Origin of the sequence: Halorussus marinus, assembly GCF_004521895.1 — an archaeon.
Taxonomy (GTDB): Archaea; Halobacteriota; Halobacteria; order Halobacteriales; family Haladaptataceae; genus Halorussus; species Halorussus marinus.
This window is the reverse complement of the sequence record NZ_SBIR01000002.1, coordinates 273,620-327,457: the sequence shown is the minus strand read 5'-3', so window position 1 is coordinate 327,457 and position 53,838 is coordinate 273,620. Positions and strand designations below refer to the sequence as shown.

At 67.9% G+C, this 53,838-nt stretch carries 58 protein-coding genes and 1 tRNA gene (1 of these 59 running past the window's edge); 20 read left to right on the top strand and 39 right to left on the bottom strand.

Annotated elements, in window-relative coordinates:
• Window positions 1–1,344, top strand: partial view of an APC family permease gene (locus EPL04_RS03960; protein ID WP_134669621.1) — the 3' portion only. The gene continues 111 nt to the left of window position 1, outside the view; 1,344 of the gene's 1,455 nt are visible here — the last part of the coding sequence; the start codon falls outside the window, past its left edge; its stop codon occupies window positions 1,342–1,344.
• Window positions 1,345–1,346: 2 nt separating this feature from the next.
• On the top strand, window positions 1,347–2,000 hold the full coding sequence (locus EPL04_RS03955) for a potassium channel family protein (RefSeq protein ID WP_134669619.1): 654 nt from the start codon (window positions 1,347–1,349) through the stop codon (window positions 1,998–2,000).
• A gap of 29 nt (window positions 2,001–2,029) precedes the next feature.
• Here EPL04_RS03955 and EPL04_RS03950 read toward each other — a convergent pair whose 3' ends face one another.
• Window positions 2,030–2,275: a DUF7533 family protein gene (locus EPL04_RS03950; protein ID WP_134669617.1), complete on the bottom strand. Its 246-nt coding sequence runs from the start codon at window positions 2,273–2,275 to the stop codon at window positions 2,030–2,032.
• 161 nt (window positions 2,276–2,436) lie between these two features.
• Here EPL04_RS03950 and EPL04_RS03945 point away from each other — a divergent pair, with 161 nt between their 5' ends.
• Window positions 2,437–3,039 carry a riboflavin synthase gene (locus EPL04_RS03945; RefSeq protein WP_134669615.1) on the top strand — a complete coding sequence of 201 codons (603 nt, stop codon included), beginning with the start codon at window positions 2,437–2,439 and terminating at the stop codon, window positions 3,037–3,039.
• 7 nt (window positions 3,040–3,046) lie between these two features.
• On the opposite strand, the gene EPL04_RS03940 is transcribed toward EPL04_RS03945, so the two are convergent.
• Complete coding sequence (locus tag EPL04_RS03940; RefSeq protein WP_134669613.1) at window positions 3,047–4,066, bottom strand: PrsW family intramembrane metalloprotease; 1,020 nt, start codon at window positions 4,064–4,066, stop codon at window positions 3,047–3,049.
• A gap of 163 nt (window positions 4,067–4,229) precedes the next feature.
• Between EPL04_RS03940 and EPL04_RS18610 the strand changes: the two genes are divergently transcribed.
• From EPL04_RS18610 to EPL04_RS18605, 3 genes are all read left to right on the top strand, one after another.
• Window positions 4,230–4,379: a hypothetical protein gene (locus EPL04_RS18610; RefSeq protein ID WP_167599404.1), complete on the top strand. Its 150-nt coding sequence runs from the start codon at window positions 4,230–4,232 to the stop codon at window positions 4,377–4,379.
• Window positions 4,380–4,491: 112 nt separating this feature from the next.
• Window positions 4,492–5,901 (top strand): DUF402 domain-containing protein, encoded by a 1,410-nt coding sequence (locus EPL04_RS03935; protein ID WP_134669611.1) that lies wholly within the window; start codon window positions 4,492–4,494, stop codon window positions 5,899–5,901.
• A gap of 173 nt (window positions 5,902–6,074) precedes the next feature.
• Window positions 6,075–6,251 carry a hypothetical protein gene (locus tag EPL04_RS18605; RefSeq protein WP_167599403.1) on the top strand — a complete coding sequence of 59 codons (177 nt, stop codon included), beginning with the start codon at window positions 6,075–6,077 and terminating at the stop codon, window positions 6,249–6,251.
• A 95-nt stretch (window positions 6,252–6,346) separates the two neighbouring features.
• On the opposite strand, the gene EPL04_RS03930 is transcribed toward EPL04_RS18605, so the two are convergent.
• Window positions 6,347–6,709: a NifU family protein gene (locus EPL04_RS03930; RefSeq protein WP_134669609.1), complete on the bottom strand. Its 363-nt coding sequence runs from the start codon at window positions 6,707–6,709 to the stop codon at window positions 6,347–6,349.
• A gap of 106 nt (window positions 6,710–6,815) precedes the next feature.
• Between EPL04_RS03930 and EPL04_RS03925 the strand changes: the two genes are divergently transcribed.
• The gene (locus EPL04_RS03925) at window positions 6,816–7,556 is read left to right on the top strand and encodes a class I SAM-dependent methyltransferase (RefSeq protein WP_134669607.1); all 741 of its coding nucleotides are present in this window, start codon (window positions 6,816–6,818) and stop codon (window positions 7,554–7,556) included.
• Between the two features lie 21 nt (window positions 7,557–7,577).
• Here the strand turns inward: EPL04_RS03925 and hisE are convergent, their stop codons facing one another.
• From hisE to EPL04_RS03905, 4 genes are all read right to left on the bottom strand, one after another.
• Window positions 7,578–7,883 carry a phosphoribosyl-ATP diphosphatase gene (hisE, locus tag EPL04_RS03920; protein WP_134669605.1) on the bottom strand — a complete coding sequence of 102 codons (306 nt, stop codon included), beginning with the start codon at window positions 7,881–7,883 and terminating at the stop codon, window positions 7,578–7,580.
• Entirely contained in the window at window positions 7,880–8,332 is a 453-nt protein-coding gene (locus tag EPL04_RS03915) for a bifunctional nuclease family protein (protein ID WP_134669603.1), read from the bottom strand. Before EPL04_RS03915 ends, hisE begins: the two co-directional genes overlap by 4 nt.
• Window positions 8,333–8,368: 36 nt before the next feature.
• Window positions 8,369–8,983, bottom strand: coding sequence for a pyridoxal 5'-phosphate synthase glutaminase subunit PdxT (gene pdxT, locus EPL04_RS03910; RefSeq protein ID WP_134669601.1), 615 nt, complete (start codon window positions 8,981–8,983; stop codon window positions 8,369–8,371).
• A 69-nt stretch (window positions 8,984–9,052) separates the two neighbouring features.
• Complete coding sequence (locus EPL04_RS03905; RefSeq protein WP_134669599.1) at window positions 9,053–9,217, bottom strand: preprotein translocase subunit Sec61beta; 165 nt, start codon at window positions 9,215–9,217, stop codon at window positions 9,053–9,055.
• A 110-nt stretch (window positions 9,218–9,327) separates the two neighbouring features.
• Between EPL04_RS03905 and EPL04_RS03900 the strand changes: the two genes are divergently transcribed.
• On the top strand, window positions 9,328–9,594 hold the full coding sequence (locus EPL04_RS03900; RefSeq protein ID WP_134669597.1) for a thioredoxin family protein: 267 nt from the start codon (window positions 9,328–9,330) through the stop codon (window positions 9,592–9,594).
• Window positions 9,595–9,660: 66 nt separating this feature from the next.
• Here the strand turns inward: EPL04_RS03900 and EPL04_RS03895 are convergent, their stop codons facing one another.
• Window positions 9,661–10,680, bottom strand: coding sequence for an AIR synthase family protein (locus EPL04_RS03895; RefSeq protein ID WP_134669595.1), 1,020 nt, complete (start codon window positions 10,678–10,680; stop codon window positions 9,661–9,663).
• 112 nt (window positions 10,681–10,792) lie between these two features.
• Here EPL04_RS03895 and EPL04_RS03890 point away from each other — a divergent pair, with 112 nt between their 5' ends.
• The 3 genes from EPL04_RS03890 to nucS all read left to right on the top strand — a co-directional run bounded on the left by EPL04_RS03890 (window position 10,793) and on the right by nucS (window position 12,615).
• Window positions 10,793–11,167 (top strand): winged helix-turn-helix transcriptional regulator, encoded by a 375-nt coding sequence (locus EPL04_RS03890; RefSeq protein WP_134669593.1) that lies wholly within the window; start codon window positions 10,793–10,795, stop codon window positions 11,165–11,167.
• A gap of 89 nt (window positions 11,168–11,256) precedes the next feature.
• The gene (locus EPL04_RS03885) at window positions 11,257–11,781 is read left to right on the top strand and encodes a DUF6735 family protein (RefSeq protein WP_134669591.1); all 525 of its coding nucleotides are present in this window, start codon (window positions 11,257–11,259) and stop codon (window positions 11,779–11,781) included.
• 75 nt (window positions 11,782–11,856) lie between these two features.
• Window positions 11,857–12,615: an endonuclease NucS gene (nucS, locus tag EPL04_RS03880; RefSeq protein WP_134669589.1), complete on the top strand. Its 759-nt coding sequence runs from the start codon at window positions 11,857–11,859 to the stop codon at window positions 12,613–12,615.
• Window positions 12,616–12,629: 14 nt separating this feature from the next.
• Here nucS and mutS read toward each other — a convergent pair whose 3' ends face one another.
• A complete protein-coding gene (gene mutS / locus EPL04_RS03875) occupies window positions 12,630–15,221 on the bottom strand; it encodes a DNA mismatch repair protein MutS (RefSeq protein ID WP_134669587.1) in 2,592 nt (863 codons plus the stop codon).
• A gap of 145 nt (window positions 15,222–15,366) precedes the next feature.
• On the opposite strand from mutS, the gene EPL04_RS03870 reads away from it, so the two are divergent.
• Window positions 15,367–15,720, top strand: coding sequence for a thioredoxin family protein (locus EPL04_RS03870; protein ID WP_245154519.1), 354 nt, complete (start codon window positions 15,367–15,369; stop codon window positions 15,718–15,720).
• 15 nt (window positions 15,721–15,735) lie between these two features.
• Here the strand turns inward: EPL04_RS03870 and EPL04_RS03865 are convergent, their stop codons facing one another.
• The 5 genes from EPL04_RS03865 to EPL04_RS03845 form a co-directional block, all read right to left on the bottom strand.
• Window positions 15,736–16,752 (bottom strand): AbrB/MazE/SpoVT family DNA-binding domain-containing protein, encoded by a 1,017-nt coding sequence (locus EPL04_RS03865; protein ID WP_134669584.1) that lies wholly within the window; start codon window positions 16,750–16,752, stop codon window positions 15,736–15,738.
• A gap of 5 nt (window positions 16,753–16,757) precedes the next feature.
• Window positions 16,758–17,669, bottom strand: a complete 912-nt coding sequence (gene pstB / locus EPL04_RS03860) for a phosphate ABC transporter ATP-binding protein PstB (protein WP_134669582.1) — start codon at window positions 17,667–17,669, stop codon at window positions 16,758–16,760.
• Window positions 17,666–19,291 (bottom strand): phosphate ABC transporter permease PstA, encoded by a 1,626-nt coding sequence (gene pstA, locus EPL04_RS03855; protein ID WP_134669580.1) that lies wholly within the window; start codon window positions 19,289–19,291, stop codon window positions 17,666–17,668. The genes pstB and pstA overlap by 4 nt, the downstream gene beginning before the upstream one ends.
• Window positions 19,291–20,424 carry a phosphate ABC transporter permease subunit PstC gene (gene pstC, locus EPL04_RS03850; RefSeq protein ID WP_134669578.1) on the bottom strand — a complete coding sequence of 378 codons (1,134 nt, stop codon included), beginning with the start codon at window positions 20,422–20,424 and terminating at the stop codon, window positions 19,291–19,293. The genes pstA and pstC overlap by 1 nt, the downstream gene beginning before the upstream one ends.
• A 68-nt stretch (window positions 20,425–20,492) precedes the next feature.
• Window positions 20,493–21,686, bottom strand: coding sequence for a PstS family phosphate ABC transporter substrate-binding protein (locus EPL04_RS03845; protein WP_134669576.1), 1,194 nt, complete (start codon window positions 21,684–21,686; stop codon window positions 20,493–20,495).
• Window positions 21,687–21,874: 188 nt separating this feature from the next.
• Here EPL04_RS03845 and EPL04_RS03840 point away from each other — a divergent pair, with 188 nt between their 5' ends.
• Window positions 21,875–22,879 (top strand): halo transducer protein, encoded by a 1,005-nt coding sequence (locus EPL04_RS03840; protein ID WP_134669574.1) that lies wholly within the window; start codon window positions 21,875–21,877, stop codon window positions 22,877–22,879.
• 53 nt (window positions 22,880–22,932) lie between these two features.
• Here EPL04_RS03840 and EPL04_RS03835 read toward each other — a convergent pair whose 3' ends face one another.
• The 3 genes from EPL04_RS03835 to EPL04_RS03825 form a co-directional block, all read right to left on the bottom strand.
• The gene (locus tag EPL04_RS03835; protein ID WP_134669572.1) at window positions 22,933–23,520 is read right to left on the bottom strand and encodes a DUF6663 family protein; all 588 of its coding nucleotides are present in this window, start codon (window positions 23,518–23,520) and stop codon (window positions 22,933–22,935) included.
• Between the two features lie 72 nt (window positions 23,521–23,592).
• Window positions 23,593–23,931, bottom strand: coding sequence for a CHY zinc finger protein (locus tag EPL04_RS03830; RefSeq protein WP_134669570.1), 339 nt, complete (start codon window positions 23,929–23,931; stop codon window positions 23,593–23,595).
• A 55-nt stretch (window positions 23,932–23,986) separates the two neighbouring features.
• Entirely contained in the window at window positions 23,987–24,925 is a 939-nt protein-coding gene (locus EPL04_RS03825; RefSeq protein ID WP_134669568.1) for an aminopeptidase, read from the bottom strand.
• A 120-nt stretch (window positions 24,926–25,045) separates the two neighbouring features.
• On the opposite strand from EPL04_RS03825, the gene EPL04_RS03820 reads away from it, so the two are divergent.
• Together EPL04_RS03820 and EPL04_RS03815 are read left to right on the top strand one after the other, a co-directional pair.
• On the top strand, window positions 25,046–26,059 hold the full coding sequence (locus tag EPL04_RS03820) for a type II glyceraldehyde-3-phosphate dehydrogenase (protein WP_134669566.1): 1,014 nt from the start codon (window positions 25,046–25,048) through the stop codon (window positions 26,057–26,059).
• 61 nt (window positions 26,060–26,120) lie between these two features.
• On the top strand, window positions 26,121–26,513 hold the full coding sequence (locus EPL04_RS03815) for an Hsp20/alpha crystallin family protein (RefSeq protein ID WP_134669564.1): 393 nt from the start codon (window positions 26,121–26,123) through the stop codon (window positions 26,511–26,513).
• A gap of 12 nt (window positions 26,514–26,525) precedes the next feature.
• Here the strand turns inward: EPL04_RS03815 and EPL04_RS03810 are convergent, their stop codons facing one another.
• Window positions 26,526–26,822: a DUF6432 family protein gene (locus EPL04_RS03810; RefSeq protein ID WP_134669563.1), complete on the bottom strand. Its 297-nt coding sequence runs from the start codon at window positions 26,820–26,822 to the stop codon at window positions 26,526–26,528.
• Between the two features lie 86 nt (window positions 26,823–26,908).
• On the opposite strand from EPL04_RS03810, the gene EPL04_RS03805 reads away from it, so the two are divergent.
• Window positions 26,909–27,439, top strand: coding sequence for an RNA-binding protein (locus EPL04_RS03805; protein WP_134669561.1), 531 nt, complete (start codon window positions 26,909–26,911; stop codon window positions 27,437–27,439).
• A 25-nt stretch (window positions 27,440–27,464) separates the two neighbouring features.
• On the opposite strand, the gene EPL04_RS03800 is transcribed toward EPL04_RS03805, so the two are convergent.
• Window positions 27,465–28,178 carry a DUF1028 domain-containing protein gene (locus EPL04_RS03800; RefSeq protein WP_134669559.1) on the bottom strand — a complete coding sequence of 238 codons (714 nt, stop codon included), beginning with the start codon at window positions 28,176–28,178 and terminating at the stop codon, window positions 27,465–27,467.
• 147 nt (window positions 28,179–28,325) lie between these two features.
• Between EPL04_RS03800 and EPL04_RS03795 the strand changes: the two genes are divergently transcribed.
• Window positions 28,326–28,685, top strand: coding sequence for a cell division protein SepF (locus EPL04_RS03795; protein ID WP_134669557.1), 360 nt, complete (start codon window positions 28,326–28,328; stop codon window positions 28,683–28,685).
• Between the two features lie 78 nt (window positions 28,686–28,763).
• On the opposite strand, the gene EPL04_RS03790 is transcribed toward EPL04_RS03795, so the two are convergent.
• The 10 genes from EPL04_RS03790 to EPL04_RS03745 all read right to left on the bottom strand — a co-directional run bounded on the left by EPL04_RS03790 (window position 28,764) and on the right by EPL04_RS03745 (window position 38,490).
• The gene (locus EPL04_RS03790; RefSeq protein WP_134669555.1) at window positions 28,764–29,156 is read right to left on the bottom strand and encodes a DUF5611 family protein; all 393 of its coding nucleotides are present in this window, start codon (window positions 29,154–29,156) and stop codon (window positions 28,764–28,766) included.
• Window positions 29,157–29,224: 68 nt separating this feature from the next.
• Window positions 29,225–30,076: a DUF7093 family protein gene (locus EPL04_RS03785; protein ID WP_134669553.1), complete on the bottom strand. Its 852-nt coding sequence runs from the start codon at window positions 30,074–30,076 to the stop codon at window positions 29,225–29,227.
• A gap of 200 nt (window positions 30,077–30,276) precedes the next feature.
• Complete coding sequence (locus tag EPL04_RS03780) at window positions 30,277–31,833, bottom strand: globin-coupled sensor protein (RefSeq protein WP_134669551.1); 1,557 nt, start codon at window positions 31,831–31,833, stop codon at window positions 30,277–30,279.
• A 177-nt stretch (window positions 31,834–32,010) separates the two neighbouring features.
• Window positions 32,011–32,082 (bottom strand) — tRNA-Ala (locus EPL04_RS03775).
• 40 nt (window positions 32,083–32,122) lie between these two features.
• A complete protein-coding gene (locus EPL04_RS03770; RefSeq protein ID WP_134669549.1) occupies window positions 32,123–32,740 on the bottom strand; it encodes a rhomboid family intramembrane serine protease in 618 nt (205 codons plus the stop codon).
• A gap of 222 nt (window positions 32,741–32,962) precedes the next feature.
• Window positions 32,963–33,271: a 30S ribosomal protein S10 gene (gene rpsJ, locus EPL04_RS03765; RefSeq protein ID WP_115864703.1), complete on the bottom strand. Its 309-nt coding sequence runs from the start codon at window positions 33,269–33,271 to the stop codon at window positions 32,963–32,965.
• A gap of 3 nt (window positions 33,272–33,274) precedes the next feature.
• Window positions 33,275–34,537, bottom strand: a complete 1,263-nt coding sequence (gene tuf, locus EPL04_RS03760; protein ID WP_134669546.1) for a translation elongation factor EF-1 subunit alpha — start codon at window positions 34,535–34,537, stop codon at window positions 33,275–33,277.
• A 180-nt stretch (window positions 34,538–34,717) separates the two neighbouring features.
• Window positions 34,718–35,659: a homoserine dehydrogenase gene (locus EPL04_RS03755; protein WP_134669544.1), complete on the bottom strand. Its 942-nt coding sequence runs from the start codon at window positions 35,657–35,659 to the stop codon at window positions 34,718–34,720.
• The gene (locus EPL04_RS03750; protein ID WP_134669542.1) at window positions 35,656–36,198 is read right to left on the bottom strand and encodes an amino acid-binding protein; all 543 of its coding nucleotides are present in this window, start codon (window positions 36,196–36,198) and stop codon (window positions 35,656–35,658) included. The genes EPL04_RS03755 and EPL04_RS03750 overlap by 4 nt, the downstream gene beginning before the upstream one ends.
• 105 nt (window positions 36,199–36,303) lie before the next feature.
• Window positions 36,304–38,490 (bottom strand): elongation factor EF-2, encoded by a 2,187-nt coding sequence (locus tag EPL04_RS03745; RefSeq protein WP_134669540.1) that lies wholly within the window; start codon window positions 38,488–38,490, stop codon window positions 36,304–36,306.
• 132 nt (window positions 38,491–38,622) lie between these two features.
• On the opposite strand from EPL04_RS03745, the gene EPL04_RS03740 reads away from it, so the two are divergent.
• Window positions 38,623–39,375, top strand: coding sequence for a DUF5781 family protein (locus EPL04_RS03740; RefSeq protein ID WP_134669538.1), 753 nt, complete (start codon window positions 38,623–38,625; stop codon window positions 39,373–39,375).
• A 155-nt stretch (window positions 39,376–39,530) separates the two neighbouring features.
• On the opposite strand, the gene EPL04_RS03735 is transcribed toward EPL04_RS03740, so the two are convergent.
• Together EPL04_RS03735 and EPL04_RS03730 are read right to left on the bottom strand one after the other, a co-directional pair.
• Window positions 39,531–40,232, bottom strand: a complete 702-nt coding sequence (locus EPL04_RS03735; RefSeq protein WP_134669536.1) for a hypothetical protein — start codon at window positions 40,230–40,232, stop codon at window positions 39,531–39,533.
• A gap of 86 nt (window positions 40,233–40,318) precedes the next feature.
• The gene (locus tag EPL04_RS03730) at window positions 40,319–41,677 is read right to left on the bottom strand and encodes a PQQ-dependent sugar dehydrogenase (RefSeq protein WP_134669534.1); all 1,359 of its coding nucleotides are present in this window, start codon (window positions 41,675–41,677) and stop codon (window positions 40,319–40,321) included.
• A 173-nt stretch (window positions 41,678–41,850) separates the two neighbouring features.
• Here EPL04_RS03730 and EPL04_RS03725 point away from each other — a divergent pair, with 173 nt between their 5' ends.
• Window positions 41,851–42,177, top strand: coding sequence for a cupin domain-containing protein (locus EPL04_RS03725; RefSeq protein ID WP_134669532.1), 327 nt, complete (start codon window positions 41,851–41,853; stop codon window positions 42,175–42,177).
• Between the two features lie 75 nt (window positions 42,178–42,252).
• On the opposite strand, the gene EPL04_RS03720 is transcribed toward EPL04_RS03725, so the two are convergent.
• Together EPL04_RS03720 and EPL04_RS03715 are read right to left on the bottom strand one after the other, a co-directional pair.
• A complete protein-coding gene (locus EPL04_RS03720; protein ID WP_134669530.1) occupies window positions 42,253–42,867 on the bottom strand; it encodes a 30S ribosomal protein S7 in 615 nt (204 codons plus the stop codon).
• A gap of 2 nt (window positions 42,868–42,869) precedes the next feature.
• The gene (locus EPL04_RS03715; RefSeq protein WP_134669528.1) at window positions 42,870–43,298 is read right to left on the bottom strand and encodes a 30S ribosomal protein S12; all 429 of its coding nucleotides are present in this window, start codon (window positions 43,296–43,298) and stop codon (window positions 42,870–42,872) included.
• A 279-nt stretch (window positions 43,299–43,577) separates the two neighbouring features.
• On the opposite strand from EPL04_RS03715, the gene EPL04_RS03710 reads away from it, so the two are divergent.
• Window positions 43,578–45,533 (top strand): methyl-accepting chemotaxis protein, encoded by a 1,956-nt coding sequence (locus EPL04_RS03710; protein ID WP_134669526.1) that lies wholly within the window; start codon window positions 43,578–43,580, stop codon window positions 45,531–45,533.
• A 120-nt stretch (window positions 45,534–45,653) separates the two neighbouring features.
• On the opposite strand, the gene EPL04_RS03705 is transcribed toward EPL04_RS03710, so the two are convergent.
• Genes EPL04_RS03705 through EPL04_RS03680 form a run of 6 tightly spaced genes read right to left on the bottom strand, consistent with a single transcriptional unit; the run spans window position 45,654 to window position 53,827 of the window.
• Window positions 45,654–46,082 (bottom strand): NusA-like transcription termination signal-binding factor, encoded by a 429-nt coding sequence (locus EPL04_RS03705; protein WP_134669524.1) that lies wholly within the window; start codon window positions 46,080–46,082, stop codon window positions 45,654–45,656.
• A gap of 1 nt (window position 46,083) precedes the next feature.
• Window positions 46,084–47,274 carry a DNA-directed RNA polymerase subunit A'' gene (rpoA2, locus tag EPL04_RS03700; RefSeq protein ID WP_134669522.1) on the bottom strand — a complete coding sequence of 397 codons (1,191 nt, stop codon included), beginning with the start codon at window positions 47,272–47,274 and terminating at the stop codon, window positions 46,084–46,086.
• A gap of 13 nt (window positions 47,275–47,287) precedes the next feature.
• Window positions 47,288–50,203 (bottom strand): DNA-directed RNA polymerase subunit A', encoded by a 2,916-nt coding sequence (locus EPL04_RS03695; RefSeq protein ID WP_134669520.1) that lies wholly within the window; start codon window positions 50,201–50,203, stop codon window positions 47,288–47,290.
• 3 nt (window positions 50,204–50,206) lie between these two features.
• Window positions 50,207–52,033: a DNA-directed RNA polymerase subunit B gene (rpoB, locus tag EPL04_RS03690; RefSeq protein ID WP_134669518.1), complete on the bottom strand. Its 1,827-nt coding sequence runs from the start codon at window positions 52,031–52,033 to the stop codon at window positions 50,207–50,209.
• A 1-nt stretch (window position 52,034) separates the two neighbouring features.
• Complete coding sequence (locus EPL04_RS03685) at window positions 52,035–53,600, bottom strand: DNA-directed RNA polymerase subunit B'' (protein ID WP_134669516.1); 1,566 nt, start codon at window positions 53,598–53,600, stop codon at window positions 52,035–52,037.
• A complete protein-coding gene (locus EPL04_RS03680; protein ID WP_134669514.1) occupies window positions 53,600–53,827 on the bottom strand; it encodes a DNA-directed RNA polymerase subunit H in 228 nt (75 codons plus the stop codon). Before EPL04_RS03680 ends, EPL04_RS03685 begins: the two co-directional genes overlap by 1 nt.
• Window positions 53,828–53,838 lie beyond the last annotated feature (11 nt).

Sequence of the window (53,838 nt, the reverse complement as noted above, 5' to 3'; positions counted from 1 at the left end):
GCCGCCGAGATAGCCGGACCGGCGGCGCTGCTCGTGTTCGTGCTCAACGGGGTCGTGACCGCGTTCACCGGACTCTCGTACGCGGAGCTCGCGTCGGCGATCCCGAAAAGCGGCGGCGGGTACGCGTTCGTCCGCGAGATCTTCGACGACCTCCCCTCGTTTCTGATGGGGTGGATGCTCTGGTTCGCCTACATGATCGCCGGCGCGCTGTACGCGCTTGGATTCGCGCCGAATTTCCTCGAACTGCTCCACGTCTACGAGCTCGTGCCCCCGCCAGAACAGATCGGGTCGATCGCAGTTCCCGTCGTCGACGCCGGCGTTTCGGCGGGCTTCGGTCTCGCGTTCGGGGCGGTCCTGTTACTCGTGGCGCTGAACGCCGCGTCGACCGCCGCCAGCGGCAGTGTCGAGACCATCTTCACCGCCACGAAGGTCAGCATCCTCGTCGTCTTCGTGGCCTTCGGTGCGACCTCGCCGATGTTCTCGGGCGCGGAGTTCCAGCCGCTTTTCTCCGCCGGGTCGGGACCGAGCGCCGTCCTGCCCGCGATGGGGCTCACGTTCATCGCCTTCGAGGGGTACGACCTCATCACGACGGTGACCGAGGAGGTCGAGAACCCCCGCCAGAACATCCCGAAGGCCATCTTCGCCAGCTTGGCCGTGACGATCCTCGTCTACGTGACGGTGGTCACGGTCGCCATCGGGACGCTGGGCGCTCAGGGGCTCGCCGAAGCCGGCGAGGCCGGCATCGCCGAGGCCGCCACGGAGTTCATGCCGACCGGTCTGCCGATCATCCAGAACGGCGGTGCACTGATCGTCTTCGGCGCGGTCTTCTCGACGCTGACCGCGCTGAACGCCGTGGTGATCGCCTCCTCGCGGGTGGCGTTCTCGATGGGTCGGGAGGGACAGCTCCTCCCGAGGTTCGGCCAGCTCCACCACCGCTACGGGACGCCCTTCGTGGCGATTCTCGCGAGCGGGGTCGTGATGCTCGGATCGGTGGTTCTGCCGACTCAGAGCGCGGGAAACATGTCGAGCCTCTTTTTCCTGCTCTCGTTTATCGTCGTCAACGGCGCCGTGATCAAACTCCGCCGAGAACGACCGTCCATGAACCGCCCCTACGAGGTTCCGTACTACCCGATCCCGCCACTCATGGGCATCGGACTCAATCTGCTGTTGACCGTCGTGCTCGTGGTGTTCCTCGTGCGGACGGACCCGATGGCGCTCGTCCTCAGCGTCGGGTGGATGCTGCTCGGCGGCGTCGCGTACGTGGCGCTCGACCGGGTTCGTGCGATGCAGGGCGCCGATACCGAACCGACTTCGACCACGATGACCTCCCAAGAACGTGATTGATAATGACAGGAAATCTCGACGTCATCATCGCGGGCGGCGGACGCGTTGGCTTCCAGACAGCGGCCCTTCTGGCTAACCGCGGCGACAACGTGACGATAATCGAACGCGACGGAGACACCGTCGAGGACCTCGCGGATGCGTGGGTCGCGACGGTCATCGCGGGTGACGCGACCGATCCCACTATCCTCGAACAGGCAGACGTCGCGGGCGCCGACGTCGTCGCCGGACTCACCGGCCTGACCGGGCTCAACCTCGCGGTCTGTATGGCGGCGACGGAGATGAACCCGGACGTCCGAACCGTCGCGCGGGTCGAACGTGAGGCGGGCGACGCCTACACGCGGTTCGTCGACGCCGTGGTCTTTCCCGAACGGGCCGGCGCGAAAGTGGCCGCCGACGAGATCACCGGGAGCGACATTCGGACGCTCGTCGACGTGACCGCGTCGCTCGACATCATGCAGATTCGCGTCGAGGAAGACGCCCCGGCCGCCCGAAAGGACCTCAGCGAAGTTCGGTTCCCGGCCGGGACGCTGGTCATCTCCGACGAGGACGGCGAGCGAGTCGCTCGCTCGGACACGACGCTCACGCCGGGCAAGAGCTACGTCGTCGCGGTCGAACCCGAGGTCGTCGACGAGGTGTTGAACCTCATGCGGGGGTAGGTTTCGGAGCGCTTCGCACCGACAGGGGGTCACTCCTCGTCGTCGGGCGTCTTCGCGACCTTTCCGAGCGTCTTCTGAGCGACCGACCCCGGCACGTCGCCGGGGGTCGTCAGATACTCCTCCAGCGCGACCATCAGGGCCGCGACGCCGACGAACGCCGCGCCGACGGCCGTCTGGCCCGCCAACAGCTTCTCGACGCCGAGCAGCCCCACCGGGAGGGCCAACACGAGCGTCCCCGCGAGCTGTATCGTGGCGATGATACCCGGTTTGCTCATCACCACCTCCTTGCTCGCGGGCCGATAAAAACCCGCGGCTCGCGGGCGCCCCTGGCGGGACGTCGGCCGCCAGCGCCACCCTCGGCTTCGCGCCTGCGACCGGGCCGTCACGCCGCCGGACTCCGGAACCCTTTTCATCCGCTCGCCGCCACGAATCTGGTATGTTTACCGGAATCGTTGAGGAGTCGGGCGAGGTGCGTGAGGTCACCGTGACAGAGGAGGGCCGTCGGCTCCGGATCGCGGGCGAGACGGTCGCGGCCGACCTACAGCGAGGGCAAAGCGTGAGCGTCAGCGGGGTCTGTCTCACCGTCGAGGACCACGACCCCGGGTGGTTCGAGGTGTTTCTGGCGAGCGAGACGGTCGAGAAGACGTATCTGGGCGCGGTCGAGGCCGGCGACCCGGTGAACCTCGAACGCGCGATGCCCGCCGACGGGCGGTTCGACGGCCACGTCGTACAGGGACACGTCGACGGGACCGTGACCGTCGGGGCGGTCAGACAGGTCGGCGAAGACTGGGAGTACGAGTTCGACCTCCCCGCCGATCTGGGCAAGTACGTCGTCGACAAGGGGTCGGTCGCGGTCGACGGGATCAGCCTCACGGTGGCCGACCGCGACGAGGAGTCGTTCTCGGTCGCGATCATCCCCGAGACCCGCGCGGTGACGAACCTCTCGGAGAAAGAGCCGGGCGACCCGGTCCACCTCGAAGTCGACGTGATCGCGAAGTACGCCGAGCGACTCCTCGCGGACTCGGGGCTCGGCGACTGATCGGGCCTCACTCCGACTCGCGCTCGACCGACTCGGCGTCGGCGTCCTCGAAGCTGACCCGCCGGCCCATGTCCGTCTGCTTGTACGCGCTCCGGTAGCGCGCGATCTTCCGGTAAAGGAGGTAGCCGAACACGCCGTCGTAGACCGCGATGAACCCGAGAAACGCGAGCCCGGTCGAGATTTCGAGGCCCGCGAGATCGACGATCGCGGGGAGGTAGGTCACCGCGGTGTTGTACGTCGCGTGGATGAACGTCGCGATGAGCAGCCCCTTCACCACGATGGGGCCGGCGTTCTCGCGGTTGAACTTCGCCAGCCCGAGGTAGTAGCCCGCGAACGCCGAGTAGATGACGTGGCCCGGCCCGGCTAGCAGTCGGCTCGCGGCGGTCTGGGTCGCGCCCGCGATGGCCTGCGAGCCGATGGTCGAGGTCTGTCCGATGCCCTGTGTGATGTAGATGGCGTTCTCGATGGTCGCGAAGCCCAGCCCCGCCATCGCGCCGTACACAGCACCGTCGATGACCGCGTCGAAGCGGTCGTCCCGGAACGCGTAGAGCCGGATCGCGAGCCACTTCACCGTCTCCTCGACCGGCCCGACGACGAGGTAGAAAAAAAGCGCCATCCCGACGACCGGCACGACCGTCACGACGCTCGCGATGGTGTTGACGATGGCCGCGAACCCCGCGAACAGCACGCCGAGCAGGAACGTCCCGACTAGCAGCGCGAGCGGTTCGGATGTCGTCACGTCCGCGTACCAGATGTAGGCCGCCAGCGCGAACGCCGGCACCACCGACAGCAAGACCAGCGTCCCGATGATCGGGTCCCTGACCGCCGCGAGCCCGGTCAGGTAGAACTGGACCCCGAGGATCACGAGCGCGACGACGACGAGACCGACCCGCGTCGACGCGTGGAGCCCCCGGTAGACGCCCGTCGAGAGCCAGTCGAGTCGACTGCGATTCTCCCACGTAGCGACGTCGTAGAGGTCCGCGGAGTCGGTCGCGCCCTCTTCTACCGGATCGCGTTCTGAGCCCATTGGGCGGTGTTTCGTAACCCAACAGTAATTATCTGGCCCCCGCGGACGCCTAGTATTCCTTGATCGTGACTATATACCATATATTATGGTAGGGCGAGCCTTATCACTCGGGACCGGCCATCGATCGGTAACGATGTCGTACCGAAGTCACAGTCGAGGTATCATGTACACGGCCCCGCCGGGCGAGGAGACGAACGACCGAGAGACCGCGACCGACGAGCCAGAGACCCCCGACGAACCGACCCCCGAAATCGACCACGAGGCGACCGCCACCGAGGCGAACTGGACCGGGAACGTCGCCGCCGACGACTGACGGGGTCGGACCGACTCGCCGCCGACGCGACTCTTTGTACGCCCGCGACCGCCAGCGTGACCTCCCTCGCCGAATCGTCAGACCGATAGTGGCCCCGCCCGAGCGTTCGGCCATGAGCAGGGTCCGCATTCGGGGCATCTACGCCACCGCGCTCACCGAGCGCCTCCGGGACGGGTTCGACGTGGTCCAGGCGTCACCGCCGATCCGCGACCGATTCGACGCCGCGTTCCCGGCCGAGCCGGCCGACGCCGACGTGGAGACGACCGACGACCGCCAAGGTGTCGGCGTCGTCGGCGACCCGGAGACGGTCGCGGCGATCGCCGACTCGATCTCGGACGGCCGCGACGCCTTTCGGTGGGACGACCCCGCCCCGCGGGGCGCGGTGTTCGACGGCGAGGTGACCGACGCGCTCGGCGGCGGCGCGGTCGTCGACCTCGGGGAGCGGGAGGGCTATCTCCCGTACGGCAACGTCGACCGGCGGGTCGACGAGGGCGACCGGGTGCGCGTGCAGGTCCACGAGCCCGTTCCGCCGTGGGCCGACCACCGACCGGGGCTCGGGACGACGATCCGGACTTTCGGTGGCGTCGCTTCGCTCTCGCGGGACGTCGACAGCGTGGTCGCGGCCGGCGACGAGGCGACCCGGACCGAACTCGCCCGGACCACCGAGATGCTCCCGACCGACCCGCCCGACGAGTGGGGCGTCCGGTGGGAGCACGCCGCGGCCGACGCCGACCTCGACGCGATGGACGCGGCGCTCGCGGCGGCGCTCGAACGCGCCGAGGCGCTCGACGACGCGCTCGCGGGGGCGTCCGACCCCGAGTCGGGCGCCGTGGGCAGGCTCGGGGCGCCCGCGGCGACCGAGTGGACGTGGTTCGGCCGCGAGTCGCGGTTCGACCTCGACGCCGACCGGCGGGCGGTCGCGACCACCATGCCCGGCCACCACCGCGTCAAGGCCGCCCGGGAGTCGGCCAGCGCGGCGGTCGACTTCGTCGAGGACATCGGCGGCGTGGGCGGGGAGTTCCCGACCGGCGCGACCCTCCGGCAGTTCGGGCCGGCCGAGGGCGATCGGGTGAAGATCCGCCACGGCAAGCCCGACGGCCGGTGCTTCTCGCTCGGGACCGGCGAGGTCACCGACTGCACCCCCGACGAGGGGAAGGTGACGGTCCGCCGGGAGCTGTCTGGCGCCAGCGGGGTCTACGACGCGCTCGGCACGCCCCGCGACCCCGGCGACGTGGCGATCACGAAGTTCCGCGAGGGTCGGTGGTGGTACCCGACCGCCTACCGGAGCGCGGACGGCGACTCGAAGGGCACCTACGTCAACGTCTGTACGCCCGTCGAGCTGTTCCCCGGGGCCGCCCGGTACGTCGACCTCCACGTCGACGTGGTGCGCCAGCCCGACGGCGAGGTCCGGCGGGTCGACGACGACGAACTCGACGACGCGGTCGCCGACGGCGACGTCTCCGAGGCGCTCGCGGGGAAGGCCCGGAGCGTGGCCGCGAGCGTCGAGTCGGCGCTGAAATAGCGAACGGCGTCTTCCGATCGTGCTCGGTTGGGTCCCCTAGCTCCCCAACGTGACCGAACCACCCCGAGCGAGCGGATCACGCGACGACCGGAGCGACGTGCCGGTTCGAACTGGCCGGTCGCTGGACGACGCCGACCGAAGCCTGTAAACGCCGATCGCGTCTCTCGACGGTAATGAAAGACGACAGACTGAAAGACGTTCTGCTGATGACGATCGCCATCCAGCTCTCGGTTATCGGCACGGCGCCTGCGGACGATTCGCTGGTGCCGCTGTTCTTCGTCGGCGTGTTGCTCACGCTCGTCGTGGTCCTCAGAGAGTCGGCTCGCCGCGCCGGAGAGTACTTCTCCTGATACGCGAGCCACTCGGATTCGACAGAGCCACCACGAGAGCAGAGCCGGGTGCAGTGTTTTCGATCGAGGTTCCCGAACGAGCCCAACCGCTCGTCTCAGATGAAGTCGCTACTCGGCGAGCCCTCGCCCCGACCGCCGCGCCCGCCCTCGTTGCGGTCGATCCCCATCACGCTCTCGGGCTGGTCGATGTCCCAGTCGCCGGTGCCGTCGTCGGCGACCCGGACGGTCACGTCCTCGACCTCCTCGAAGTCGGCCGCGAGATCGAGTTTGATGTTCTGGGCGGTCCGCGGGCTGATCGCACACCCCGAGCACGCGCCGCCGAGTTCGACGACGACCTCGCCCGACTCGGGATCGGCCTTCTGGACCGCGCTCTCGCCCCCGTGCATGCTGATGATGGGCATCTGGCCGGTGAGCCACCGCTCGACTCGGGTCTGCAGCGAGTCGTCGTCTTCGGTCATGGCTACTCGTAGGGGTCGCAGGGATGGTAGGGTTTTGGGTTCGTCACTCGGCCGGCGTCAAAACTGGTATCACTCGGGGCGTCGTGCTCGACACGAGTGAGATCGCGTGACGGACGAACGAGACGCCGCGGCGGAGTCGAGCGACCACGGGCCGTTTCACACCGAGCGCGCCGTCGACCTCTACGCCGATCGGATGGCCGACGCGGCGCTGTTTTCCCAGGAGCGGACGGCGGTCGAGCGGTACTTCACCGAGCCGGGCGGGTCGGTGCTCGACGTCGGGTGTGGCGCCGGCCGAGTCGCCTCGCTTCTCGCCGATCGGGGATTCGACGCGACCGGCGTCGACGTCAGCAGGCCGCTGGTGGCCGACGCGAGCGACCGCCGGCCGGACCTCGACTTCCAGCTCGCGGACGTCCGGACCCTTCCCTTCGAGTCGGCGACGTTCGACTACGCCGTGTTCTCGTTCTACGGACTCGACTACGTCCTCCCTCGGGCCGAGCGCCTCGCGGCGCTTCGCGAGCTCTACCGGGTCCTGAATCCCGCCGGCGTGCTGGTGTTTTCCTCGCACAACAGCTGGCATCCGTTCGTCCCGCTCTCCGGGCGCGATCTGTTGCAGGCGCTGAAAGACGTGTGGGACCTCTATCTCCGTCCGAAGAACCGCGACCGGCTTCTCTCGCGGTACAAGGTCGAGAGCGTCCCGCTCGGCGAGGTCGAGATCTACCTGTCGAACCCGATCCACCAGTGGCTCCAGCTCCGCAAGTGCGGGTTCACGCCGCTCGACGTGGTGGGCCGTCACGACGACGTGCGGCGGTTCTTCGAGCGAGACCCCCACTACGTCGCGAAGAAGTAGCCGGCCGACTGAGCGGCCGTCTCATCGCCGCTCGCGCAGTTCCGCCCGCAGGTCGGCGACGTCCATGTCCTTCATCGACAGCAACACCAGCAGGTGGTAGACGATGTCGGCGCTCTCGTGGGCGATCTCCTCGCGGTCGTCGTCTTTCGCGGCCAGCAGGAGCTCGCTCGACTCCTCGCCGAGCTTCTCCAGCACCGCGTTCTCGCCTTTCTCGTGGCGGAACAGCGAGGCCGTGTAGGAGTCCTCCGGGAGCGTCTCCTTGCGGTCTTCGATGACCGCGAACAGTTCGTCTATGATCTCGCCGGTGGTGTCGGCGTCCCGGCTCACAGCCCCACCTCCGAGACCTCGTGGAGTTCGCGAAGTTCGTCGAACTCCTCGGGGTCGCGCCGGCCCGACTCGAACACCTCGGGGGCGACCTCGACGGGGGCGTTGGTGCGGGCCGCCAGCGCGAGCGAGTCGCTCGGCCGGGCGTCGATGACCGTCTCGCCCCGCGGGGTGTCGACGTGGAGGTCCGCGATGTAGGTGCCCTCCTCCAGCGACGTGACCGCGATGCGGGTGACCCGCCCGCCGAGTTCCTCGACCACGTCGAGCAACAGGTCGTGGGTCAGCGGACGGCCGATGTCCTCGGCCTCCATCCCGCGGGCGATGCTGACGGCCTCGTCGAAGCCGATGAAGATGGGGAGCACGTCGTCCTCGCCGTCGGGGGCGAGCACGACGACCGGAACCGGGCCGTCGCCGGTCATGGCGACCCGGACCGCGTCGATGTCGGCGTCCATGTGTCCGCCGACGGGGGCCAGCAAGAAAAGTCTGCCCTACTCGCCGGCGGGCGCCGACGCTCGGTCGGTCTCCTCGAAGAACGCCAGCCCGTGGAGCCGCGAATCGGGGGTGAGTTCGGGGTGGAAGGAGGTGGCGACCACCGGGCCGTCCCGGACCGCGACCGGGTGGCCGTCCCACTCGGCCAGCACCTCGGCACCTTCGCCGACCTCGCCGATGCGGGGCGCGCGGATGAACACCGCCGGGAAGGGGTCGTCGAGCCCCTTCACGTCGAGGGGCGCCTCGAAGCTGTCTTTCTGGCGGCCGAACGCGTTGCGCTCGACGGTCACGTCCGCGATCCCGAGGTTGTCGACCCGGTCGTCGCCCGCGTCGGTCGCGGCCACGATGAGCCCCGCGCAGGTCGCCAGCACGGGCTTGCCCGCCTCGGCGTGGTCGACGATCTCGGTCGCGATCCCCTCCGAGTGCAACAGTCGGGAGATGGCGGTCGATTCGCCGCCGGGGAGCAACAGTAGATCGCAGTCTGGCACCGTTCCGGCGGTCCTGATCTCGGTCACCGCTACCTCGCGGCCGTGGGCCCGGCCCGCCCGGCCGATCGCGTCTGCGTGTTCGGTCACGTCGCCCTGCACGGCGATGACGCCGGCGTGGAGAGTCATAGCGGGAGCTACGAAGTCGGGAAGCAAAAAGCGTCCGTCTCGGATCGACCTCCGAGCGGCGTCGGCGCCTTACAGGCCCATGACGTTGATGACCTTGATGAAGACGCCGAAGAGGACGCCGAACGCGACGATGGTCTTGGGGTCGATGCGGATGGCGTTTCGGTCCTCGGCGTCGAAGTACCGGACGAGTCCCGCGCTCGACATCAGCCCGCCCGAGTTCTGGCCACTGCTCATGTGCGGTCGTCCGGCCGCCGGTCGCGTAAACCTTTCGTTGCGCTTCCGGCAAGTCGGGGGTGGTGGGAAACCCTTATGCGCGCGGCGCAGGTAGGTCGGGTCGACTACAGATGACTGTCACCCTGAAGGACTTTTACGCGGACTGGTGTGGCCCGTGCAAGACCCAAGACCCGATCCTCGAAGAGATGGAGGCCGACTGGGGCGACGTCGAGTTCGAGAAGATCGACGTCGACGAACACCAGGACGTCGCCAACGAGTATCAGGTTCGGTCGATCCCGACCATCGTGGTCGAAAACGACGACGGGGTCGTCGAGCGGTTCGTCGGCGTCACCCAGCGCGACGAACTCGAAGAGGCGCTTCAGGAAGCCGGCGCCTGATCGGGCCGATCCGGTTTCCGACTCGGTTTTCCGGACGCGAGTGCTCGGTAGCGCCGCCTCTCGGGCTCACTCCAGTCCGACCGTCTCGGCGTACTCCTCGAACACCGCCCACGAGGGGTCCGACTCCGGGGGTTCGACGCGCTCGCCGTCGACGTACGCGCCCTCGCCGTCGCGCACCGCCCCGATCTCGGCGGTCGGGATCCCCTCGTCGTCGAGCGCCGCCAGCACCGCGTCGACGCCCGACGGGTCGACCGATACCACCAGCGTGCCCTCGCTGGTCGCGGCCCACGGGTCGATCTCGAAGAACTCGCAGGCGGCCTCGACCCCGGGGAGCGACGGGACCGCCGACGACTCGACGTCGAGTCGGACCCCGCCCGCTCGGGCCACCTCGACCAGCGCGCCTCGGAGGCCGCCCTCGGTGGCGTCGTGCATCGCGGTGACCGGCCCGGCCGCCGCGGCGGTCAGCGCGTCCCGCACCGGGCTCATGTCGTAGAAGCGCTCTTTGGCGTCCGCGATCGTCGACGCCGGGAGGTCGACGGCGTCCTCGAACAGCGTCACCAGAAAGCCCGCGACCTCGACGCCCGGGCCCTTGGTGACCAGCAGGCGGTCGCCCGGGGTCGCGCCGTCGGGGCGCACGAGGTCGTCGTGGTCGCCGACCGCGAGCGCGGTCGCGCCCCCGACCCACGGGTACTGACACCCGCCGTAGCGGGCGGTGTGGCCCGTCACGATGCTGACGCCCAGTTCGGTGGCCTCGCGGTCGAACGTCTCCCACACCGTCTCGAACTCCGCGTCGGTCATCTCGGGCGGCAGGGTGAACGTGACCGCCAGATGCGAGGGCGCGATTCCCGACACCGCCGCGTCCGAGAGCGCGACGTGGACCGCGAACCACGCCGCCTTCTCGAAGCCGAGCGCGGGGGTCAGCGAGAGCGGATCGCTGGCCACCACGACCGCCCGCCCGCCGACGTCGAGCACGCCGAAGTCGACGCCGTGTCGCGGCCCGAGGCGCACGTCCGGCCGGTCGGCTCCGAGCCGCGGGTAGATCTGTTCGTCGAAGAACGCTCGGTCGACCTTGCCGAGGTCGGTCATTACCGATCGTTGGGGGCTCGCGACCAAATCCGTGGCGGTTCCCCGACCAGTTACTATCGGTAACTAGATTGAACGAGGTAAGTATTTGTGGCGCGATCGCGTTGGCCCCGCCATGAGCGACGCCGACCAACCGCTCTCGGTGTGGTGTGCGGGGGAGGATTGGTGTGCGGTCACCGCGACAGCGACCATCCTCGGCAAGAAGTGGCACCCCGTGGTGATCCACCGCCTGCTCGACGGCGGCCCGATGGGGTTCAACGAACTCAAAGACGACGTCGACGGCGTCTCCAGCAAGGTGCTCTCGGACAGCCTCGACGACCTCGAATCGAAGGGGCTGGTCGACCGGGAGATCGTGAGCGAAAAGCCCGTCCGGGTGTCGTACTCGCTGACCGACCGCGGGGAGTCGCTTCGGCCGGTCATCTCCGCGATGGCCGAGTGGGGCGCCGAGCACCTCGCGGCCGCAGAGACCAAAGACGGCGCCGTCTCGTAGATCGGCGCCCGGACCGCGGCGCCGCGCTCGCCGACGCCGCGCGCCCGGTCCGTACCCTTTTGTCCGAAGCCGCGGCCACCTCCCCTCGAATGGGACACCGCGCGCTCCTCGCGTACCGCCGCGACGACGACTCGGCCGGCGATCCGACCTACGACCTCCACCGCTCGCAGTGGGGCGGCGCCGACTTCGCGCTCGCCCGCCACGTCTCGGCCGAGACGCCGTTCGCCGCCGACACCGCGTTCGCGGTCGACCCCAACCCGATTGGGACCGGCCTCGGGTTCGAGACGGTCGTCGCCGACCGCCTCGATTTCCTCGGCTACGAGGCGTTCTACCGCGTCGACGCCGGCTTCGAGGTCGCGCCGTTCCACGTCCTCTGGTTCGGCCTCGAATCCGACGCCGACGGCGTCGAGCGAAGCGAGACGGTCGGCCACGGCGCGCTGGTCGCGGCCCGGCCGCCCCACGACGACTTCCTGCCGGGCTGGTTCCGGGGGACGAAGGCCGCGGTCGGGGACGCCTTCGACTGCGGCGCCGTCGCGCGCGAGGACGCGCTCGCGTACCTCTCGGCCCGGGTCCGCTCGCGGGCCGGCGACCGGGAGGTGATCCTGCCCGAGTGAGCCCGCGCCCGAGACCGCCGTCGCTTCGCCGGCGGACGCGGGGCGCTTTAGTGGCTCGGTCGCCTATCCGGGAGCGTGACTCTCGCAGACGGCGACGCCCCGGACGCAGACCCCGCCGACGCCGACGCGCTCGTCCGCCCCGACCCCGAGACCGCCCGCCGGCGGATCGCGGCCGGGATCGACGACGGCGCGATGATCACCGTCTTCGGCCGGTGTACGGTCGACTACGAGGGCCGGGCCGCGAGTAGCCTCGGCCCCGGCGACCGGCTGGTGGTGCTCAAGCCGGACGGCACCGCGCTGGTCCACACCGACGAAGGCCAGAAGCCGATCAACTGGCAGCCGCCGGGATGTACCCACGAAGCCGCCGTCGCGGACGGCGACCTCCGGATCGCGAGCCGCCGGTCGTCGCCCGACGAGGAACTGGTCGTCGCGTTCGAGTCGGTCGAGCAGGTCGCGACCTTCGACGTCGCCGACCCCGCCGACCGGTCGCTCACCGGGACCGAGGAGGACCTCCGCCAGCGGATCCTCGACGACCCGAAGCTGGTCGAGGACGGGTTCACGCCGCTGGCCACCGAGCGCGAGACCCCCGCCGGGGCGGTCGACATCTACGGCGAGGACCGGGCCGGCGCGACCGTCGTGGTCGAACTCAAGCGCAAGCGGGTCGGCCCGGACGCCGCGGGCCAGCTCTCGCGGTACGTCGAGGCGCTGGGTCGCGAACTCCACGCCGACGCCGAGGTCCGCGGCATCCTCGTCGCGCCCTCGGTGACCGACCGGGCGCGCGGCCTGCTGGCCGAGGAGGGACTGGAGTTCGTCTCGCTCGGCCCGCCCGAGTGACCCTGCCGGCCGGGTCACTCGACCTCGTCTTTGAGTTCGGCGAGCGCGTTCATCGCCTCCAGCGGCGTCATCGTCGCCACGTCGAGCTCCCGGAGGCGGGCCGCGAGCGCGTCCTTCGGGCCGTCGGCGACGACCTCGGGGGCCGGTTCCGGGCTGGAGGCGTCGGGGTCGCCGGCGCGGTCGGTCCCCCCGCGGTCGGCGTCGAGCAGTTCCGTCGAGCGCGCCACCACTTCGTCGGGGACACCGGCCTCCCGGGCGACCTGCACGCCGTAGGAGGCGGTGGCCGCGCCCCGCCGGACCTCGTGGTCGAACGCGACCTCGCCGGCGGTCTGGTCGGCGGCGAAGTGGAGGTTGAAGGCGTTCGGGAGTTCGGCGGCGGTCTCGGTCAGCTCGTGGTGGTGGGTCGCAAACAGCGTCAGCGCGCCGATCTCGTCGTGGACGTGTTCGGTGACCGCGCGGGCGATCGCGAGCCCGTCGGTGGTGCTAGTGCCCCGTCCGACCTCGTCGAGCAAGACCAGCGAGTCCGCGGTCGCGCTCCGGAGGATCGAGGCCAGTTCGGTCATCTCGACCATGAACGTCGACCGGCCGCCCGCGATGTCGTCGCTCGCGCCCACCCGGGTGAACACCCGATCGACCGGCTCGATCCGGGCGCTCGCCGCCGGCACGAAGCTCCCGGTCTGGGCTAACACCGTGACGAGCGCGACCTGTCGCATGTACGTCGACTTCCCCGACATGTTCGGGCCGGTCACGACCGCGAACGACCGCTCGGAGTCGAGGCGCGTGTCGTTGGGGACGAACGACTGCTGGGTGCGCTCGACCACTGGGTGGCGCCCACCCTCGATCTCGATCCCGTCGCCGCCGATCTCGGGTCGGACGTAGTCGCGGGTGGCCGCCACCTCGCCGAGGGCGGCGAGCACGTCGAGTTCGGCCAGTGCCGCCGCGACCGCCTGCACGCGCTCGGACTCGGCGGCGACCGCCGACCGGACCTCCCGGAACAGCTCGTGTTCGAGGTCGTCGGCCCGGCTCTCGGCCCGGAGGATCTCGTCCTCGCGCTCCTTGAGCTCGGGCGTGTAGAACCGCTCGGAGTTTTTGAGCGTCTGGCGTCGGGTGTAGTCGTCGGGCACCGAATCGAGGTTGGCGTTGGTCACCTCGATGTAGTAGCCGTGGACCGAGTTGTGGCCTACCTTCAGCGAGTCGATGCCGGTCCGCTCGCGCTCCTGGGCCTCGAGGTCGTCGATCCACGCTTTCCCCTCGCGCTCGGTCTCGCGCAGTCGGGCCAGCTCCGCGTCGTACTCGGGGTTTATGACCTCGCCTTCGGTTATCTCGCGGGCGGGATCGGGCCTGATGGCGTCGTCGATCAGCGCCCGGACGTCTTCGAGTTCGTCGAGGTCGGCTCGGAGCGCGGCGAGCGTCTCCGAGTCGAACCCCGACAGCGTCTCCCTGAGATCGGGCACCGCGTCGAGGGTGTCTTTCAGCGACCGCAGGTCCCGGGCGTCGGCTCGCCCCCGCGAGATCCGGGCGATGAGCCGCTCGATGTCGTAGACGTCCCGGAGCGTCTCGCGGGCCGCCTCGCGCTCGCGGACGTTGCGGGTCCACTCCTCGACCGCGTCGAGGCGCGCCTCGATCCGGTCGGGGTCGACCAGCGGCCGCCGGAGCCAGTCTTTGAGCTCCCGGCTTCCCATCGCACACGAGGTCTCGTCGAGGACGCCGAGCAGGGTCACCTCCGCGTCGCCGTGGACCGTCCGGCGCTCGAACAGCTCCAGACTGGAGAGAGCGACCCGATCGAGCAGCATGTACTCGCGGGGCTCGTAGCGGGTGAGGTGGTTGATGTAATCGAGCCGGTCGTCCTGCCCGCTCCTGGCGTACTCGGCGTACGCCAACAGCGCGCCGCAGGCCCGGACCTCGGCGTCGGCGGCCAGCCGGGCGTCGGGCGAGCCGAAGTACGTCGCGACCGTCTCGGCGGCCGCCCCGGGCTCGAACGCCCCGGCGTCGTACGGCGACACCATGCAGTCGGCGTCGAAGGGGTCGGCCTCGACCCCGGGCTCGACGACCGCCTCGGCCGGCGCGAACCGGCTCACCTCGTCGGCGATCGTCGTCTCCCGGCGCGCGCTGGTCGCGTAGAAGTCGCCGGTCGAGACGTCGAGCAGCGCGAGCCCGAACCGATCGGGGTCCTCGGTCAGGCAGGCGACGAAGTTGTTGTCGTCGGTCGCAAGCAGTTCGTCTTCGGTCAGCGTGCCGGGCGTGACGATCCGGGTCACCGCCCGGTCGACCACGCCGGTGGTCTCGTCGGGGTCCTGAACCTGATCGGCGACCGCGACCCGGTAGCCGGCGTCCAGCAGCGTCTCGATGTACGACTCGGCGTTGTCGATGGGGATGCCCGCCATCGGGTAGGTGCCGGTCGAGTCCTCGCGCTGGGTCAGGGTGATCTCGAGCAGTCGGGCGGTCGCCTCCGCCGCCTCGCAGAACGTCTCGTAGAAGTCCCCCACCTGAAACAGCACGAGCGAGTCGTCGTACCGCTCGCAGAGCGCCCGGTACTGGCTCAGCATCGGCGTCAGCTCCTCGCCGCGGTCGGCCATCTTCTCGGGTACCCCCAGCGCCGCGTCCATGGGCGAGTTTCAGGGGGCGGAGGCCGAAATACCCCTCGGAACCGATCGGCGACGAGCGCGCCGTCCCCGGGTGGACGTGTCGCCGTCGAGTTCGTCGATCCGCCCCGACGGAAGCCCTAACGGTCCCCGGCCCCTACGGACGGGCGTGCAAGAGACAACCGACCCCGAGCCCGACACGCCCGTCCGGCTCGACGACGGCGACGACCTCGCGGCGTTCGTGGCCGACCACGACCTCGCGCTGGTGGACTTCTACACGAAGGGGTGTCCCCTCTGTCAGGCCATCGAACCGGTCGTGGGCAACGTCGCCCGCGCGACCGACGCCGCGGTCGGACTGCTCAACCCCCGCGAGGACCTCGATCTGATCGAGACCTACGACGTGCGAAGCGTCCCGACGCTCCTGCTGTTCGCCGACGGCGAGCCGGTCGACCGACTCGTCGACGGCTTCCAGGAGACCGAGGCGGTCGTCGACTTCGTCGAGCGCCGGGGCCGCGTCGACTGACGGCGGTCGTCGCGATCACTCGCCGTTTCGGATCGCCGACCGGACGGCGATCTCGGCGATCTCGCCGCCGCTCTCGGCGGTCGCGGCGAGTCCGTCGAGCACCCCGTTCAGGCGGTGGGCCTCGGCGGGCGACCGCTCGAACAGCGCGCGGTCGACCGCCTCGACGGCCGCGACCGTCTCCTCGCGGCGATCGAGCACCCGGTGGGCGATGTCGGTCCCACAGTCGTCGAGCACGGCGTCGCTTGCGTCCTCGACGACGCGTCTGGCGTCCGCGGCGAGCGACTCGACCTCGGGCACGGTCGCGTCGGGGACGGGCTCGTCGAGCCGGTCGGCGACCGCTCCGATTTCGACGGCGGCGTCGGCGACCCGCCGGAGCTGGCGGGCGGTCCGGTAGTACTCGAACAGCGTCGTCCGGCCGACGCCGAGCCGGTCGAGCTCGGCGAAATCGGTCAGCGACCGATTGAAGTGGCGCGTGATCATCTCGAACAGCCGGTCGACCTCCGCCGCCCTCGCGTCGAGCCCGTCGACGGAGGCGTCGGCGATTACCGCCTCGGTCGCGGTCCGGTGGACCGCGAGCGCCGCGAACTGGAGCTGGACCAGCGACTGCCTGACCGACACGTCCGCGGAGTCGAGCAGATTTCGGATCGCGATTCGGTCGGCGCCGGCCTCGATGACCTCGGCGCCGACCAGCGTCCGCGCGAGCGAGTCGGCCGTCCGGCGCTGTGCCGGCGTGAACGAGTCGGTCGGGACGAGCTCGATCTCCTCGAATCCGGCGGCGTAGGCGGCCTCGACCGCCCGTTCGATCGACTCGTCGCTCTCGCCGTCGACCTCGAGGCGCGTCGCGGCCAGCTCCCCGCCGTCCCTCTCGGAGCTCCGGACGACCAGCGAGCCGTCGCCGTGGGCGTAGAGGTGGATCTGTGCGCCGGCCTCCAGCCCCTGCTCGCGCGCCCACTCTTTGGGGACCGAGACGGTGTAGGTCGAGCCGCCGACCTTCTGGAGCTTCCGGGTCCGGACCCCCGCGTCGGTGTCCACGCGGATCACCCGAACTTCCCGGTGATGTAGTCTTCGACCCGCTGGCTCTCGGGGTTCTCGAACACCTGATCGGTCTCGCCGTACTCGACGAGGTTCCCGCCGGTGAGGAAGACGGCGGTCTGGTCGGAGATGCGGGCGGCCTGCTGCATGTTGTGGGTGACTATCACGACCGTGTACTCCTGGGCGAGCTCGTCGATCAGGTCCTCGATCTTCGCGGTGGCGATGGGGTCGAGCGCGCTCGCGGGCTCGTCCATCAGGATGACCTCCGGATCGACCGCGAGACACCGCGCGATACAGAGGCGCTGTTGCTGGCCGCCCGAGAGCCCCATCGCGTTGTCGTCGAGCCGGTCGTCGACCTCGTCCCAGAGGGCGGCCTGTTTTAGCGAGCGCTCGACCAGTTCGGCCTCCCGCTCCTCGTTCGATCGTCCGAGCAGTCCGGCCAGCACGCCGGTGTCGATGTCGCCGTGCTTGCGCGGCCCGTAGGAGACGTTGTCCCGGATCGACTTCGGGAACGGGTTCGGATTCTGGAACACCATCCCGACCCGCTTGCGGAGTTCGACGAGGTTCGTCCCGTCCTGATAGATCTCCTCGCCGTCGACCTCGACCGACCCGTCGACGCGCGCGCTCTTGATCCGGTCGTTCATCCGGTTGAGACACCGGAGGAACGTCGACTTCCCACAGCCCGACGGGCCGATGAGCGCGGTCACGCTCTCCTCGGGGATGTCTATCGACACGTCTCGAAGCGCGTGGTCGTCGCCGTAGTACACGTCGAGGTTCTCGACCGACAGCTTCGGCTCGCCGTCGAACGCGTACTCGCGCCACTCGCTTCGGACCTCCTCTTCGGTCTCGCCGGTCGTCGTCGAGACCGGTCGGTCGGGGTTGCTCTCCGTCTGGATCGTCGATTTTGTCTCGCTCATTGGTGTAGCTTCCTCCGGAAGTAGTATCTGGTAACGATGCCGACCGCGTAGAACGACAGCACGACCGCGAGCAACACCAGCGTGGTCCCCCACGCGAACGCCTCGGGGTCGTTGAGTTGGCTTCCGCCGACGCCCGCGGTGACGAGCGCGTACACCTGGTAGGGGAGCGCGCTGGTGGCCTCCAGTAGCGCCGGGTTGGCGACGAACGGCGGCGAGGCCGTGAACTGGAAGCCGCCGATGACGTCGACCGTCTGACTGCCGGGGACGAACGTCCCGCCCGCCATCGTGAGCAGGATGGGCGCGGTCTCGCCCGCGATGCGTCCGACCCCGAGGATGACGCCCGTGACGACGCCCGGAAGCGCGGCCGGGAGCACGACGCTTCGGATGGTCTGCCACTTCGAGACCCCGAGCGCGGCGCTCGCGTCGCGGTACTCGTCGGGCACCGAGAGCATCGCCTCGCGGCTCGTGATGACGACCAGCGGGAGCAACATGAACCCCAGCGTGAGCATGCCCGACAGCAGGGATTTCTCCCCGCCGAACCGCGGTAGGAGGAACGCGTAGCCGAACAGCCCGAACACGATGCTGGGCGTACTCCAGAGGCCGTTGGTCGCAATCTCGACGACCTGCGTGAACCGGCCCTGTTCTGCGTACTCGCTCAGGAACACCGCCGCCCCGACGCCCAGCGGGACCGCAAACAGCACCGAGCCGACGACCAGCCACACCGTGCCGACGATGGCCGGCAGAACGCCGTCGACGTCGTTCATCAGCGCCGCGCCGTTCGTGAGGAACGGCCACGACACCGGCCAGACGACGGTGTGACTGAACCCGAACGCCGAGACGGTCGTCGACGGGCCGGCGCCTGCCGCGACCGTGACGCCCTCGAACACGCCGGGCGCGCCCTTGAACACGACGAACGCGACCAGTCCGACGAGGACCGCGACGATCGCGAGGGCATTCAGATAGACGAGGAGGTAGGCGCCGAGGTGGCGGCCGCGGGCGCCGAAGCCGCCGTAGGCTTTCGCGGCGGCCCACCCGCCGAGGAGCGAACAGAACATGACCACCGCCGGCACGACGATCGGCGGGAAGAACGTCGCGTTGAGGTCGAACGGCGCCCACGACCAGCCCGGACCGATGACGCCGGTGAGCAACGCCCCGCCCGCGAGGAGCGCCAGCGCGCCCGCCGGCAGGGTCGAGCCGACGTCTTCGCGCGGGATCGCGGTCACCGCGAACGCGATCCCGCCGATCAGGCCGCCGCCGAGCAGTCCGCCCGCGAGCCCGAGTCCCAGCGTCTGGGAGGCGACGAGTCCGCCGACGACGAACCAGATTGCCGAGAAGGCAGTCGCCGCGACCGCGCCGGCGCTCGCTCGCGGCTCCGTCGGAACGAGGCCGCGGTACGACGCCGCGCCGAACCCGACGACGACGACGCCGACGACCGCGAGCAGTCCGCCGAGCACGTTGCTCATCGGGAGCCCCGCCACGGAGTCGGTCACCGTGACGACCTCGAACAGCGCGGCCATCGCGAGCGCGAACAGCAGTGCACACAGGCAGATCGCGACCCCGGCGATCGCTTCGAGCGTCGAGGTCTCCTCGCGGATCAGGGCGCTCTCGGTGACGCGGCTCATCACTCCTCACCCCCGAGCTCACGGCGCATGCGCTTCTCGACGAGCTGGGAGCCGACGCTGAGGAAAAGCACCGTCACGAACAGCACGACCCCGGCCGCAAACAGCGCGTTGAACTGGAGCCCGTGAGCGGTGCCGTACCGCGCAGCGATCAGCGACGTGAGCGTCTCGTAACCGTAGAAGGCGTTGTACAGCGGTTCGGGGAGCGCGGGGCTGTTGCGAAGCATGACGGTGGCGGCCATCGTCTCGCCGATGGCCCGACCCACGCCGAGCAACACCGCGGCCGAGACCCCAGAGAACGCCGCCGGGAACGTGATCGTCGTCATGGTCTGCCAGTCGGTCGTCCCGAGCGCGAGCGACCCGCTCTTCATCGACTCGGGCACGCTGTTGAGCGCGTCCTCGGCGACCGAGACCACCGTCGGGAGCGCCATCAGTCCGACGACCATCCCGACGAAGAGGTAGGTCCCCTGCCCGTTGAGCGCGAACTGGTCGCTCGCCCACGGGCTGATTATCGTGAACCCGATGAAGCCGTACACGATCGAGGGGATGCCCGCGAGGATCTCGATGCCGGGCTTGACGAGTTCGCGCACCGTCGGCGGCGCGATCTCGCTCACGAACAGGGCGGCCGCGACGCCCAGCGGTCCCGCCACGGCCGTCGCGATCACGGTCACCATGACCGTACCGTGGATCATCGGAACCAGCGAGTAGCCGATCGGTTCGCTCACCGGGCTCCACAGCGTCTCGGTGAACAGTCGCAGGCCCGGAACGCTCACGCCCAAGACCTCGACCGAGGCGTACTCGAAGACGGGCCACGCTTCGAGGAAGATGTACACCGTGATGAGCCCGAGGATGAGGATCGTCGACGCGGTCATCGCGAGGGTCACCGCGTGTGCGGTCAGTGCTTGGTGCCGAAGCCAGCCGTAGCCGACCGCTACTACGAACGCGACGAACGGGACGACCGTCAGCGGCGACATCGTGAGAAAGCCCACGAGCATCGCCAGCAGCGCCAGCGAGCCGATGCTGACCGCGGCGAGCGCAGACCGGTCGGTCTCGTCGACGAAATCTCGGGCTCGGGTCAGCCGCCGCCGCGCCGTCGCGCGCCAGTCAGCAGGGTCGGCGTCAGTTACAGATGACATTTCGAATGAGAGGTGTCAGGAGTGGTTTCGAGACGGGTCGAGCCGGCGACTGCCGACCCCGGTCGCGATCAGGGCTGGTCGGGCAACTTCGCCTTCTCGGCCTCGATGTCCTTCTCGGGCAGCGGGATGTACTCGACGCCCTCGACGAACACCTGCTGGCCGAAGTCGGTCAGGAACATGTTGATGAACGCCGCCTCGCGCATGTCGGTCCCGTCCGGCGTCTCGTCGGTCTTCTTGGTGTACATGTGAAGGTCGCGGTTGAGCGGGTACGAGCTGTCGAAGATCGTGTTCTCCGCGCTCTTGTCAGGCTTGTACACCGTTCCCTCGAAATTGATCGCGACGGGCTTGATGCCCTCCGACTGGAACGCAAGCGCCATGTAGCCGATGGCGTTGTCGTTTTGCTGGAGGACGGTCTTGACCTGCTGGTTCTGGCCCTTTCGGGTGTCGACGTCCATCGGCGCGTCGGCGTCGCCGAGCATGTTGAGCCGGAACGACGTGTCGGTGCCCGATCCCTCGGCCCGACCGACCACGTAGATCTCTTGGTCCGGGCCGCCGACCTCGTTCCAGTTCGAGATCTCGCCCTGGTAGATGCCCCGGACCTCTTCGCCGGTGAGTTGGGTGACGCCGCTGTCGTAGATGTTCTGGCTCACGAACACGGGCTGGCCGTCGCGACCGACGACGTGGTCGACGTACTCTTCTTTGGCCTTGGCGTCGCTGATGCCGAGTTCCGCGGTGATCGGACCCGAGGAGTTGCCGATGTCGACGAGCCCGTCCCGGACCGACTTACAGCCGGTTCCCGAGTGGCTCAGCGCGACGCTGGTCGCGAACGGCGGGGTCGCCTGCTGGCCGGTCGGCTCGAAGCCGTACCGGCTCGCGAAGTAGTCGGCGAGCCGCATGTCGGTCTCGATCTGGTCCCATCCGGGGACCGAGGTCTCGTCGTTCGACCCCCAGTACTCGCCGTCGCTCGCGGGCGCGTTGGAGTTCCAGTAGGAACTGCCCTTGTTCGAGATCGGGTACACCGTCGAGGACCCCTCGGCGGTGAGCATCGACGTGTCCATCCCGCCCGATTCGGTCTCGGTCTCTGGCTCGGTCTCCTCGTCGTCGGTCGCTTCGGTCTCGGTCGACCCGCTCTCCGCGGTCGTCGAGGTGTCGTCGCTCTGGCTCCCGGAACAGCCGGCCAGCCCCGCGGCGCCGATGGCTCCGGACGTCGCGAGGAATTTCCGCCGTGATACGCCGCCGAATCGTTGCTGGTCCTCCGTCATCGAGTGGACCGTCGCCGGAGTACACTAAACTCGTTTATAATAGCGGAATACCGTGGTACGCACCACTACGACCTCCTCATACGGTAACGGAGCCGTACGTACCCGCTCTGTCCCGATATATTGTCCTATAGAGCAGTAAATAGGTAACTGACGTAAGATATAACGGGGCGTCGGTGAAACTGCCGCCCATGCACACCGACGACGGTCGAGGGACGGGCGAGTCGATCGAAGGCCGATCGGTCGACGACGCGGTCACGGCGATCGTCCGGCGTGAGGACGGCCGCGACCCCGAGGCGGTGCGGGCGGCGCTCGAACGCGTGGCCACCGACGGCGTCGTGACCCGCGAGGGGGTCGAGGCGGCGCTCGCTCACGCGTCGAAAGTCGTCTCGACGCCCGAAACGCGGGTCGAGATGGCGGCGATCGCGCTCGGAGACGCCCGGGACGCGGCCGAGCCGGTCACCGACCTCGACAGCGTCGGGACCCGGCTCGACGCGTTCGAGGCGCGACTCGCGTCCGTCGAGGACCGGACGGCCGAACTCGGCGATCGGCTCGACACGCTGGTCGGCCCCGACGGCGCGGACGCCGGTCTCTACGAGACGGCGGCCGAGATCCGACGACTCACCGGCGACGCCACCCGCGCCCAGCGGGCCGCCGACCAGCTCAAGCTCGACCTCGAATCGTTCCAGCGGTGGCTCTCGACCCCGTCGGTTCGGGTCCGCGAGCTCGAAACGGACGTCGAGACGATCGAGGCCACGCTGGACGACCTGTCGGCCGCGGTCGACGACGTGGGGTCGGCGCCCGCCGAGGCGCGCGCCGATTCCACCCCGGACGGGGCCGTCTGGGCCGACGCGACGCTCCGGACGCGGGTGGCGGAGCTTCTGCTCGCGGACGTGCGGGCCGAACTCGCTGACCTCCGGGCGTGGGCCGACCGCGAGGCCGGCGACGACGCGCCCGGCCCGGCGCCCGAGACCGACCTCGACGACCTCGGCGACCGACTCGACCGCACCGACGGCCGCCTGACCGATCTCCGCGGTCGGCTCGACGGCCTCGCCCGCGAGTCGTGGAGCGACCGCTTTGGCGACCGACTCGACGCCTTCGAGGACGCGACCGAGGGCCTCGAACCCCCGCTCGACTGGGCCGGCGTCGAGGCGGCGTTCGACGAACACCGCCCGGCGGTCGAGCGAACGGCGTAGCCCCCTCGCCGTCAGTGGCGGCTTGAGGTTCGCCGACCCGCCAATCTCGCCGCCTACGCCAGCGGTTCGGACGGCGCCGGCCGATCGTAGGTGTCCCGGAGCGTCTCGGCGAACTGCCCGTCCTTCCGGAGCGCGATCGTGACGATCACGAACTCCCCGCCGGCGGGTCTGAGCACGAACACCTCGCGGGGCGCCGACCCCTCGCTGTCGTTGACCTTCTCGATCAGCGGTTCGAGCGGCCGGGTGCCGTCGCGGAACGACTCGAAGGTGGTGCCGTCCTCGGCGAACACGTAGAGGACGCCGTTGACCTCGCTGTCGGTGTTGCGGGTCACGCGACTGTTCATCGAGTCGCCGGCCGCCCGCGCCTCGTCCCACGCGTCGGCCGCGACGTCGAACACCGGCTCGATCCCGTCGGCGAACGCATAGCGGGTCGGACGGCGGACCGACAGCGCCGCCACCGTCGGCTCCGGGTTCGACCAGTCGAGGCTCGCGTCGACGAGGTAGCCGGGTCGGAGGTCCTCGACGGGCGCGTCGTGGCCCTCGCCGGCGGTCACGATCGGTTCGTACGTCTCCAGATCCAGCAATCGCACCGTCCCGGCCTCGGGGACGGCGAGCACGCGGTAACGCCCGTCGTCGGTCATACGTCTCGTAGGGGCCGAGGCCGGGAAAAGCTCCCCGTCTCCGCCGCCGGGCGGTTCGACGGCGCGACCCCGCTACGCCTCGAACGCGAAGTAGCGGTCGTAGTGAGCCGCGCACCCGGGGTTGAACGCGGCCCCGCAGTCGGGACACGAGTGGTCGCCGTCGACGAACTCGCGGGGCGGGAGGGTCGCGCCGCAGGACCCACACAGCACCGCGGGCGCCGACTCGGCGACCGACAGCCGCTCGGGGTCGTGGTCCACGAGCGCCTCGTGACACCGGAAACACGGGTAGTAGGCGTCACAGCAGGCGAACCGAAGCGCCACCACGTCGCGGTCGGTGTCGTAGTGAGCACACCGGGTCTCGGGGTCGACGTCGACTCCCCGGACGGTGTGGCCGTCGACTTCCCGTTCCATCACTCGGGCTGGGGCGGGTCTACGACCTCCCCGTCTCGCGGTTCCACCGCTCGATTCATGGGAGATCTACGACCTCCCCGTCGGCGTACACGGTCGGCTCCCGGAGGATGCCGTCGAAGTGGATCGGGGCGTCGGTGTCGCCGCCGATGCCGGCGTCGTCGCCGATCGCGACGTGGACGGTGCCGCCGGCCTTCTCGTCGAGCAGGACCGACCCGACCAGTTCGGTGACCGCGACGTTGGTGCCGATACCGAGTTCGGCGAGGTTGTACGCCGCGTCGCCGACGTCCTCGGCGGCGTCCTCGACCTGTCCGCGGATCTCGTCGTCCGAGATGTCGGTGACGTAGCCGTCCTCGACCTCGAATTCGAGGTGTTGGCCCTCGTCGAGCAGGCCGTGGGGCATCATCGTCCCGTCGACGACGTAGGTGCCCTCGGCGTCCTCGGGGCTCACGAACACCTCGCCCGCCGGGAGGTTCGAGAACTCGCCGTCGGCGTGGACGATGCCGGTGTCGTCGTGCCACTCGCGGTCGCCGGGCTCGAAGGTGATGTCGGTTCCCTGCGGCGAGGTGACCCGGATCTCGTCGGCGTCCGCGACCTGTTCGAGCACGGCCTCGCAGTGGGCGGCGATGGCCTCGTAGTCGGCGTCCAGCCCCGTCGTGAACACGTCCTCGGTGATGCCCGGCAGGGTCGCCCCGCGCGCGCCGGCGTCGTTCGCGTCGCCGCGGGCGCGGGTGTGGCTCAGGCTCTTGGTGGTCGGCGCGAGGAACACGTCGGCCCCCGCCATCGCGGCCGCGACGGGTTCGGGCGGTTCGGCGCCGTGAGAGTCGCCCGGTGGGTACCGGACGACGGTCGCGTCCGAACTGATCTGGCTGGCGACCTCGTAGAGCGCCTCGCCGATCGGGCGGCGCTCGTCGTCGGTCACGATACAACAGGATTCGGTCTCCTCGAGCGCGAGACACTGCGTGAGCGCGGTTTCGGCCGCGTCGCGGAGGCTCATGGTCGCCCTGTGGGCGGGGCCGCGGTTAGGCTTTCCCCTCCACACTTACTCGGAGGAGAGTTACTTTCCCTCGACGAACCCCGAAACCATTATGCGCGAGACCGTCGGACGTTCGGGTACATGTTACGGGTCGGAATCAACGGTTACGGCACCATCGGCAAGCGCGTGGCGGACGCGGTGCGCGCACAGCCCGACATGGAGGTCGTCGGGGTCGCCAAGACGCGACCCAACTTCGAGGCCGAGCGCGCGGTCGCGAAGGACTACCCCCTCTACGCCGCGATCGAGGACCGCGTCGAGCTGTTCGACGACGCGGGGATCGAGCTCGCGGGGATGGTCGAAGAGTTGGTCGAGGAAAGCGACGTGATCGTCGACGCCTGCCCCTCGGGCGTCGGCGAGCAGAACAGCGAACTCTACGCCGAGCACGACACCCCCGCGCTGTATCAGGGCGGCGAGTCCGCCGAGTTCGTCGACACCAGCTTCAACGCCCGGTCGAACTTCGCGGACGCCGTCGGCGCCGACCACGTCCGGGTGGTCTCGTGTAACACAACCGGCCTCTCGCGGCTGATCGCGCCGCTCGGCGAGGAGTACGGCGTCGAGAAGGTCCGGGCGACGCTGGTCCGGCGGGGCGGCGATCCCGCCCAGTCCTCGCGGGGTCCCATCAACGACATCCTGCCCGACCCCGTCACGCTTCCCTCCCACCACGGGCCGGACGTCCAGACCATCTTCCCCGACCTCGCCATCGACACGCTCGGGCTGAAGGTGCCCGCGACGCTGATGCACATGCACAGCGTCAACGTCACGCTCGAAGCCGAACCCGACGCCGCGGCGGTCCGCGACCTGCTCGCCGACGAGTCGCGACTGTTCGTCATCCCCGAGCGCTTCGACATCGACGGAGCCGGCGCGCTCAAAGAGTACGCGCAGGACGCCGGCCGGCCGCGCGGGGACATCTGGGAGAACTGCGTCTGGGGCGAGTCGGTGACGACCGAGGGATCGGACCTCTATCTGTTTCAGGCGATCCACCAGGAGAGCGACGTGGTGCCCGAGAACGTCGACGCGATCCGGGCGGTCGCGAACGCCGCCGACGCCGCCGAGAGCGTCGCGACGACCGACGACGCGCTCGGCATGGGCATCTGACACCCGACGCGATTTCCCCGGGTGCCAAAGGCTTTTGCCCGATTACTCCCTACCTCTTGGCATGCGACGAGACGACCGCGACGATCCCTTCGACGATCTCTTTCGTGAAATAGAGCGCGTGATGAACGAGATGATGGGCGGGGAGTTCGACATGGAAGTCGAGCGCAACGGGCCCACCGGGTTCGGCACCGAGACCCACGTCGACATCCACGAGACCGACGACGCCGTCCGAGTCATCGCCGACCTGCCCGGCGTCGAGAAGTCGGACATCGACCTCCAGTGCGACGGCGAGACTCTGACGATCGGCGCCGCGAGCGACCACCGCGAGTACGACGAGCGGGTCCGGCTCCCGGCACAGGTCGACGAGCACTCCGCGAGCGCGACCTACAACAACGGCGTGCTCGAAGTCAGCTTCGAGAAGTCCGACGAGTCCGCGGACATCGACGTCCAGTAGGTCTCTCCGTTCTCACAGCGGCAGGCGCTCGATGACGCGGTCGACGAACGACGGCTCGTCGGCCTCCTCTTCGGGATCCGGGATCACGCGGTCGTCGGGGGTGATGAGCGTGCGCTGGTCGGCCGCGTTGGCGTCGATGAGTCCGTCCTCTTTGAGGTTGGCGAGCGCGGTTTCGAGTTCGTCGATCCCGACGTCGACGTGCGACCGGAGCTCGAACACCGTCATCCCGTCGTCGTTCCGGTCGACGAGCGCGTCGAGCACCGCAACCTCGACGTCCGCACGGTCCCGGTACTCACGCTTTGCCTTCATACGGTGGAGTATGCGCGGCGGGTTCTTACGCTTATCCCCGCCGCGAAGGCGGGGGTATTAAGCCCCGAAGCGACGCACGTCCGGGTATGCAGGTCAAGTCTCGTCACCACCTCCGGAGCGACGAGGTGCGGGAAGTCGAAGACGAACTGGCGGCGAACCTCGGCGTCGACCTCGACGCCGACAGCTACGAACTCGTGGAGCTAGAGGATTCGGCGTTCGACCTCGTGCTTGTCGACGGCGAGCCCGCCGTCCTGTACGTCGAGAGCGCGGAGCAAGGCTCCGCCGAAGAGTCGAGCGGACAGAGTCCGCGAGACGACGAACCCTTCCTGACCGTCCGCGGCGCGAACGACTACCCGCCCCAGACCCACGTCGTCACGGTCGACGCGGGCGCGGTGTCGTTCGTCAGCGACGGCGCCGACGTGATGCGGCCCGGCATCGTGGAGGCCGACCCGGACATCGAACCCGGCGACCTCGTCGCGATCGCCGAGGAGTCTCACGGCAAGGTGCTGGCGGTGGGTCGGGCGAAGACCGACGGCGAGGAGATGGTCGGCGACTCCGGGAAGGTCGTCGAGTCGATCCACCACGTCGGCGACGACCTCTACGAGTTCACCGTCTGAATGCGATCGCTCGATCCGCGCCCCGTTACTCGTCGACGTCGTCGAGTTCGTCGTCCTCGAAGGCCTCCTCGTAGCGTTCGACCGCCGCCTCGAAGCCCTCCTTTGCGAGTTCGTAGGTCTCACGGAGGTCCGCGACCGGCGTCTCGGTCGCGTCGACCCGCAGATCGTGGTAGTACGGCTCCATCTCGCGGTCTTCGGTCGTCTCGACGATCAGCGCCGCGCTCTGGACCCGAAGCTCCTCGCGCTTGTCGCCGCCTTCGGCGTGGCCCGCGGCGAGCGCGTCGACGAGTCGCTCGGCGAGCGGGGCGTCGCCGCCCCGGGAGTCGCGGTAGGCGTCGGCGGTTTCCTCGACCACCGACTCGCCGGTCAGGAGGTTTCCCGCGACCGTGAACCCCTCGCCCTCGAGGTGGCCGTACCAGTCTTTGGACTCGTCGCCGGAGAACGCGAAGGTCCCCTCGGCGTCGACCCCGTGGAGCTGGCGCTGGGCCGCGCCGTCGTCGGCGTTCAAAAGCGACTGGAGCGCGTCTTCGACCGCGAGACCGTCGTCGAGGTACTCGACGCCCTTCCGTCCGAGTTCGACGTTGACAAGGCTCTGGGTGGCGACCGCCCCGTTCTCGCTGGCGAACGGACAGAGGGTGCCGACCGCCGGGAGTCGGGTCGTCACCGCGACGCCGAACCGGGTCTGGTCGTCGCCGGACTCGTCTTCGTACTCCTCTCGGACGCAGATGCTGAACGTCACACGCGAGACGAGGGACGGCCTCGGCAAAAAGGTCGGCCTCCCGGCGAGTTCGTCGCGCCGGTCGGGCGACCCCGATGCGCGGGACGTGACGGGGCTGGGGCTCCGTCTGACGTAAGAACTATACCCCTCCGCTCGGCCCATGTCCCTATGGGCTTCATGAGCAAAATCCTCGGGGACCGCGACTCGACGACCGCCGAGGACTACGTCGAACTCAACCTCGACGACTTCGATACGGCGTCGAGCGACGCGGCGATGCAGGTCCACATCGCGGAGATACAGGGCCAGCAGGACGTCATCGAGATCAAAGACGCCATCTACGACGGCGACCTCGTGGTCGCGGACATCACCCGACTCCGGACCGAGGACACGACCGTCGAGCGCATCACAAACGAACTCAAGCAGGTCGCCCGCGAAGTCGACGGCGACATCGTCCAGAAGGGCGACGACCAGATACTGGTCACGCCGACGGGCGTCAAGATCAGCCGCGAGAAACTCGGTCGCAAGTAGCCTCGACTTTCTGTTCGGTCTTCGGATCCCCACCGGAATCTCGGTCTGACGGGACGGCGTCGACTGCCGCTGCGAGGCCTACACGTTGTCGGGGGCGTCGGCGTCGTCCTCGACGGCGCGTTTCATCGACTCGCGCCGGGACTTGGCGTCACGCCCGGTGGCTTCGAGCAGGAAGTCGTTCTTGGCGTCGACCGCGTCGGCGGCGGCGTCGGCGTTCCCCTCGGCGATGACGTCCTCGGCGGGTCGCTCCTCGAAGTGGACCGCGAGCTTGTCCTTCTTGCCGCTGTACTCGGCGGCGCCCGCGAGGATGCGGTCGAACACGGGGTTGTCTGGGTCGTCGACGACGTAGAGTTCGTGGCCCTGCCAGTCCTCGGTGTCCGAGATTTCGCCGAAGTACTCCTCGATCTTCGCTTTCATGTCGGGAATGCGGTCCTCCAGATGCTCGCCGCGACGCATCTTGTACTCTTTCATGGTGTGCTCCGTTTGGATTGGGGGGTGTAAACCCTTTTCGCGTCGTTCTCACCCTTGAATCGCCCGGTTCACTCCCGCGCGATGTACCCCTTGCGACACTCCGGGCAGATGTCGCCGGCCCGCAACGACGACCCCGCGACGCCCGCCCGGTAGCCACACTCGGGGCAGACGAACTCCGCGTCGACGTCCGGGTCGTCGGCGGGCCCCGAGACCGACGGCGCCTCCGAGCCGGCGGTGAACCCCGCCGAGAGCTCGCTCCCGCCGCGGCGCTCGGTCTCGGCGGTTTCGAGGGTGTCGCCCTCGGCGTTGACGAACTCGACCTCCTCGGCCTCGCTCTCGTCGACCTCCGGTGCGGACTCGGGCGCGAGCCCGCCGCCGAACTCGACCTCGGCGTCCTCGTCGTCGGGTCGGGCGTCGTACCCCTCGTCCTCCTGGCCGACCTCGGGCCACTCGCCCCGGCCCCGGTCCTCGCCGGCCTCGGCGGGGTGTGTCGAGTCGGCGTCGGGCCACTCGCCGGACTCGCGGTCCGCGTCCCCGGACTCCTCGTCGGCCTCGTCGTCGAGGATCACGGCGTCGTCGTCTTCGGCCGACTGAGGGGCCTCGAACTCGTTTTCGACCGCGGCCGAGGCGCCGACGCTCTCGCTGACGCCCTCGGCACCGGCATCGTCGCTTCCGGCCGTCCCGGTCGGCGCCGACGCCGACGGCTCCTCGGACTCCGACTCGGCCCGTTCGCGGTCGCGGGCGGTCGGGTCGATGGCGGTGACTTCCTTGTTCTCGGTGACGACACTGCGCTCGCCACACCGCTGACACTCCTCGAACTCCCGGACGGTGACGACGACTTCGCTTCCCTGCTCCTCGCGCTCACGCTCGATTTCGGTATCCCCGTAGGCGTGACCGAGGAGCGAACACCTGAGACTCATCGTGCTGTTCCTTAGGTTCATCCGTGGTAAAGGCTGTGTTTCGGCGCATGACGCGCGGCTGACGCGGAGCTCGGTCACGGCCGCGTGGGAATTGTTTATCGACTCTGGCCAAAATACTATATTATTCTCTTCCGGAAATAATATTTTTCATTCGAATCTGATAGGAGAAAATTTATATGGGTCTCACCCCACTGCCTCGATCAGTCGTCTCCGAGTTTCTTGACGGTCTGGTGTATGTCCTCGACCCTCGCGGACTGCTGGTCGTTCGCGGCGGCGACTTCCTCGATCTCGGTCGCGACCTGCTCGGTCTGTGCTACCATCTCGTCGATCATCCCCGCGACTTCCTCGGTGCTCGCGGCCTGATCGTCGGTCGCGTCCGCGACCTCCTGTATCCCCGTCGACGTGTCTTTCACCGCGTCGACGATCTCGAGCAGCGTGTCTACGGTGGCTTCGACCTGCTGTAACCCCTCGTCGACCTGTCGGGTCGTCGTCTCGAGGCTCTCGACGGTCCGGGACGCGTCGGCCTTGATCTCGGCGACCTGTTCTTCGATCTCGCCGGCGTGGTCTTGGGACTTCTCCGCGAGGGTTTTGACCTCGTCGGCGACGACCGCGAACCCGTCGCCGTCCTCGCCCGCCCGGGCGGCCTCGATCGAGGCGTTGAGCGCGAGGAGGTTCGTCTGCTCGGCGATGTCGTTTATGACGTTCACCATCTCGTCGATCTCGTCTATCCGATCTTGCAACCGCTCGACGTCGTCGGCGGTGGTCTCAGAGGCCGTGTTCACCTGCTCCATGACGTCGATGGCCTCGTCTGCGGCCGTCTGGCCTTCCGCCGCCAACGCCTCGGCCCGCTCGCTCGCCTCGGCGACGTCGTCCGCCGTGGCCGCGATCTCCTCGACCGTCGCCGCCATGGTCGACACTTCCGCCGAGACGTTCTCCATCGACTCGACCTGCCCGTCGGCGACGTCGTTCATGCGGGCCGTGCTCTCGGCGACCTCCTCGGACATCTCCTGCAAGTCGGTGAGCGGCGCGTGCACGTCGGTCTCGACCTCACGCATCAACTGCTCTTGGTCGTCGAGGGCGTCCTCTAGCTGTTGGCTGTACGAGTGGATGTACGTGTCCGCCACGACCTGCATGTCCAGATTGATGATCCGCAGGACCGCGAGGACCTCCTCTAACCCTCGGTCGAGCTCCTCGGTGATCGCCCGTTCTACGGCTTGGCTGTCGGCGGTCGCGCCCGCGGCGAGTCCACCGTCGGTCGCCGCGCCGTCCTCGTCGACGAGCCGATCCGCGAGGCGCTCTCCGAACCGCTCGAACAGAAGCGGGAAGATGAGGTCGTAGTACACGCCGTACTGGCCGATGTAGTGTTTCATCGGCATCTCGAGCAGATCGTGGATCTTCCCGATCCGGGCCCGATCCGCGAAGTACTCGGTCCCGTAGTCCCCGCTCGCGAGCGTCACGAAGTAGGCCGACTGGGTTCGTTTGAGCTGTTCGATGCCCTTCGACGAGCGGTCCATGACCCCCACCGTGTCGTCGTATCGAGTCAGATTCTCGTAGAAGTCCTCGGCGATCCGGTCGGCGTGCTCCCGAAACAGCGGCTCCAGCCGCGACAGATGCGCTTGGTCGGTGTCGTCGAACCCGATGAACTCCTTTCGCCATTCGATCTCCTCGGCGTCGAGGCCGCATTCCCGCAGAAGTGACGCGACGTCGAGTTCCGAGTTGAGTCCGCCGTCGCCGAACTCCGTCGAATAATCTCTCACAGCGAGTGTAGAGTCGTGAGGGCCTTTTCAGTATTGTGATACACCCACCGGTCGGTCGAACGCGTGTGGTCGACGGCGCGCTCGAACCGGGGTGATGCCCGCGAGCGAGCGGATTCGGGGCTACTACGACCGACCGAGACGCTTCGAGAGCGAATCTCGAGAAACTTAGAAACGGGATGGACTCGCGGGGATTTGAACCCCGGGCCTCTTCCTTGCGAAGGAAGCGATCTACCGCTGATCTACGAGCCCGCGAACGCAATAACGGGTAGCGCCCGCACTTATTAGAAGCTTATGTTTCGCCCCCGGTGCGCAACAGGTGCGCACGCCCGGCGAGGACGCCCACCACGAAGCCGGTGAAGTGCGCGACCAGCGCGACCCCCGGCGCCGCCGTGAGGAGCGTCACCCCGCCCGCGAGCACGAGCAAGAGTCCGACCCGCCCGCGAGCGCCGATCGGGAGCCGCCGGAGCACCGTGTCGGTCACCGCGTTGCCGGCCAGTAGGTAGCCCGCCAGCCCGAACACCGCGCCGCTCGCCCCGAGCACCGCCGGCGCCCGTCCGGTCGTCACCGCACTGGAGACCGCGATCTGGGCGAGTCCCGCGATCATCCCCGCCGACGCGAAGAAGGCGTGGAATCGCCACTTGGTCGTCACGCGCTCGACCGCGAACCCGACCAGCGCCAGCACCACCGCGTTCGACAGCAGGTGGCCGACGCCGTCGTGGGCGTAAACGCTCACCAGCAGGGTCCACGGCCGAGCCGAAACCGGCGGCGCGAGCGCGAACAGCCCGTAGGACAGCCCCTCCGAGAGGAGCGCCACGAGCGACTGGGCGGCGAAGACGACCGCGAACGCCCCGAGGGTCTCGACGGTCGGACTCCGTCCCGATCCCGCCGAGAGGTCCCGACCGCTCACGGGGCCGGTCCTCCGTCGAGTCCCGACCGGGCCCGGGCGCTCGGGGCGTGCGACGCCCGACGTGGGGGTTCGTTGGGGTGCTGTGTCACGAACCGGGATACGGCTCCGGACGACAAAAAGACAGGGGAGCGATGTGGCTGTTCGGTGAGAAAAACGGAGAATCCGTCGCGGAGTCGAAACCCCGCTCGGCTCCGAAGGGTCGGGTGGGCTCGCGCCCGCGGTTCAGTCCTCGAGGACGATCTCGATGCTCACGTCGTTCGGGACCTGAATCCGCATGAGCTGGCGGAGCGCGCGTTCGTCGGCGTCGATGTCGATGAGACGCTTGTGGACGCGCATCTCCCAGTGCTCCCACGTCGCGGTCCCCTCGCCGTCGGGGGACTTTCGGGTGGGGACTTCCAGCGTCTTCGTCGGCAGCGGGATGGGACCCGACAGCGAGACGCCCGTCTTGTTCGCGATCTCGCGGACGTCGTCGCAGATGTCGTCGAGGTCCTCGGGACTGGTTCCGGCCAGTCGAACGCGTGCTTGCTGCATGCGTTACTCGTTGACGCTGAGGACCTTGCCGGCCGCGATGGTCTGGCCCATGTCGCGGATCGCGAAGCTACCGAGCTCGGGGATCTCGCTCGACGGCTCGATCGAGAGGGGCTTCTGGGGTCGGACGGTGACGACCGCGGCGTCGCCCGACTGGATGAAGTCGGGGTTCTCCTCGGCGACCTCGCCCGACGAGGGGTCCATCTTCTTGTCGATGGATTCGATGGTACACGCGACCTGCGCGGTGTGGGCGTGGAAGACCGGCGTGTAGCCGTCGGTGATGACCGACGGGTGCTGCATCACGACGATCTGTGCCTGGAACGTCTCGGCGACCGACGGCGGATCGTCGGCGGGGCCACAGACGTCACCGCGGCGGATGTCGTCCTTGCCGATGCCCCGAACGTTGAACCCGACGTTGTCGCCGGGTTCGGCCTTCGGGACCTCCTCGTGGTGCATCTCGACGGTCTTGACCTCGCCGCCCACGTCGCTGGGCTGGAACGAGACGTTGTCGCCGGTGCTGAGGATGCCGGTCTCGACGCGGCCGACCGGGACGGTCCCGATACCGGAGATCGTGTAAACGTCCTGGATCGGGAGCCGGAGCGGCGCGTCCGTCGGCGGCTCCGGCGGTTCGAGGTTGTTGAGCGCCTCGAGCAGGATCTCGCCGTCGTACCACGGCGTGTTGTCCGACTCCTCGGCGATGTTGTCGCCCTCGAACGCCGAGATCGGGATGAAGCCGGCGTCGTCGGTGTTGAACTGCACCTGCTTGAGCAGGTCCTCGACCTCGGAGACGACCTCCTTGTACTTGGCCTCCTCGTAGTCGACGAGGTCCATCTTGTTGATGCCGACGATGAGCTCGTCGATGCCGAGCGTCCGAGCCAGGAAGACGTGCTCCTGGGTCTGGGGCGCGACGCCGTCGTCGGCCGCGACGACGAGCACCGCGTTGTCGGCCTGCGAGGCCCCCGTGATCATGTTCTTGACGAAGTCACGGTGGCCGGGACAGTCCACGATGGTGAAGTCGTAGGCGTCCGTGCTGAACTCTTGGTGGGCGATGTCGATGGTGACACCGCGCTCGCGCTCTTCGGCGAGGTTGTCCATGACGTAGGCGAACTCGAAGCCGCCCTTGCCCTTCTCCTCGGCCTCTTCTTTGTGCTGTTCGATGACGTGCTCGGGTACGCTCCCCGTCTCGTAGAGGAGTCGTCCCACGAGCGTACTCTTGCCGTGGTCGACGTGGCCGATAATGGCCAGGTTCTGGTGTTGTTCGTCGCTCATTTGTATCTCACGCGCAGACGCGCTCTATCGGAATCATTTGGCAGAAGCGGTTAAAACCATTTCGATACGCTATGCTACCCACCCCGGCGCCGTCTGTCGGTTGTTGGTAGACCGTCGCACGATTTAGGTCGGCGAGGGCTGAAACGAGCGACCGGCCCGCCCCGCGGGTCGAGCGGGCGCCTATTCGAGCCGGTTCACGTCCGCGAGCACCGCCGTCGCGGTCTCGGGCCCGCCGGCGCCCCGGCCGCTGAGGTTCAGCCGCCCGGCGTGTTCGGTCTCCAACTGGACGATGTTCCGCGTGCCGGTCACCGCGAGCGTCCCGTTCTCGGGGACGAGCCGCGGGCCGACCCGGACTCCCTCGGGAGTCGCCTCGCCGATGAGCCGGATAGTGCGGCCGTCCTCGGCCGCCAGTTCGAGCGCGCTCCCCGGGAGTTCGTCGATGCCCTCGACCTCGGCGTCGGCGAGCGAGTAGTTCCCCGTTCCGAGCACGTTCGCGAGGATCACGCACTTGAGCGCGGCGTCGGTGCCGTCCACGTCGAACGAGGGGTCGGCCTCCGCGACCCCGAGGTCCTGTGCTTCTGCGAGGACGTGCTCGTAGCCGAGTCCCTCGGCGGCCATCCGCGAGAGCACGAAGTTCGCGGTGCCGTTGAGAACGCCCCGCGCCGCGGTGATCGTCGCGGGGTCGTAGCTCTCGATGGTCGAGAGCACCGGGATCGCTCCGCCGACGGTCGCCTCGAACCGGACCGAGCCCGCGCTCTCGCGTTCGAGTTCCCGGAGTTCGTCGTACCGCTCGGCGACGGGGCCCTTGTTCGCCAGCACGACGTTGCGGTCGCGTTCGAGCGCGGTCCGGACGTGGCCGAACCCGGGCTGGGCGTCCCCGAGCGTGGTCGGGGTCGCCTCGACGAGCGCGTCGTACTCGGTCCCGAGGGCGTCCTCGGGCGCGGCCGCGCCGACTCTCCCCGTCTGGGCTTTCTCGGCGAGCGCTCGCTCGACGTCGATCCCGCCGGAATCGACCGCGGCGCTGGTCGAGTCCGCGAGCGCCGCGACCTCGTGGCCGTACTCGCCCGCCAGTTCGGCGACCGACCGGCCGACCGCGCCCGCGCCGAGGATCGCGAGTTTCACGCCGACCCCTCCAGTTCCGTCAGCGGTTCGACGACCTGCAAGTCCTTGCGCTCGGCCACCTCGCGGACCGCCTCGGTCACCTCTCCGGTCTTGCCGGGCTCGGTCGCGAGCCGGAGCCGAGCGCTCGAGACGTCGCTGGTGCCGTTGGGCGCCGACAGCGACACGTCGACGACCGAGGCGGCCGCGTCCGACTCGATGGTCGACAGCGTCTCCGAGAAGTCGGTCTCCACGACGTGACCGACGAGCAGGACGGTCACCTCCTCGCCGTAGCGCTCGGTGCCCGCACGGATCACGTTGACCCCCGACTCCCGGAGGTCCGCGACGATCGCATCGAGCTGGTGGGGCAGACACTCGAGGTCGACCTCTACCGGGATGTGTCCCCGCGGCGTGAGCGAGCCGCGCTCGTGGAATATCGAGAGGAGATTGCCGCCGTTGTCCGCGATCGGTTCGAGCGCGTTCAACAGCTCGCCGGGTTCGTCGACCAGTTCGAGCCGGACCGTGTGCGCTCGGAGTTCGCCGCCGCTAGCGTCGTCGCTCATCGTTGTTCGTTGTCTCGCGTCCGGGAGGTGATAAGGCTTCAGTCGTTCCCAAATAGTGCGGGCGTCCGCCCGGCGCTCCGAACCGACGAAAACGGTTCCGGAGCGTTAGAAGTAGTCGACCGCCGCGGGGAGTTCGAGCTTCATGCCCTTGCGCTCGCGGATCTCCATGATCGTCTCGCGCTGGAGGTTGTCGGCCATGACTTCGAAGCCGGCGTTCTCGGTGTTCCACGACGCGCGACCCTCGGTCGCGCTCCGGATGTCCGAGGAGAACCCGATCATCTCGTCGACGGGCGCGACGCCCTCGACGACCATCAGGTCGCCCTCCTGGTACATGTCGTCGACGCGGCCCCGCCGGCCCTGAATCTCGCCGGAGGCCGAGCCCATGTACTCGTTTGGCACGTCGATCCGGACGTCCTGCATCGGTTCGAGGAGTCGGACCTCGCCCTCGACGAGCGCGTTGTGGACCGCGTTGCGGACCGCGGGGATGACCTGTGCGGGACCGCGGTGGATGGTGTCCTCGTGGAGCTTCGCGTCTTCGAGCCGCAACAGGGTGCCCTGAACGGGCTCGCCCGCGAGCGGACCGTCGTTGAGCGCCTCTTCGAGGCCCTCGATGACGAGCTCCATCGTCTCGTTGAGGTGCTGGATCCCCTTCGTGTCGTCGATGAGGATGTTCGTCCCGTGGATGTGCTCGACGTTCTGGGACATGTCCTTCTCCATGCCCGCCTCCTGAAGCGCCTCACGGCGCTCCTGTTCGGGCATGTCCATCGACACGTCGCCGAGCTTGATCGTCTCGATGATCTCCTCGGTGAGCGGCTGGGCCTGGATGTAGAACCGGTTGTGGCGGTTCGGCGAGATGCCCTCGATGACGTCGGTCATCTCCTGGATGGCCTCGCGGAACACGACGATCGGTTCGCCCGTGTTGACCGGGATGCCCTGATTGCGCTCGATGCGCTGGGTGATGACCTCGAGGTGGAGTTCGCCCTGCCCGGAGATGAGGTGCTCGCCGGTGTCCTCGTTGATCGTGACCTGGATCGTCGGGTCCTCCTTGGAGACCTGCCGGAGCGTCTCGATGAGCTTCGGGAGGTCGTCCATGTTCTTGGCCTCGACGGACTTGGTGATGACCGGCTCCGAGATGTGCTCGATCGACTCGAACGGCGTCATCTCGACGCTGGACACCGTCGAGCCCGCGATGGCGTCTTTCAGACCCGTGACGGCGGCGATGTTCCCGGCGGGAACGCGGTCGACTTCCTCGCGCTCGCCGCCCATGTAGATGCCGACGCTCTGGATCCGGTTCTTCCCGGCGGTCCCGGAGACGTACAGCTCCTGGCCCTTCTCCAGCGTCCCGGAGAAGACGCGACCCGCGGCGATCTCGCCCGCGTGGGGGTCGACGCCGATGTCGGTGACCATCAGGACGACCTCGCCTTCCTCGTCGACGAGGCGCATGCCCTCGGCGAGGTCGGTGTCGTCGTCGCCGCGCCAGATGCGCGGGATACGACGGGGCTGGGCGTCGATGGGGTTCGGGAAGTGCTCACACACCATGTCGAGCACCACGTCCGACAGCGGCGTGCGCTCGTGAAGCTCCTGGCGCTTGTCGGCGCGTTCGAGCTCCATGATGTCGCCAAAGTCCATGCCGGTGCGCTGCATCGACGGCATCGAGACGCCCCACTTGTAGAGGGCCGACCCGAAGCCGACCGTCCCCTCCTCGACGGAGACGGTCCAGTCCTCGATGTCGTCCATCTCCTCGGTCATGCCCCGGATGAGCTCGTTGACGTCGTCGATGACGTTGAGCAGTCGGCGCTGCATCTCCTCGGGGCCCTCCTGGAGCTCCGAGATGAGGCGGTCGACCTTGTTGATGAACAGGGTCGGCTTGACGCCCTCTCGGAGCGCCTGCCGGAGCACGGTCTCGGTCTGGGGCATCGCGCCCTCGACCGCGTCGACGACCACGAGCGCGCCGTCGACGGCGCGCATCGCGCGGGTCACGTCACCGCCGAAGTCGACGTGGCCCGGCGTGTCGATGAGGTTGATGAGGTGGGCGGTGTCCTCGTACTCGTGGGTCATCGAGACGTTCGCGGCGTCGATGGTGATGCCCCGTTCCTGTTCGTCCTCCTCGGTGTCCATCATCAGCTGCGTCGCCTCCCCCTGGTCGGCGATCATACCCGCGCCGGCGAGGAGGTTGTCCGTCAGTGTGGTCTTGCCGTGGTCGACGTGTGCGGCGATAGCGATGTTCCGGATGTTCTCCGGTTCGTCCATCAGTCGCTCGCACTGTTCGACGATCTTCTTTCGTCTACCCATTATGGACCTTCTACCGGCAGGAGGTTGAAAAGCATAGTGTTTCCTCATCGGCGGCGTCGGCGCCTCAGTCCCTGACATCGGCTCGCACGCAGCGGAAGAGTCATACTCGCCGAGTCCGTGCCACTAGTAGACATGGATCTCCACGTTCACGGCCCCGGACCCACCGTGCCGTTTCTCCGCGCCCGCGACCTCTTCGAGACCGGCCACGACCTCGATCGGCCGGTCCACGTCTACGTCCGGGACAGCCCGGACGAGCGGACCTGGACCGCCCACCCCGACGGAAAACACGTCCTGAACATCTCCCGGCAGGCCGCCACCAGCGCGATGGCCCGCGAGCTCGCGCTCCACGAGTTCGCCCACATGGCCCGCCACGAGCACGCCCATCCGTCTCACACCCAGTCGACCGAGGAGGTGCTCTTTCTCGCGCTGTCTGGCAAGTCGGTCGAGCGCCGCCGGGTGACCCACTGCTACCAGATCGCCAACCACATGAAAGACATCTACGCCGACGACATCACCCTCCGGGTCGGCCCGACCGACAAGCTGGTCGCGTTCCTCGAATCCGAACTCGCCGCGGCGGTCGCCGACAACCCCGCCCGCGAGCAGGACGGCCTCCGGATCACCAGCACGGCCGACCCCGAGATGACCGCGGTCAACGCCGCGTTCGCGCTGGCGCTGGTCGAGCGCCACGATCTGGTGGCCGAGGACCACCGGCTCTACGACCTCGCCCACGCGGCCGCCAACGACGCGCCCGGCGTCGACCTCGCCGCGTTCAAACGCCAGTTCGAGTCGCTCGGTCCGGATCCCGACGAGAGCGAGTACCGCCGGCGTCTCGCCGACGCGGTCCGGGAGTACGCGGTCGACAGCGGACAGCAGGCGGCGGACTGACGACGACCTTTTGCTGGGGGCGGCGCATAAACGCGCCGCCCTTGCAAAAGCTCGATCAAAAACCGTCGTCACCCCCTTCGGGGGTGCCTCGGTCCGCGCTCCCTTCGGTCGCTCGCGGTAGAGTAGTAAGTGCTCAGGTCAAGACAGAGTGCCTGTCAAGCGATTAAATCGCTAAATCGGTGTTTCAACTCAATACCGTGTAATTCATCGTGTAGTGTGTTTATTGTTTTCTTCGCCCGATTGATGTCACTCGGTACATTAACCTCTTGGAGGAAGTTTTTGGCATCCTCTGAGTTATGAACGATCGAACTTCTCAAGCCGTAAACTCGGCGTATTTCGCTTTTAACCCCCTCCGAAATAACTCCTGTTACAAAAAGCAACCATTCTCGTTCTCGCTGTGATTTTTGCGTTACTCTCTTTCTAACAGACTTGCTCCTTCGAGAAGAAGTAACCACTTCCTGCATAACCAACTCTATGGAAAGTGTTTCAACCATTTGCCCAGCAAGAGTGAAGAACTCTTCTAACTCGTCTTTTTTTAGGAATCGGCTTAGTTCCTCTGGTGTTATTTTTGCGTCCTTCGGTAGTTCGTCCTCGTTCTTGTATTCAAATGTAGGAGTAGATCGAACTTTTTGTTCCATACGAAAGAGGCGAAATAGCTGTGCATCAAATTCGGATGCGTCATCAGATATTATAGGAACTAAATACTCGAACGCTTCCTGAAGACCAATTTCATCGGAATCACTTCCGACAGTCTTTCTTTCAAGGATTTGTCTATCGAATTCGCCTGCCCATTCCACAAAATCAGTGACTAATTCGATCTCCGCATCTGAAAGGTCCGTGGCAGATATATCGTCCATGTTATTAACAGTGCAATGCCACCTCATTTGTTTTCTGGTCGAGAATGACAGTTATTATTCTCAATCTTCAAGACATCCTTTCTACCTCACTCCGCGAGCGTGAGCCGCACGAGCACGTCGTCGCGATCGCGGGGAAACGGCGACTCGGACTTGGGTCGGCCGTCGCGGTTCGAAGTGATGGCGTAGAGGTCGCCGTCGGGGCCCTGCTCGACGTGGCGCACGCGCCCGAGAACGTCCTGCAGGGTCCGGTGGGAGGTCGCCGCGAGCGCGTCGTCGTACCACGGCTCGTCGAAGACCTGTGCGCCCTCGTCGCGGGGCGGCGCCTCGCCCTCGCGGTTGAGCGTCACGAGGTTGACGTGCTGGCCGATGAGCGTCCCGATCACGAGCCGGTTCGACCACTGGGGGACCGCCTCGCCGGTGTAGAACACGCAGCCACAGATCCCCCACGACTCCTCGCCGCTGTTGGTCAGCGGGTGGGCGTACTCGTCGTCGCCGGCGTACGCCTCGGCGGTTCGGACCTCGGGCCAGCCGTAGTTCGCGCCCGCCCGGAGCAGGTTCGTCTCCCCGCGGCCGTCCGGGCCGTGCTCGGTGATGACCGGCCGGGCGTCCGGGAGCCAGGTGATCCCCTGCGGGTTCCGGTGGCCGTAGGTGAACACCCGCGGGTCGCCCGTTTCGGGGTTGTCGGGGTGGGGTTCCCCGTCGGGCGTGAGTCGGAGGACGCTCCCCGGGAGCGCGCTCGGGTCCTGGGCGAGTTCTTTCTCGCCGGCGTCGCCGACCGTCGCCCAGAGGTAGTTCGCGGGGCCGAACGCGATTCGGCCGCCGTTGTGGATTGCGTCGCCCGGGATACCGTCGACCAGCACCTCCTCGGTCGCGGCGGGGTCGTCGGCGCTCACGTCGAACCGGGCGATCCGGTTCGTCTTCGGCTCGCCGTCGGGCTGGGTGGTGTAGTAGGTGTAGATGTAGGGCGCGTCGGGGTACGCCGGGTGGACCGCGATGCCGAGCATCCCGCCCTCCCCGCCCGCGATGAACCACGACCGCTCGTCGGTGCCCGGCTCCATGGCCTCGGCGTCGAGCACGCCGTCCGGGGCGGTGACCTCGGTCACCTCGCCGGCGTCGAACCGCAGGACGTTGCCGGTCCGTTCGGTGATGAACAGGTCGCCGTCCGGCGCGAACGCGAGGTCCCACGGGATTTCGAGGTTCTCGACGAGCACCTCGACGGTCACGTCTGCGGGCACCGGCGGATCGGTCGGGCCCGCCCAGTCGGGGTCGTACTTCGCCCATGCGGTCTCGTCGTGGGACACCGCAACGTCGTACTTCGGCGTCGCCGTGGTCTCGGTCCCGCCGTCGCCAACTTCGACGTTCGCACAGCCGGCGAGGGCGGCCGCGCCCGCCCCGGCGGCCGCCGAGAGCAAGCGCCTCCGAGTCGCGTCAGGGAGTTCGCTCATACCCGCGGGTTGTTTAGGCGAGCCTAAAATCTATCCCTTTTCGGTGAGGCGCCCCGATCGGGGTGGACGGTGGCGCGACCGCGGAGGAGGCGGCTCGACCCCGAGTGGCCCGCCCCGACCGCGCGGCGACCCGGCCAACGTTATATGAGCCTCGCGGCCGTACACCGACCCGCATGTCCTACACGAAAGTCGACTCCGACGCGGTCGAACCGATCGGCGACGGGATGCGATTTCTCCGCGACCCCCTCGACTGCGAGACGGTCGGGGTCACCCTGCTGGAGGCCGACCCCGGCTGGACCGGGAAGGAACACGACCACGCTGAGGACGGCCAGGAGGAAGTGTACGTGCTCGTCGACGGCTCGGCGACGGTCACCGTCGACGGCGAGGACGTCGAACTGAGCGGCGGCGAGGCCCTGCGCGTCCCCGCCGAGGCGAGCCGCCAGATCCACAACGGCGACACCGAGAGCACGTTCGTGCTCGTCGGCGCGGCTGGCGAGTGAGACGTCACGGCGGTCGCCCGGCCCGGCGAGCGCCGCGGCTGGTCGAGAGCTGAAACCGAGAGAACGGAGAGAGACTTAGCGGGCCGCGGCCGCGACGCGCTCTTTCTCTTCTTTCTGGTTGATCGCGTACGTCTGGACGTCGTAGTTGGCCGCGCCGACGAGCTGGTTCGCCAGCGCCTCGGCGGCGTCGGTCGACGTCTTGAACGACGAGCTGTAGACGCCCTCGGCGATGAACTTCAGCGACTGGTCGACCCGGCGCTGGGGCGCCACGTCGACCGCCTTCGGCACCGAGATACCGCCGTACTTCAGGCGGACGGTCTCCTCGCGCGGGGCGGCGTTCTCGACGGCTTCCACGAGGACCTGCACGGGGTTCTCGTCGGTCTCTGCGTGGATGGTCTCGAAGGCCTCCCGGACGATCCGGAGCGCCTGCTGTTTCTTGCCGGTGTTCTCCTCGGTCTGCATCAGGCGGTTGGTGAGCCGCTCGACGATGGAGATCTCGCTCTTCTGGAACTGCTTGCCAGCGTGGCGGCCCATCGTGTGGGCGACCGGGGTGACCGTGATGTAGCGTTCGGTCGAGGGGTCCGTGTAGTCGATGTTGGTCACGTCCCACTCGTCGAACAGCTTCGTCGCCGCGCCTTCCTCGTCGGTGCCCGCAGGCTTGTCGGGCTCGGGTTGGTCTTCTGCGGCCATGATTATCGCACCGGCTTCTCCGCGTTCCCGCGAACCAGTTCTTCGAGGCTCACGCCGTTGACCTTCTCTACCTTGTAGTTGACCCCAGAGAGGTCGCCCATCGCACGACCCTTCGCGCCGCCGATGCCCGCGATGGTGACCTCGTCGTGTTCGTCGATGAACGAGATCGCGCCGTCGCCGGGACAGAAGGCGGTGACCTGCTTGCCGTTCTTGATGAGCTGGACCCGGACGCACTTCCGGATCGCGGAGTTGGGCTGTTTCGCTTCGATGCCCACCTTCTCCAGAACGATGCCTCGGCCCTGGGGCGCGCCCTCGAGGGGGTCGGACTTCTCCCCGAGACCGCGCTCGCGTCGGGCGTAATCGGAGTCGGACCACCGGTGATTCTGGCGGTCCTTCTTCAGCTTCCGGGCTGCGTACTTGCCGTTCGCCATATGGCGTGGGCTACCCGTCGGAGCTACTTAAGCCTCCCTCTTTTCACCCGGAGTTACGGCCGCAGGGCGGCCGAGAGGGGTCGATTACGGGATCTGAGCCAGTCTCATCGAATGGTTCTCCGCGGCGCTTAGGTTCGGTTCGGAACGGAGAGTCCGTCGCTGGGCCGAACGGGATCAGTCCGGAGCGCCGCCGACACCGGTCTCGCGCAGGCGCGACGATTATTATGGTTGATAGCGCCGCCCCAATATTTTTGACGCTGTAGTCGGCGGTGGCTCTATATGGCAGGAACCACCGACGGGGCGGGACAACCGAGCTCTCCGATCGACGGGTGGGAGAGCAAGATTCGCGAGTTCGTCGAGTACATTCCGAGCGGCGACACGATCCCCGAGGAGACCTGGCGGGGTCGCCACCGCAACATCCTGTTGGTTCTCGCGGCCCACGTCCCGCTCCTCCTCGCGCTCGGACTGTACGAGGGGACCGAGTCCGCGGTCACCGGCGCGACGATCCCCGTCATCCCGCTGTGGCGGGTCCTCCTCGAAGTCGGGATCGTCGTCGGACTCGCGCTCCTCGCGAGGTGGTCGCGATTCGGCCGCCGCACCCGGACCGCACTCGCCACGCTGGGGCTGGTGACCACCTCGGGGTTCCTGGTTCACTTCTCCGGGGGGTACATCGAGGCGCACTTCCACTTTTTCGTCGTGATGGCGGTCGTCGCCGTCTACGAGGACTGGCTCCCGTTCCTGCTCGGCATCGGCTACGTCGCGCTCCAGCACGGCTACTTCGGCATGATCGAACCGAGCCGGGTGTACAACCACACCGCCGGTATCAACAACCCGTGGGCGTGGTCGTTCATCCACGCGACGTTCGTGCTCGCGCTCGCCGCGGCGCTGATGGCCCACTGGTACTCGACCGAGCGCTCCCGCGAGGAGGCCCAGCGACAGCTCGAACAGGCCGAAGCGAAGACCGCCGAGGTCGAGGACCTCGAAGCCAAGAAGGCCGAGATCGAGGCCGCCAAGGCGGAAGCCGAGGAGGCAAAGGCCGAGGCCGAGGCCCGCCAGCGGGAGGTCGAGCGTCTCAACGACCACCTCGAAGCCAAGGCCGACGCCTACAGCGCGACCATGGCGCGGGCGGCCGAGGGCGAACTCCACGTCCGACTCGACGCCGAGAGCGAGAGCGAGGCGATGGCGCAGATCGGCGAGGCGTTCAACGAGATGATGGACGAGACGGAGTCGGCGATGCGCGAGATCCAGCAGTTCGCGGACGACGTGGCCGACGCGAGCGGGGACGCGACCGCCGGCACCGACGAGGCCCGAGAAGCCAGCGAAGGCGTCAGCGAGTCCGTCCAGGAGATCGCCGCGGGCGCCGACGAGCAACGCGAGATGCTCGAGACGGTCGCCGACGAGATGACCGACCTCTCGGCGACCGTCGAGGAGGTGGCCGCCTCGGCCGAAACCGTCGCCGAGACGTCCCGCGAGACCGCCGAGATCGCAGAGGACGGCGAGGCGACTGCGCGCCAGGCGATCGACGACTCCCGGGCGGTTCGGGAGGCGATCGACGCCACGGTCGAGAAGGTCGAGGTCCTCGACCGCCAGATGACCGAAATCAGCGAGATCGTCGATCTCATAAGCGACATCGCCGACCAGACGAACATGCTCGCGCTCAACGCCAACATCGAGGCCGCCCGGGCCGGCGGCGACGGGGCCAAGCGCGGCGACGGGTTCGCGGTCGTCGCGAACGAGGTCAAAGAACTGGCCGAGGAGACCAGAGCGTCCGCCACCGAGATCGAACAGCGCATCGAGGAGACCCAGTCCCAGACCGCGACGACGGTCGAGGAGGTCCGTTCGGCCGACCAGTACGTCGAGGAGAGCGTCGAGGCGGTCCAGGACGTCCTCGACGCGTTCTCGGCGGTGGCCGAGAACGCCGAGCGGACCGACGGCGGCATTCAGGAGATCAGCGACACCACCGACGACCAGGCCGCCGGCACCGAGGAGGTCGTCTCGATGATCGAGGAGGTCGCGGACATCAGTCGGTCGACCGCCGACGAGACCGAGGGCGTCTCGGCGGCCGCCCAACAGCAGGCCGCCTCCATGTCGGAGGTGAGCGCCGCCGTCGAGTCGCTCGGCGATCGTGCCGAGCGCCTCCAGATGCTCGTGGAGAAGTTCGACGTGAGCGGCGAGGGTGCCGATCCGGCCGCGCCGGCGAACGTCGCCATCGAGGACGGCGGCCGCCCGGAGTAGCCGACTGCCCCGCCGGTGTTCGAGCCGACCGCCCCGCCGGACCGGTGGCTATCGCGCCGTTCGTTTTCCGAAAAACGAGCCGAGTCGTCGACGCGCTCCCCGCCGGGAGCGACGACCGGCCTACGTCAACTGGATGTCGTCGATGTCGTAGTGGCGCTTCGCCAGCCGCTCGGCCGCCGCGATGTTGCGTCCGTCCTCGCCGATCGCGACGCCGGTGTCGGCGGCGTCCACCTCGGCGTACGCCACCGTCTCGTCGTCCTCGCTGACGGTGACGTTGTACACCGCCGCCGGCGCCAGCGCGTTGGCGACGAACGCCTCGGCGGTGTCGGCGTCCTCGACGAGCGTCACGTCCGTGCCGAGTTGCTCCTCGACGCTCCGGACGTTCTCGCCGCCCGAGCCGATGGCCCGGGCCATATCGCCGGGCTTGACGAGGAAGACGATCCGTTCGCCGTCGTCCTCGAAGATCACGCAGTCGCGGGCGGTCGCGCCGGTCGCGTCCTCGAACAGCGCGATGTACCGGCGGGCCGTATCCGAGAGCGTGACGACCATCTCAGTCCGAGGGCTCGGGCTCGGCCTCGCCGGACAGCGATCCCATCCGGAGGTTCACGTCGCCGGTGCCGAGCTTGATCGGCTTGCCGACGATGACGTTCTCGGTCACGCCGTTCAGGTCGTCGACCTCGCCGTGGATCGCGGCGTCGAGCAGGTGGTTGACCGTCACCTCGAACGCCGCCCGCGCGAGCACCGAGTTCTTGTTCCCGGAGATGCCGTGGCGGCCGATGGACTCGATGGTGCCCTCGTTGGTCATGATGTCGGCGACCAGCATCAGATGGCGGACGTTCACGTCGTCGAGCCCCTGCTCTTCGAGGGTGTCCATCGTCTCGTTGATGATCGACTCGCGGGCCGCCTCGATCCCAAGGTTCTTGTGGATCTCGTGGATGTTGTTCGAGGTGGTCCGGCTCGCGTCGACGCCCTCGATGTCGATGACGTCGCCGAACGCCGACCCCTCGGTGTAGAGGACGAACTCCTCGCGCTCCTCGAGTTGCTCTTTCCGGATGACGACCCGCGAGATGTCCTCGATCCCCTTGAACACGATGTCCCGGAGCTGTTCGACGAGCTGGAGCAGGTCGCGGTAGCTGGGCTCTTGGGGGCCGAACTCGATGACGGTCCCCTGCTGGGTGGTACCGACGCCGAGCTCGTCCTCGATGATGTCGGCGACCTGATCGGGCGCGATCATCCGCTCGTCGAGAGTGTCTTCGTTCAGGTCGATCGAGACGATCATGTCCGCGACGTTCGTGGAGATGTCCCCGAGCGCGAGGATCTTGGTCGCCTCGATCTGCCAGACGACCTCGTGGGCCTTCTCGCGGTCGACGGCGTACTCGTCTTCGAGGTGGACCGTCATCATCGGTGTGTCGGGCGTCTTGCGGGCGTCGACCAGCTCGATGAGCCGGGGCAGGCCCTGGGTCACGTCGATCTCCGCGACCCCCGCGTAGTGGAACGTGTTCATCGTCATCTGGGTCCCCGGCTCCCCGATGGACTGGGCCGAGACCGTCCCCACGGGGTCGAGCGGGTCGACCCGGGTGTCGAGGTACTGCTTTTCGACCGCCTTCGCGAGGTCGTCGGCCTGCGACAGGTCGGCGCCCCGATCCTCGATGGTACTGTACACTTCGTCTTTCAGCCGCCGGGGGAGCTCGGTGTCCTCGACGACGGCCTCGATGTCCTCGGATACGTCGTAGTCGGTCATGGTTGGATTGGGTTCAGTCGTCGCTCTCGACCTGTCGGGCGTCGGCGTGCTCCGAGAGGTTCGTCGGCGGCAGGCTCTCGCCGAGGAACTCCTCGCGCTCGGCCCCCTTGAACTCCGCGTCGAGCACGCGGTCGGCGATCTCGCCGACGTCGACCGGAGTGTCCTCGTTCGAGGACACCTGCACCGGGCTCGTGCCGTCCTCGCCGAACTCGAACTGGACGATGGTGTCGGAGGTGTCTCGCACCGTGCCGTCGTACTGGGTTTCGAGTTCCGAGAGAGCGTTGATGAGCCGGCGCTGGAGGTAGCCGGACTTGGAGGTCCGAACCGCCGTGTCGACCAGCCCCTCGCGGCCGCCCATCGCGTGGAAGAAGAACTCCCGCGGGTTCAGGCCGCCGGTGTACGAGTGCTCCACGAAGCCGTGGGCCTCCGCCGAGAGGTCGTCGGGCTGGTAGTGGCTCAGCGTGCGGTCCTCGTAGCCGCGGTTGATCCGCTCGCCCCGAACCGCCTGCTGGCCGACACAGCCGGCCATCTGGGTGAGGTTCAGGATCGACCCACGCGCGCCCGACTCGGCCATGACCACGGCCGGGTTGTCGTCGGCGAAGTGGTCCTCGGCGATGTCGCCGGCGGAGTCCCGGGCCTTCCCGAGCGTCTGCATGATCTTCATCTCGAGGGTTTCGTCGACCGTCCGACCGGGCAACGACTCGAGGTCGCCGCTCTGGTAGGTGTCGATGAGCTCCTCGACGCGGTCGTAGGCGTTGTCGATTGCCTCGTCGATGCGCTCTTGGGCCTCGGCGGGCACCGTCTCGTCGTCGATGCCGATCGAGAACCCGAAGTGCATGATCGAGCGCATCGCCAGCGCCGCGACCTCGTTGATGAAGATGCGCGCGCGAGTGTTGCCGTACTGCTTGGTGATCGTGTCGACGATCTGACCGCCGAAGCCGCCCACCTCGTCCTCGGCGATGGTGCCCTCGACGAGCTGGCCGTCCTCGATGATCACGTCCTCGCCGACGGTCCCGGTGAACGTCAGGTCGAAGTCGTCGGGGAGCAACTCCGAGAAGATGTCCCGGCCGGTCCAGAACGGCTCGCCGTCCTCGCTTCCGGAGGGGTCGGGCAGTTCGTCGATCCGGGTCGCCCGCAGGAGGTCGAGCGCCTGCGTCTCGTTGAAGTGGGGGTTCTCGTTCGTCAGCAGGAAGGTCCCGGAGATGTGGTCCTGAATCGCGCCGATGATGTTCTCGCCGAACCGCGGGCTCAGGATCTGTTCTTGAACGCGCATGAGGACGCGGGCCTCCGCGCGAGCCTCCTCGTTCTGGAGGGCGTGCATGTTCATCTCGTCGCCGTCGAAGTCCGCGTTGTACGGCGGGCAGACGACGGTGTTGAGCCGGAAGGTCTTGTACGGCATCACGACCACCTCGTGGGCCATGATCGACATCCGGTGGAGCGACGGCTGGCGGTTGAAGATGATGATGTCGCCGTCGACCATGTGGCGGTTGACCTCCCAGCCCGCCTCGACTTTGGTCGCCAGCTCCTCGCAGTTCTTCTCGGTGACCTTCAGCCGGCGGCCGTCGGGGCGCTTGACGTAGTTGGCGCCCGGATGGCCCTCGGGGCCGTTCGAGACGTACCGGCGAGCCTCCTCGACGTTGCGCTCGGTCACGTTCATCGTCTGGGTCATCTCGCGGGCGACCCGCTCGGGGACGCCGACCTCGTTGAGGCTCAGGGTCGGGTCCGGCGAGATGACCGTCCGGGCCGAGAAGTTCACGCGCTTGCCGGACAGCGAGCCCCGGAATCGGCCCTCCTTGCCCTTCAGCCGCTGGCTGAGGGTCTTGAGGGGCCGCCCCGAGCGGTGGCGGGCGGGCGGCGTGCCCGAAATCTCGTTGTCCATGAAGGTGGTGACGTGGTACTGGAGCAGTTCCCAGAGGTCCTCGATGATGAGCTGGGGCGCGCCCGCCTCGCGGTTCTCCATGAACCGCTGGTTGATCCGGATGATGTCGACCAGCTTGTGGGTGAGGTCGTCCTCGGACCGCTGGCCGTTGTCCAGCGTGATCGACGGCCGGGCGGTCACCGGCGGCACCGGCAGGACCGTCAAGATCATCCACTCGGGCCGCGAGCGCTCGGAGTTGATGCCCAGCGTCTCGATGTCGTCGTCCGGGATGTCCTCGAACCAGTCCCGGATGTCGCTCGGCATCAGCTTGTTCATGTCCTCCTCGGTGAGGTCGATGTCGAGGGCCTTCTCCAGGGCCTTCCGGTCGTCCTCTCGGGGCCGGAACTCGCCCGACATGATCTCGTTGATGCGCGAGAGGTCGATGCCGGTCTGGTCGGCGAGCTCCTGAGGCGGGACGGGTTCTCGCTCCTCGTCATCGTCGGCCTTGCCCTGCATCGCGGCCGCGATGACCTCGGAGTACTCGCTGGTGAGGACCTGCTGGACCTCGTAGTAGGTGGTCGGCTTCTCGTGGTTGATGTCGTACTGGACCTCCCCGCAGTGGGGACACCGGTCTTGCTTGCGTGCCTCCCGGATGGCGGCCTTGGTCACGTCGTTGACGTCGTTGCTCAGTTCCCGGGTCCGGGTGAGCTTCGACTCGTACTTTGCGGCCTCGTCGTCGGTGAGCAACAGCCGCGAGCAGTTCCGACACGTCCCGCGCAGGAGCCGGCGGATGAGCTTCGTGAACCCGACGTGGATCACCGGCGCCGCGAGCTCGATGTGACCGAAGTGGCCGTTACACGACCCCGAGTGCTTCCCGCAGGTCTTGCACTCCAGTCCCGGGTCGATGACGCCCAGCCGGGGGTCCATCAGCCCCATGTCGATGGGGAAGCCGTCGTCGTCGTAGGTGTCGGCGGTGATGATCTTCGTGGCCGACATCTCTCGGTACTCCTCGGGGTCCATCAGCCCGAAGCTGATCTCGCCGATCTCTTTGGGTGTTTGTCCTGTAGACATGGTTTAGACTGCGTCCTCCAGTTCGAGTCGCGGCGCGATACCGAGCGCCTTCATCTCGTCGAGCAGGAGCTTGAACGCGTAGGACATCTCGATCTCGTGGATGTCGGTCTCCTCGTCGCAGTTCGGGCAGTACACCCGGTTTTGCTCGACGTTCTCGACCGCACTCATCCCGCACTTCGCACAGACGTAGATCCACTCGCGGTCCGACTCGTCGAGGAGACGCTCTTTGAGCGTGAGCGCCGCGCCGTGCCCGATGAGCACGTCGCGTTCCATCTCCCCGACCCGGAGCCCGCCCTCGCGGGCCCGGCCCTCGGTGGGCTGGCGGGTCAGCACTTGCACCGGACCGCGCGAGCGGGCGTGGAGCTTGTTCGACACCATGTGGTAGAGCTTCTGGTAGAAGATGGTGCCGATGAAGATCTCGGCCTCGATCTTCTCGCCGGTGACGCCCGAGTACATGATCTCCTTGCCCGAGGACTTGAACCCCTGCTCTTCGAGGCCCTCGCGGAGTTCGTCCTCGTCTTCACCGGTGAAGGCGGTGCCGTCGACGCGTCGGCCTTCGAGGGCGCCGACCTTCCCGCCGATCATCTCCAGAACGTGGCCGACCGTCATCCGGGACGGCAGCGCGTGGGGGTTGAGGATGAGGTCGGGCACGACGCCCTCCTCGGTGAACGGCATGTCCTCCTGCGGGGCGATGTGGCCGACGACGCCCTTCTGGCCGTGACGCGAGGCGAACTTGTCCCCGAGTTCGGGAATCCGCTCGTCGCGCACCGACACCTTCGAGAGCTTCGAGCCGTCCTCGCCCTCCATCAGGGTGACCGTGTCGACGACGCCGGACTCGCCCGACCGCATCGTGACGGAGGTCTCCCGACGCTTCTGGGGGGAGAGACCGCCCATGTCGTCGGGCTCTTCGAGGAACCGGGGCGGGCTGGTCTTCCCGAGCAGGACCGAGCTCTCGTCGACTCGGGTCTCGGGGTTGACGAGGCCGTCCTCGTCGAGGTGGGTGTAGGCGTCCTCGCCGCGCGCCCCGCGCACGTCGTCGGACGGGATCTCGAAGCGGTCCTCCTGACCGCCGGGGTACCGGCGCTCTTCGCCCTCGTAGGTCCGGAAGAAGTGCGAGCGCGCGAGCGCCCGGTCGACCGACCCCTTGTTCATGACCAGCGCGTCCTCGATGTTGAACCCCTCGTAGGACATGACCGCGACCGTGAAGTTCTGGGCGGCCGGACGGTCGTCGTAACCGATCTGCTCGGTGGTCTGGGTCTTGACCATCGAGAGCTGAGGGTAGTGGAGCAGGTGCTGGCGGGTGTCGGGCCGGATGCGGTAGTTCGCCGCCGGCAGGCCGAGCGACTGCTTGATCATCCCCGATCCCATCGTGATCCGCGGGGAGGCGTTGTGCTCGGGGTACGGGATCATCCCCGCGCCGATGCCGAAGATGAGCTGTGGGTCGACCTCAAGGTGGGTGTGGTCGTCGTTGAGGTCGTCCTCGTCGACCGCGACGTAGATGTCCTCTTCTTCCTCGGCGTCGATGAACTCGACCTTGCCGCGCTCGACGAGGTCCTCGAAGTCGAGGTCCTCGTTTTTGAGCGCTTCGACCTCCTCCTCGGTGATGAGGGCCTCGCCGTCCTCGACGACCAGCAGGGGCCGCCGGGCGCGGCCGGCGTCGGCGTTGATGATGATCTCGCGGGTCCGCTCTTTGACCGACACGTTGACCATCTCGGAGATGTCCCCGCGCCGGCGGGCGTGGCGGACCTGTTCTGCGAGCTGTTCCGGGTCGGGGTGGGTTCCGACCAGACTGCCGTTCACGTACACTTTGGCTTCTCGTCCCTGACTCATGTTAGTCGTCTGCGCTTGCTGTTGGTTCGACGCCCTCGATGCCGGGGATCCCCTCGACACCCATCGACGCCAGTTCTCGTTTCAGGCCCTGTTCGTCCTCGACGTTCTGTGACAGCTCCATCGCCTGCGCGAAGTTCTTCACCAGCCCACAGTTTGGCCCCTCCGGGGTCTCGGAGGGACAGATGCGACCCCACTGGGTCGCGTGGAGGTCCCGCGCCTCGAAGTGGGGCTGGCTCCGGGAGAGCGGCGAGCGAAGCCGCCGGAGGTGGCTCAACACGCCCATGAAGTCGGTGCGATCGACCAGCTGGGAGACGCCCGACCGGCCGCCGACCCAGTTGCCCGTCGCGATGGGGTGTTCGAGCCGCTCGGTCAGCACGTCCGACCGGACCACGGTGTTGACCGACAGCTGACGGTTGCGCATGTTGGCGCGTTCGAGCTGGTACTTCACGTCGCGTGCCAGCTTGTTGAGCGCCGTCCGGAACAGGTCCTTCATGAGGTCGCCCGAGACCTTCAGGCGCTTGTTCGCGTAGTGGTCCTTGTCGTCGGACTCGCGGCGTTCGAGCGCGAGCTCGAAACACGCCTCGGCCATCCGACAGAGGTAGTAGGCCTTGTTGATGCGGACGTCCTCTTCCTCGACGCCCTCCTCGTGGAGGTGAGGCAGGAGGTAGCGGTCGATGACGTAGTTCGCGCGCTTGAGCTGGTAGTTTTTGCCCTGTCCGGAGGCGACGCGCTTGCCGAGGGTCTCGATCGCCTCTTCCTCGGTCTGGACGTCGGCGGCCTCCAGGTTCTCCAGCATGAACTTCACGATCTCGGGGTCGTCGGAGACCCGGTGGACGATCTCCTCGTCGGATTCGAGCCCGAGCGCTCGGACGAGCGTGACGAAGTTGACGCTCCCCGAGACCGACGGGAACGACACTTCGAGCAGGCCGTCGCGGGTCCGCTCGACGAGCACCAGCGCGCGGTAGCCCCGACGCTGGCTGAAGGTTTTGGCGACCTGAATCTCGTCGCCGTACTTGCTGTCGTACTCCGCGAGGATCTTGTTCGGCGCGAGGTCCTCGCTCGTCATCAGCACCCTCTCGGAGCCGTTGACGATGAAGTAGCCGCCGGGGTCGGCCGGGTCCTCGCCGATGTCGATGAGTTCCTCGTCGGAGAAGCCCGCGATGTTACACTTCTGGGAGCCGACCATGATGGGCATCCGGCCCACCTTGGTCTCGGTGGCGTCGACCACGCGTTCGTCCTCGCCCTCGCCCTTGACGATGGACATCTCCATGAACACGGGCGCGGCGTAGGTGATGTTTCGAAGCCGGGCCTCCTGAGGGTAGAGGAGCTCCTCGCTCCCGTCGGCCTCCCGGACTCGCGGCGTCACGACCCGGACGTCGCCGAGTTCGACGTGGACCGGCTCCTCGTCTTCTTTGTCGCCGATGTCGGTGTCGATGGTCTCTTTCTCGTCGACTACCCGCTGCATCCCCCGCTCGAGAAACGAGTTGAACGAGCGGTAGTGGTGCTCTGCGAGCCGTTCTTTCGAGAAATACTCCTGCGATATGGCGCGTCGATCTTCCCTGTTCATTATTCTACGACGAGTCGGTATACGGTCGCGGTGTCGGTCGTTCGGGAGTCGCGCACGATCTTGATGACGTCGCCGACCTCGGCGTCGTCGGGCAACGCGGGGTCGGTCCGCTTGATCTTGGGTAAGTCGGTCTCTTTGATGTCGTACTCCTCCAGCACGTCGTCTAACTCGGCATCGTCGACGATGCTGTGGTCCGGAACGAGGTTGTGTTGGCTTACGTCTACCATGTGTGGCGATG

Excerpts from the sequence above, each read along its gene's own strand:
- EPL04_RS03805 (WP_134669561.1), top strand. The coding sequence starts at position 26,909 with ATGCAGGTCAAGTCTCGTCACCACCTCCGGAGCGACGAGGTGCGGGAA.
- tuf (WP_134669546.1), bottom strand. The coding sequence starts at position 34,537 with ATGAGCGACGAACAACACCAGAACCTGGCCATTATCGGCCACGTCGAC.
- mutS (WP_134669587.1), bottom strand. The coding sequence starts at position 15,221 with ATGGACGCGGCGCTGGGGGTACCCGAGAAGATGGCCGACCGCGGCGAG.
- pstC (WP_134669578.1), bottom strand. The coding sequence starts at position 20,424 with ATGTCATCTGTAACTGACGCCGACCCTGCTGACTGGCGCGCGACGGCG.
- EPL04_RS03915 (WP_134669603.1), bottom strand. The coding sequence starts at position 8,332 with ATGGACGCCGACATCGACGCGGTCCGGGTCGCCATGACCGGCGACGGC.
- EPL04_RS03790 (WP_134669555.1), bottom strand. The coding sequence starts at position 29,156 with ATGAAAGAGTACAAGATGCGTCGCGGCGAGCATCTGGAGGACCGCATT.
- EPL04_RS03820 (WP_134669566.1), top strand. The coding sequence starts at position 25,046 with ATGTTACGGGTCGGAATCAACGGTTACGGCACCATCGGCAAGCGCGTG.
- EPL04_RS03680 (WP_134669514.1), bottom strand. The coding sequence starts at position 53,827 with ATGGTAGACGTAAGCCAACACAACCTCGTTCCGGACCACAGCATCGTC.
- EPL04_RS03725 (WP_134669532.1), top strand. The coding sequence starts at position 41,851 with ATGTCCTACACGAAAGTCGACTCCGACGCGGTCGAACCGATCGGCGAC.
- EPL04_RS03685 (WP_134669516.1), bottom strand. The coding sequence starts at position 53,600 with ATGAACAGGGAAGATCGACGCGCCATATCGCAGGAGTATTTCTCGAAA.
- EPL04_RS03810 (WP_134669563.1), bottom strand. The coding sequence starts at position 26,822 with ATGAAGGCAAAGCGTGAGTACCGGGACCGTGCGGACGTCGAGGTTGCG.
- EPL04_RS03795 (WP_134669557.1), top strand. The coding sequence starts at position 28,326 with ATGGGCTTCATGAGCAAAATCCTCGGGGACCGCGACTCGACGACCGCC.
- EPL04_RS03890 (WP_134669593.1), top strand. The coding sequence starts at position 10,793 with ATGAGCGACGCCGACCAACCGCTCTCGGTGTGGTGTGCGGGGGAGGAT.
- EPL04_RS03905 (WP_134669599.1), bottom strand. The coding sequence starts at position 9,217 with ATGAGCAGTGGCCAGAACTCGGGCGGGCTGATGTCGAGCGCGGGACTC.
- pstB (WP_134669582.1), bottom strand. The coding sequence starts at position 17,669 with ATGAGCGAGACAAAATCGACGATCCAGACGGAGAGCAACCCCGACCGA.
- EPL04_RS03930 (WP_134669609.1), bottom strand. The coding sequence starts at position 6,709 with ATGACCGAAGACGACGACTCGCTGCAGACCCGAGTCGAGCGGTGGCTC.
- EPL04_RS03815 (WP_134669564.1), top strand. The coding sequence starts at position 26,121 with ATGCGACGAGACGACCGCGACGATCCCTTCGACGATCTCTTTCGTGAA.
- EPL04_RS03945 (WP_134669615.1), top strand. The coding sequence starts at position 2,437 with ATGTTTACCGGAATCGTTGAGGAGTCGGGCGAGGTGCGTGAGGTCACC.
- EPL04_RS03745 (WP_134669540.1), bottom strand. The coding sequence starts at position 38,490 with ATGGGTAGACGAAAGAAGATCGTCGAACAGTGCGAGCGACTGATGGAC.
- EPL04_RS03955 (WP_134669619.1), top strand. The coding sequence starts at position 1,347 with ATGACAGGAAATCTCGACGTCATCATCGCGGGCGGCGGACGCGTTGGC.
- EPL04_RS03900 (WP_134669597.1), top strand. The coding sequence starts at position 9,328 with ATGACTGTCACCCTGAAGGACTTTTACGCGGACTGGTGTGGCCCGTGC.
- EPL04_RS03750 (WP_134669542.1), bottom strand. The coding sequence starts at position 36,198 with ATGAGCGACGACGCTAGCGGCGGCGAACTCCGAGCGCACACGGTCCGG.
- EPL04_RS18610 (WP_167599404.1), top strand. The coding sequence starts at position 4,230 with ATGTACACGGCCCCGCCGGGCGAGGAGACGAACGACCGAGAGACCGCG.
- EPL04_RS03710 (WP_134669526.1), top strand. The coding sequence starts at position 43,578 with ATGGCAGGAACCACCGACGGGGCGGGACAACCGAGCTCTCCGATCGAC.
- rpoA2 (WP_134669522.1), bottom strand. The coding sequence starts at position 47,274 with ATGACCGACTACGACGTATCCGAGGACATCGAGGCCGTCGTCGAGGAC.
- EPL04_RS03705 (WP_134669524.1), bottom strand. The coding sequence starts at position 46,082 with ATGGTCGTCACGCTCTCGGATACGGCCCGCCGGTACATCGCGCTGTTC.
- pdxT (WP_134669601.1), bottom strand. The coding sequence starts at position 8,983 with ATGACTCTCCACGCCGGCGTCATCGCCGTGCAGGGCGACGTGACCGAA.
- EPL04_RS03950 (WP_134669617.1), bottom strand. The coding sequence starts at position 2,275 with ATGAGCAAACCGGGTATCATCGCCACGATACAGCTCGCGGGGACGCTC.
- EPL04_RS03785 (WP_134669553.1), bottom strand. The coding sequence starts at position 30,076 with ATGAGTCTCAGGTGTTCGCTCCTCGGTCACGCCTACGGGGATACCGAA.
- EPL04_RS03735 (WP_134669536.1), bottom strand. The coding sequence starts at position 40,232 with ATGGACGATATATCTGCCACGGACCTTTCAGATGCGGAGATCGAATTA.
- rpsJ (WP_115864703.1), bottom strand. The coding sequence starts at position 33,271 with ATGCAGCAAGCACGCGTTCGACTGGCCGGAACCAGTCCCGAGGACCTC.
- rpoB (WP_134669518.1), bottom strand. The coding sequence starts at position 52,033 with ATGAGTCAGGGACGAGAAGCCAAAGTGTACGTGAACGGCAGTCTGGTC.
- pstA (WP_134669580.1), bottom strand. The coding sequence starts at position 19,291 with ATGAGCCGCGTCACCGAGAGCGCCCTGATCCGCGAGGAGACCTCGACG.
- EPL04_RS03830 (WP_134669570.1), bottom strand. The coding sequence starts at position 23,931 with ATGGAACGGGAAGTCGACGGCCACACCGTCCGGGGAGTCGACGTCGAC.
- EPL04_RS03720 (WP_134669530.1), bottom strand. The coding sequence starts at position 42,867 with ATGGCCGCAGAAGACCAACCCGAGCCCGACAAGCCTGCGGGCACCGAC.
- EPL04_RS03840 (WP_134669574.1), top strand. The coding sequence starts at position 21,875 with ATGCACACCGACGACGGTCGAGGGACGGGCGAGTCGATCGAAGGCCGA.
- EPL04_RS03730 (WP_134669534.1), bottom strand. The coding sequence starts at position 41,677 with ATGAGCGAACTCCCTGACGCGACTCGGAGGCGCTTGCTCTCGGCGGCC.
- EPL04_RS03845 (WP_134669576.1), bottom strand. The coding sequence starts at position 21,686 with ATGACGGAGGACCAGCAACGATTCGGCGGCGTATCACGGCGGAAATTC.
- EPL04_RS03825 (WP_134669568.1), bottom strand. The coding sequence starts at position 24,925 with ATGAGCCTCCGCGACGCGGCCGAAACCGCGCTCACGCAGTGTCTCGCG.
- EPL04_RS03740 (WP_134669538.1), top strand. The coding sequence starts at position 38,623 with ATGGATCTCCACGTTCACGGCCCCGGACCCACCGTGCCGTTTCTCCGC.
- EPL04_RS03885 (WP_134669591.1), top strand. The coding sequence starts at position 11,257 with ATGGGACACCGCGCGCTCCTCGCGTACCGCCGCGACGACGACTCGGCC.
- EPL04_RS18605 (WP_167599403.1), top strand. The coding sequence starts at position 6,075 with ATGAAAGACGACAGACTGAAAGACGTTCTGCTGATGACGATCGCCATC.
- EPL04_RS03715 (WP_134669528.1), bottom strand. The coding sequence starts at position 43,298 with ATGGCGAACGGCAAGTACGCAGCCCGGAAGCTGAAGAAGGACCGCCAG.
- EPL04_RS03895 (WP_134669595.1), bottom strand. The coding sequence starts at position 10,680 with ATGACCGACCTCGGCAAGGTCGACCGAGCGTTCTTCGACGAACAGATC.
- EPL04_RS03935 (WP_134669611.1), top strand. The coding sequence starts at position 4,492 with ATGAGCAGGGTCCGCATTCGGGGCATCTACGCCACCGCGCTCACCGAG.
- EPL04_RS03940 (WP_134669613.1), bottom strand. The coding sequence starts at position 4,066 with ATGGGCTCAGAACGCGATCCGGTAGAAGAGGGCGCGACCGACTCCGCG.
- EPL04_RS03835 (WP_134669572.1), bottom strand. The coding sequence starts at position 23,520 with ATGACCGACGACGGGCGTTACCGCGTGCTCGCCGTCCCCGAGGCCGGG.
- EPL04_RS03695 (WP_134669520.1), bottom strand. The coding sequence starts at position 50,203 with ATGTCTACAGGACAAACACCCAAAGAGATCGGCGAGATCAGCTTCGGG.